General features: G+C 44.2%; 51 protein-coding genes (1 of these 51 running past the window's edge). 30 read left to right on the top strand and 21 right to left on the bottom strand.

Features of this window, described 5'->3' with window-relative positions:
• Together AB5Z01_RS04375 and AB5Z01_RS04370 are read right to left on the bottom strand one after the other, a co-directional pair.
• Window positions 1–15, bottom strand: partial view of a GNAT family N-acetyltransferase gene (locus AB5Z01_RS04375; RefSeq protein WP_195221491.1) — the 5' end (the start) only. It extends 474 nt beyond the left edge of the window; 15 of the gene's 489 nt are visible here — the first part of the coding sequence; it begins with the start codon at window positions 13–15; the stop codon falls past the left edge of the window.
• Window positions 16–48: 33 nt separating this feature from the next.
• Window positions 49–1,665, bottom strand: coding sequence for an ABC-F family ATP-binding cassette domain-containing protein (locus AB5Z01_RS04370; protein WP_287215077.1), 1,617 nt, complete (start codon window positions 1,663–1,665; stop codon window positions 49–51).
• A 233-nt stretch (window positions 1,666–1,898) separates the two neighbouring features.
• Here AB5Z01_RS04370 and glgA point away from each other — a divergent pair, with 233 nt between their 5' ends.
• Window positions 1,899–3,341, top strand: coding sequence for a glycogen synthase GlgA (gene glgA / locus AB5Z01_RS04365; RefSeq protein WP_022286605.1), 1,443 nt, complete (start codon window positions 1,899–1,901; stop codon window positions 3,339–3,341).
• A 170-nt stretch (window positions 3,342–3,511) separates the two neighbouring features.
• On the opposite strand, the gene AB5Z01_RS04360 is transcribed toward glgA, so the two are convergent.
• The gene (locus AB5Z01_RS04360; RefSeq protein ID WP_038671106.1) at window positions 3,512–4,585 is read right to left on the bottom strand and encodes a 6-phosphofructokinase; all 1,074 of its coding nucleotides are present in this window, start codon (window positions 4,583–4,585) and stop codon (window positions 3,512–3,514) included.
• A 43-nt stretch (window positions 4,586–4,628) separates the two neighbouring features.
• Window positions 4,629–6,734, bottom strand: a complete 2,106-nt coding sequence (locus AB5Z01_RS04355; RefSeq protein ID WP_287215075.1) for a methyl-accepting chemotaxis protein — start codon at window positions 6,732–6,734, stop codon at window positions 4,629–4,631.
• 179 nt (window positions 6,735–6,913) lie between these two features.
• Between AB5Z01_RS04355 and AB5Z01_RS04350 the strand changes: the two genes are divergently transcribed.
• Window positions 6,914–7,777 (top strand): polysaccharide deacetylase family protein, encoded by an 864-nt coding sequence (locus AB5Z01_RS04350; RefSeq protein ID WP_195387868.1) that lies wholly within the window; start codon window positions 6,914–6,916, stop codon window positions 7,775–7,777.
• Between the two features lie 214 nt (window positions 7,778–7,991).
• On the opposite strand, the gene AB5Z01_RS04345 is transcribed toward AB5Z01_RS04350, so the two are convergent.
• Genes AB5Z01_RS04345 through AB5Z01_RS04335 form a run of 3 tightly spaced genes read right to left on the bottom strand, consistent with a single transcriptional unit; the run spans window position 7,992 to window position 14,317 of the window.
• Window positions 7,992–9,005, bottom strand: coding sequence for a cadherin-like beta sandwich domain-containing protein (locus AB5Z01_RS04345; RefSeq protein ID WP_287215072.1), 1,014 nt, complete (start codon window positions 9,003–9,005; stop codon window positions 7,992–7,994).
• Window positions 9,006–9,032: 27 nt separating this feature from the next.
• Window positions 9,033–13,133: a lectin like domain-containing protein gene (locus tag AB5Z01_RS04340; protein ID WP_287215069.1), complete on the bottom strand. Its 4,101-nt coding sequence runs from the start codon at window positions 13,131–13,133 to the stop codon at window positions 9,033–9,035.
• A 20-nt stretch (window positions 13,134–13,153) separates the two neighbouring features.
• The gene (locus AB5Z01_RS04335; protein ID WP_287215067.1) at window positions 13,154–14,317 is read right to left on the bottom strand and encodes a nucleotidyltransferase family protein; all 1,164 of its coding nucleotides are present in this window, start codon (window positions 14,315–14,317) and stop codon (window positions 13,154–13,156) included.
• A gap of 232 nt (window positions 14,318–14,549) precedes the next feature.
• Here AB5Z01_RS04335 and AB5Z01_RS04330 point away from each other — a divergent pair, with 232 nt between their 5' ends.
• Window positions 14,550–15,746, top strand: coding sequence for an acetate/propionate family kinase (locus tag AB5Z01_RS04330; protein ID WP_117863550.1), 1,197 nt, complete (start codon window positions 14,550–14,552; stop codon window positions 15,744–15,746).
• A 272-nt stretch (window positions 15,747–16,018) separates the two neighbouring features.
• Here AB5Z01_RS04330 and AB5Z01_RS04325 read toward each other — a convergent pair whose 3' ends face one another.
• From AB5Z01_RS04325 to AB5Z01_RS04305, 5 genes are all read right to left on the bottom strand, one after another.
• Entirely contained in the window at window positions 16,019–17,854 is a 1,836-nt protein-coding gene (locus tag AB5Z01_RS04325) for an ABC transporter ATP-binding protein (protein WP_117863549.1), read from the bottom strand.
• Window positions 17,854–19,587: an ABC transporter ATP-binding protein gene (locus AB5Z01_RS04320; RefSeq protein WP_368365350.1), complete on the bottom strand. Its 1,734-nt coding sequence runs from the start codon at window positions 19,585–19,587 to the stop codon at window positions 17,854–17,856. Before AB5Z01_RS04320 ends, AB5Z01_RS04325 begins: the two co-directional genes overlap by 1 nt.
• Before the next feature lie 230 nt (window positions 19,588–19,817).
• Window positions 19,818–22,289 (bottom strand): glycoside hydrolase family 2 protein, encoded by a 2,472-nt coding sequence (locus AB5Z01_RS04315; RefSeq protein WP_368365348.1) that lies wholly within the window; start codon window positions 22,287–22,289, stop codon window positions 19,818–19,820.
• Between the two features lie 11 nt (window positions 22,290–22,300).
• Window positions 22,301–23,371, bottom strand: a complete 1,071-nt coding sequence (locus AB5Z01_RS04310) for an FkbM family methyltransferase (protein WP_287215061.1) — start codon at window positions 23,369–23,371, stop codon at window positions 22,301–22,303.
• A 68-nt stretch (window positions 23,372–23,439) separates the two neighbouring features.
• On the bottom strand, window positions 23,440–23,856 hold the full coding sequence (locus AB5Z01_RS04305; RefSeq protein ID WP_278634670.1) for a PH domain-containing protein: 417 nt from the start codon (window positions 23,854–23,856) through the stop codon (window positions 23,440–23,442).
• Window positions 23,857–24,470: 614 nt separating this feature from the next.
• Here AB5Z01_RS04305 and AB5Z01_RS04300 point away from each other — a divergent pair.
• Window positions 24,471–25,298, top strand: coding sequence for a sporulation initiation factor Spo0A C-terminal domain-containing protein (locus AB5Z01_RS04300; protein WP_195221367.1), 828 nt, complete (start codon window positions 24,471–24,473; stop codon window positions 25,296–25,298).
• Here the strand turns inward: AB5Z01_RS04300 and AB5Z01_RS04295 are convergent.
• The 3 genes from AB5Z01_RS04295 to AB5Z01_RS04285 form a co-directional block, all read right to left on the bottom strand.
• On the bottom strand, window positions 25,291–25,422 hold the full coding sequence (locus AB5Z01_RS04295; RefSeq protein ID WP_256321068.1) for a hypothetical protein: 132 nt from the start codon (window positions 25,420–25,422) through the stop codon (window positions 25,291–25,293). The genes AB5Z01_RS04300 and AB5Z01_RS04295 overlap by 8 nt on opposite strands.
• A 429-nt stretch (window positions 25,423–25,851) precedes the next feature.
• Window positions 25,852–26,208: a DUF1292 domain-containing protein gene (locus tag AB5Z01_RS04290; protein WP_022286619.1), complete on the bottom strand. Its 357-nt coding sequence runs from the start codon at window positions 26,206–26,208 to the stop codon at window positions 25,852–25,854.
• Window positions 26,209–27,793: 1,585 nt separating this feature from the next.
• Entirely contained in the window at window positions 27,794–28,762 is a 969-nt protein-coding gene (locus AB5Z01_RS04285) for an aldo/keto reductase (RefSeq protein ID WP_195246373.1), read from the bottom strand.
• A gap of 207 nt (window positions 28,763–28,969) precedes the next feature.
• Between AB5Z01_RS04285 and ylxM the strand changes: the two genes are divergently transcribed.
• From ylxM to AB5Z01_RS04255, 6 genes are all read left to right on the top strand, one after another.
• On the top strand, window positions 28,970–29,365 hold the full coding sequence (ylxM, locus tag AB5Z01_RS04280) for a YlxM family DNA-binding protein (protein ID WP_022286621.1): 396 nt from the start codon (window positions 28,970–28,972) through the stop codon (window positions 29,363–29,365).
• A gap of 34 nt (window positions 29,366–29,399) precedes the next feature.
• Window positions 29,400–30,767: a signal recognition particle protein gene (ffh, locus tag AB5Z01_RS04275; protein WP_022286622.1), complete on the top strand. Its 1,368-nt coding sequence runs from the start codon at window positions 29,400–29,402 to the stop codon at window positions 30,765–30,767.
• Between the two features lie 67 nt (window positions 30,768–30,834).
• On the top strand, window positions 30,835–31,077 hold the full coding sequence (rpsP, locus tag AB5Z01_RS04270) for a 30S ribosomal protein S16 (RefSeq protein ID WP_022286623.1): 243 nt from the start codon (window positions 30,835–30,837) through the stop codon (window positions 31,075–31,077).
• 113 nt (window positions 31,078–31,190) lie between these two features.
• The gene (locus AB5Z01_RS04265) at window positions 31,191–31,424 is read left to right on the top strand and encodes a KH domain-containing protein (protein ID WP_022286624.1); all 234 of its coding nucleotides are present in this window, start codon (window positions 31,191–31,193) and stop codon (window positions 31,422–31,424) included.
• A 55-nt stretch (window positions 31,425–31,479) separates the two neighbouring features.
• Window positions 31,480–31,839, top strand: a complete 360-nt coding sequence (locus AB5Z01_RS04260) for a sulfite exporter TauE/SafE family protein (protein ID WP_287215019.1) — start codon at window positions 31,480–31,482, stop codon at window positions 31,837–31,839.
• A gap of 33 nt (window positions 31,840–31,872) precedes the next feature.
• Window positions 31,873–32,229 (top strand): sulfite exporter TauE/SafE family protein, encoded by a 357-nt coding sequence (locus AB5Z01_RS04255; protein ID WP_287215017.1) that lies wholly within the window; start codon window positions 31,873–31,875, stop codon window positions 32,227–32,229.
• Here the strand turns inward: AB5Z01_RS04255 and AB5Z01_RS04250 are convergent.
• Entirely contained in the window at window positions 32,188–33,048 is an 861-nt protein-coding gene (locus tag AB5Z01_RS04250) for a metallophosphoesterase (protein WP_287215015.1), read from the bottom strand. The genes AB5Z01_RS04255 and AB5Z01_RS04250 overlap by 42 nt on opposite strands.
• Window positions 33,011–33,442, bottom strand: coding sequence for a Holliday junction resolvase RuvX (ruvX, locus tag AB5Z01_RS04245; RefSeq protein WP_022286628.1), 432 nt, complete (start codon window positions 33,440–33,442; stop codon window positions 33,011–33,013). Before ruvX ends, AB5Z01_RS04250 begins: the two co-directional genes overlap by 38 nt.
• A gap of 304 nt (window positions 33,443–33,746) precedes the next feature.
• Here ruvX and AB5Z01_RS04240 point away from each other — a divergent pair, with 304 nt between their 5' ends.
• From AB5Z01_RS04240 to AB5Z01_RS04170, 15 genes are all read left to right on the top strand, one after another.
• Complete coding sequence (locus AB5Z01_RS04240) at window positions 33,747–34,463, top strand: hypothetical protein (RefSeq protein WP_287215013.1); 717 nt, start codon at window positions 33,747–33,749, stop codon at window positions 34,461–34,463.
• A 129-nt stretch (window positions 34,464–34,592) separates the two neighbouring features.
• Window positions 34,593–35,549: a type I phosphomannose isomerase catalytic subunit gene (locus tag AB5Z01_RS04235; protein ID WP_038671081.1), complete on the top strand. Its 957-nt coding sequence runs from the start codon at window positions 34,593–34,595 to the stop codon at window positions 35,547–35,549.
• A gap of 10 nt (window positions 35,550–35,559) precedes the next feature.
• Window positions 35,560–35,805: a hypothetical protein gene (locus AB5Z01_RS04230; protein WP_117876847.1), complete on the top strand. Its 246-nt coding sequence runs from the start codon at window positions 35,560–35,562 to the stop codon at window positions 35,803–35,805.
• A 28-nt stretch (window positions 35,806–35,833) separates the two neighbouring features.
• On the top strand, window positions 35,834–36,793 hold the full coding sequence (locus AB5Z01_RS04225) for an ROK family protein (RefSeq protein WP_022286632.1): 960 nt from the start codon (window positions 35,834–35,836) through the stop codon (window positions 36,791–36,793).
• Window positions 36,794–36,817: 24 nt separating this feature from the next.
• The gene (locus tag AB5Z01_RS04220) at window positions 36,818–37,618 is read left to right on the top strand and encodes a hypothetical protein (protein ID WP_287215010.1); all 801 of its coding nucleotides are present in this window, start codon (window positions 36,818–36,820) and stop codon (window positions 37,616–37,618) included.
• A gap of 15 nt (window positions 37,619–37,633) precedes the next feature.
• Window positions 37,634–38,152, top strand: coding sequence for a hypothetical protein (locus AB5Z01_RS04215; protein WP_287215008.1), 519 nt, complete (start codon window positions 37,634–37,636; stop codon window positions 38,150–38,152).
• A gap of 41 nt (window positions 38,153–38,193) precedes the next feature.
• A complete protein-coding gene (gene ilvD / locus AB5Z01_RS04210) occupies window positions 38,194–39,861 on the top strand; it encodes a dihydroxy-acid dehydratase (protein WP_287215007.1) in 1,668 nt (555 codons plus the stop codon).
• A 39-nt stretch (window positions 39,862–39,900) separates the two neighbouring features.
• Entirely contained in the window at window positions 39,901–40,380 is a 480-nt protein-coding gene (locus tag AB5Z01_RS04205) for a hypothetical protein (RefSeq protein ID WP_117858420.1), read from the top strand.
• Between the two features lie 87 nt (window positions 40,381–40,467).
• On the top strand, window positions 40,468–41,736 hold the full coding sequence (locus AB5Z01_RS04200; protein ID WP_287215005.1) for a dihydroorotase: 1,269 nt from the start codon (window positions 40,468–40,470) through the stop codon (window positions 41,734–41,736).
• Between the two features lie 28 nt (window positions 41,737–41,764).
• A complete protein-coding gene (pyrF, locus tag AB5Z01_RS04195; RefSeq protein ID WP_022286638.1) occupies window positions 41,765–42,700 on the top strand; it encodes an orotidine-5'-phosphate decarboxylase in 936 nt (311 codons plus the stop codon).
• 21 nt (window positions 42,701–42,721) lie between these two features.
• On the top strand, window positions 42,722–43,204 hold the full coding sequence (locus AB5Z01_RS04190; RefSeq protein ID WP_038671069.1) for a hypothetical protein: 483 nt from the start codon (window positions 42,722–42,724) through the stop codon (window positions 43,202–43,204).
• Window positions 43,205–43,222: 18 nt separating this feature from the next.
• Window positions 43,223–43,996 (top strand): dihydroorotate dehydrogenase electron transfer subunit, encoded by a 774-nt coding sequence (locus tag AB5Z01_RS04185; protein WP_038671067.1) that lies wholly within the window; start codon window positions 43,223–43,225, stop codon window positions 43,994–43,996.
• Window positions 43,989–44,900 carry a dihydroorotate dehydrogenase gene (locus tag AB5Z01_RS04180; RefSeq protein WP_038671065.1) on the top strand — a complete coding sequence of 304 codons (912 nt, stop codon included), beginning with the start codon at window positions 43,989–43,991 and terminating at the stop codon, window positions 44,898–44,900. The genes AB5Z01_RS04185 and AB5Z01_RS04180 overlap by 8 nt, the downstream gene beginning before the upstream one ends.
• Window positions 44,901–45,045: 145 nt before the next feature.
• Entirely contained in the window at window positions 45,046–45,567 is a 522-nt protein-coding gene (locus AB5Z01_RS04175; RefSeq protein WP_287214999.1) for a DUF4358 domain-containing protein, read from the top strand.
• Between the two features lie 17 nt (window positions 45,568–45,584).
• On the top strand, window positions 45,585–46,787 hold the full coding sequence (locus AB5Z01_RS04170; RefSeq protein ID WP_368365347.1) for a transglutaminase domain-containing protein: 1,203 nt from the start codon (window positions 45,585–45,587) through the stop codon (window positions 46,785–46,787).
• A 201-nt stretch (window positions 46,788–46,988) separates the two neighbouring features.
• Here the strand turns inward: AB5Z01_RS04170 and cysK are convergent, their stop codons facing one another.
• On the bottom strand, window positions 46,989–47,921 hold the full coding sequence (cysK, locus tag AB5Z01_RS04165) for a cysteine synthase A (protein WP_022286644.1): 933 nt from the start codon (window positions 47,919–47,921) through the stop codon (window positions 46,989–46,991).
• A gap of 164 nt (window positions 47,922–48,085) precedes the next feature.
• Window positions 48,086–48,799 (bottom strand): acyl-[acyl-carrier-protein] thioesterase, encoded by a 714-nt coding sequence (locus AB5Z01_RS04160; protein WP_117938470.1) that lies wholly within the window; start codon window positions 48,797–48,799, stop codon window positions 48,086–48,088.
• 172 nt (window positions 48,800–48,971) lie between these two features.
• Between AB5Z01_RS04160 and AB5Z01_RS04155 the strand changes: the two genes are divergently transcribed.
• The gene (locus AB5Z01_RS04155) at window positions 48,972–50,093 is read left to right on the top strand and encodes a metallophosphoesterase (protein WP_287214996.1); all 1,122 of its coding nucleotides are present in this window, start codon (window positions 48,972–48,974) and stop codon (window positions 50,091–50,093) included.
• Window positions 50,094–50,140: 47 nt separating this feature from the next.
• Here the strand turns inward: AB5Z01_RS04155 and AB5Z01_RS04150 are convergent, their stop codons facing one another.
• Both AB5Z01_RS04150 and AB5Z01_RS04145 read right to left on the bottom strand, forming a co-directional pair.
• Window positions 50,141–50,470, bottom strand: a complete 330-nt coding sequence (locus AB5Z01_RS04150) for a branched-chain amino acid transporter permease (RefSeq protein ID WP_287214995.1) — start codon at window positions 50,468–50,470, stop codon at window positions 50,141–50,143.
• Window positions 50,467–51,201 carry an AzlC family ABC transporter permease gene (locus tag AB5Z01_RS04145; protein ID WP_178086258.1) on the bottom strand — a complete coding sequence of 245 codons (735 nt, stop codon included), beginning with the start codon at window positions 51,199–51,201 and terminating at the stop codon, window positions 50,467–50,469. The genes AB5Z01_RS04150 and AB5Z01_RS04145 overlap by 4 nt, the downstream gene beginning before the upstream one ends.
• A gap of 150 nt (window positions 51,202–51,351) precedes the next feature.
• On the opposite strand from AB5Z01_RS04145, the gene AB5Z01_RS04140 reads away from it, so the two are divergent.
• From AB5Z01_RS04140 to AB5Z01_RS04125, 4 genes are all read left to right on the top strand, one after another.
• On the top strand, window positions 51,352–52,170 hold the full coding sequence (locus AB5Z01_RS04140) for an AraC family transcriptional regulator (protein WP_278945798.1): 819 nt from the start codon (window positions 51,352–51,354) through the stop codon (window positions 52,168–52,170).
• 160 nt (window positions 52,171–52,330) lie between these two features.
• On the top strand, window positions 52,331–55,015 hold the full coding sequence (locus AB5Z01_RS04135) for a glycosyl hydrolase family 59 (RefSeq protein ID WP_287214991.1): 2,685 nt from the start codon (window positions 52,331–52,333) through the stop codon (window positions 55,013–55,015).
• Window positions 55,008–56,360, top strand: a complete 1,353-nt coding sequence (locus AB5Z01_RS04130) for an MATE family efflux transporter (protein WP_368365346.1) — start codon at window positions 55,008–55,010, stop codon at window positions 56,358–56,360. The genes AB5Z01_RS04135 and AB5Z01_RS04130 overlap by 8 nt, the downstream gene beginning before the upstream one ends.
• Before the next feature lie 140 nt (window positions 56,361–56,500).
• Window positions 56,501–57,493, top strand: coding sequence for a LacI family DNA-binding transcriptional regulator (locus AB5Z01_RS04125; protein WP_195221351.1), 993 nt, complete (start codon window positions 56,501–56,503; stop codon window positions 57,491–57,493).
• Window positions 57,494–57,671: the final 178 nt, after the last annotated feature.

Genomic DNA, 57,671 nt, shown 5'->3' with positions numbered 1-57,671 from the left:
GGTCACGTTTTTCATTTTTGCCATTTTGGATACTTCTCCATAATAAAATTACTCTATAAATGACTTCATGCCACGCTCACGTCGCCAATCAAGGAACTCCTCATATGTTCCCTGTCTGTCGATACAGCCGTCGGGGGTTATCTCGATTATTCTGTTTGCAACTGTCTGAACTATTTCGTGGTCATGAGATGCGAAAATCACAACGCCTTTGAAATCTCTAAGTCCGTTATTTACGGCTGTGATAGACTCAAGGTCAAGGTGGTTGGTAGGTCTGTCAAGCATTATAACGTTTGAGCCGAAGAGCATCATACGGCTGAACATACATCTTACCTTTTCACCGCCTGAGAGAACTTTTACAGGCTTATATATCTCGTCCCCAGAGAAGAGCATTTTGCCAAGGAATCCTCTGAGGTAGGTGTCTGTTACCTCGGAAGTGGAATATTTTCTTATCCAATCAACGATGCTTTCGTCATTATCGTTGAAGTAGGCTGAGTTGTCAATAGGGAAATATGAACGTGATGTGGAAACGCCCCACTTAATGCTACCCTCGTCTGGCTCTTCTTCCTCTGCAAGTATCTTGAAAAGCATTGTGATAGCCTGCTCGGACTCGCCGATGAAAGCGACCTTATCGGTACGGCTGAGGGTAAAGGAAACATTATTGAGGAGCTTTACGCCGTCAACTGTTTTGGATATGCCGTTGACTTTGAGGACGTCTTTTCCAAGCTCTCTATCCATATTAAAGCCTATGAAAGGATATTTTCTTGATGAGGCAGGCATTTCCTCGACTGTGAGCTTATCAAGAAGCTTTCTTCTTGCGGTAGCCTGCTTGGACTTTGATTTGTTTGCTGAGAAGCGGTTGATGAACTCCTGGAGTTCCTTGATCTTCTCCTCGGCTTTCTTGTTCTGGTTCTTTATCATTCTCTGCATGAGCTGTGAGGACTTATACCAGAACTCGTAGTTACCAACATACATTTTTATCTTTGTATAGTCGATATCCACGATATGGGTACAAACATTATTAAGGAAGTGTCTGTCATGGGATACGACGAGGACAGTTCCGAAATAGTCGGCAAGGAAGTCCTCAAGCCAGCTTATAGCGTCGATATCAAGGTGGTTTGTAGGCTCGTCCAGCATGATGATATCAGGATTGCCGAAAAGTGCCTGTGCAAGAAGCACCTTGACTTTTTCGTTACCTGAGAGGGTGGACATCTGTGAATAGAGGATATCCTCGGAAAGACCAAGACCCTGAATGAGCTTTGAAGCGTCAGACTCAGCTTCCCAGCCGTTTAATTCTGCGAACTCGCTTTCAAGCTGACCTGCTCTGTCGCCGTCCTCCTCAGTGAAGTCCTCCTTGGCGTAAAGCTCGTCCTTTTCTTTCATTATCTCATAAAGTCGCTTATTGCCCATTATTACAGTTTCGAGAACTGTATACTCATCAAATGCAAAGTGATCCTGACGAAGCACTGAAAGTCTGTCCTCTTTTGAGATCACTACCTCGCCTGTGGTAGGCTCTATCTCACCGCAGAGGATCTTCAGAAATGTTGACTTTCCTGCACCGTTTGCACCGATTATGCCATAGCAGTTGCCGTTTGTAAATTTAAGGTCAACGTCCTTGAAAAGAAGCTGACCACCGAATGAAAGGCTTACGTTTGATACTGTTATCATTTTAACTCTCCTATATCTGATAATTATACTTTGACACTTTATTATACCACACAAAGAGGCTTATGTCTACTTTTAATTATTAATTTTTCATCACTGCGCTTTTATGGTGCAAACGAGGTTTTGCTCTTGACGTTTTCAACAAAAAGTGTTATAATTGTTACGTACACATTGGCAATAGCGATAATTATTGCCCTGAAAATTCAAGAAATTAAGTTGGAAAGGATAACTTGAATATGAAAAAAGTTTTGTTCGCTTCTTCGGAGTGTGTTCCGTTTATCAAGACAGGCGGTCTTGCTGACGTTGTTGGCTCTCTGCCTAAGTGCTTTGACAAGAGGTATTATGATGTCAGAGTAATTCTTCCTAAATATTCCTGCATGAAACAGCAGTGGAAAGACATGATGCAGTACAAAACGCATTTCTACATGGACTTTGCAGGTCAGAGCCAATATGTGGGCGTGCTTGAATGCGTTTATGATGGCGTTACGTTCTATTTTATCGACAACGAACATTATTTCACCGGTGACAAGCCTTACACTGAGCATCACTGGGATATAGAAAAGTTCATGTACTTTGACAGAGCTGTGCTTTCTGCTCTGCCGCTTCTTGATTTCCGTCCTGACGTTATACACTGCCACGATTGGCAGACGGGTCTTATACCTGTATATCTTCATGACAGCTTTGCAGGGGGAGATTTCTTCCGCGGCATAAAGACCGTTATGACTATACACAATCTGAAATTCCAGGGAAATGACGGAGTTGAGCAGTTCAAGAGGATATCCGGTCTGTCTGACTACTACTTCACTATCGACAAGCTGAGAACGGGCGTTGACGGAAATATGCTCAAGGGCGGTCTTGTTTATGCTGACGCTATCACAACTGTCAGCAACACATACGCAGAGGAGATAAAGACGCAGTTCTACGGTGAGGGTCTTGACGGACTTATGAGGGCAAGGGCTAACGATCTTCGTGGTATCGTAAATGGTATCGACTACGTTGATTACAACCCTGACACAGACAAGAACATTGTTGTAAGATACAATTATGACAACGTGCTTGAGAAGAAGATACACAACAAGAGGGCAATTCAGGCGGAGCTTGGTCTTGCGCAGGACGACAATCGCTTTATGATAGGCATTGTCAGCCGTTTGACAGATCAGAAGGGCTTTGACCTTATTGCATACATGATGGAAAGAATGTGTGAACAGGGCATACAGTTCGTTGTGCTTGGCACGGGCGAGCAGAAATATGAGGATATGTTCCGCTGGTTTGCAGGCAAGTATCCTGACAGGGTTTCCGCTAACATTTACTACAGTGAGGAAATGAGCCACCGCATTTACGCTTCAGCTGACGCATTCCTTATGCCGTCACTTTTCGAGCCATGCGGACTTTCACAGCTTATGTCACTGCGTTATGGCACGTTGCCTATCGTTCGTGAAACTGGCGGTTTGAGAGATACTGTTCAGCCGTTCAATCAGTTTGAGAGGACCGGCACTGGTTTCAGCTTTGCAAACTACAATGCACACGAGATGTACAACACTGTTATGTTCGCAAAGTACATATTTGATGACAGACGTGACGAATGGAACGGACTTATCAAATCTGCAATGGCACAGGATTTCTCATGGCAGGCTTCTGCTAACAAATATCAGGAAATGTATGACTGGCTTATCGGCTAAGATAGATACAAGAAAAGCTCCGCAGGAAAGGCGGAGCTTTTTTTATGTTATAGGTTTTGTGGCAAGCATATGATTTGTCGGAGATCAGGTGGGCGACCTCAGATCGCCGCTACGGAAACAAACATAAAAAGCGGCACAGTTTAGGCTGCACCGCTTTTGTTTTGCCTTTATCAGTCACCGAAAGCGACGCCCAGAGCCTTTGCGGTCTTGACGAGCTGGTGGTCAGCAGGGACGAATTTTGTTTTGCCTGCCACTTCTGAAAGTGGGTTTTCTGACACAACTTCATTTATCATTGCCACTGCATAGCCGTATTTATCGGCTGCGATAAGCTCTGCGGCATGGACGCCGAACTTTGTGGCAAGCACTCTGTCATAAGCTGACGGGCTGCCACCTCTGAGCATATGACCAGGAACGCAAACTCTTGTTTCTCTGCCTGTAAGCTCTTCTATCTGCTTTGCAATTCTAGGGGTAGCAGTTGTAAGACCCTGTTCTGCACGAAGTCTTGCTCTTTCCTTCTTTTTTAGCTTTGCCTCTTCTTTATCAAAAGCACCCTCAGCTACGGCAAGAATAGAAAATCCCTTTGATTCTCTTTTTTCGCAGGCAGCGGCAAGCTTTTCGATATCATATGGTATTTCAGGAATGACTATCATATCTGCACCGCCTGCGATACCTGAATAGAGGGTGAGCCAGCCGGCTTTATTGCCCATTATTTCTGCAACAAGTATTCTTCCGTGGGAATTGGCTGTGGAATGAAGTCTGTCGATAACGTCTGTGGCTGTGTCAACAGCGGTATGGAAGCCGAATGTTACGCTTGTGCCCCAGATATCGTTGTCGATAGTTTTTGGCAGGCCGATAACGTTAAGTCCCTCGGTTGAAAGGAGGTTTGCGGTCTTATGAGTGCCGTTGCCACCCAAGGTGAGCAGGCAATCGAGCTTCTGCTTTTTATAGGTTTCTTTCATAGCCTTTACTTTATCCACGTTATCTTCTTCGATGACCTGCATTTTCTTGAAAGGCGTTCTCTTTGTGCCGAAAATAGTTCCGCCTGTGGTAAGGATACCAGAAAAGTCAGACTGTTTCATTTCTTTGCACATATTATTGATAAGTCCGTAATAGCCGTCCTCGATACCTACTATCTGAACGTCCTCGCCGAACTTTTCATAGCAAGCCTTTGCAACGCCTCTGATAGTTGCGTTAAGTCCCGGACAATCTCCTCCGCTTGTGAGTATGCCTATTCTTTTCTTCATTTTACCAAGTCCTTTCAATGAAATTCTATCATTATCAACGATATCAATACTTATCGCTTGTGCTGAAATCTTCTATATCGGCTTCGTCGGAAGGAGTGATATCCTGCTGAGTTTCCTCAGGGGTGGCCTCGCTTTCCGGCTCATCGTCAATATATGTGAACCTTGAAGTCTGATGCTCTTTCTTATCCTTTTCACTGTTCTCGCTAAGTTTGAAACGTGCTATCATATTCTTTAGTATAAGCGACTGGCTTGAAAGCTCTTCACTTGCGGAAGCTGAACCGACTGCAGTTGAGGTATTGGCTGATACAACGGCTGATATCTGGTCTACTCCCGTATTTACCTGAACGATAGCTTCTGCCTGCGCCTCAGAAGCGTCTGAGATATTCTTTACGAGATCTTTTATAGTATTTGAATTGCTTACGATATTGTTCAGCGAATCAGCAGTTTCTTCGGCTATCTTAGAGCCCTTTGAAACAGCGGCAGACTGGTTTTCGATAAGTGAAGCGGTCTGCTTTGCGGCTTCGGCTGATCTTGATGCCAGACGTCTTACCTCGTCTGCTACCACGCCAAAGCCCTTTGAACCCTCTCTTGCGGCCTCTACGGCGGCGTTAAGGGCAAGGATATTTGTTTGGAATGCGATCTCGTCAATGACCTTGATTATCTTTGAGATCTCATCGGAAGCTGTATGGATAGCATTCATGGCATTTACCATGTTGCCCATATCGCTGTTGCAGTTGTCAACGGCTTCGGTATTCTTAAGTACAATATTATAAGCGTTCTTAGAATCCTCAGAGTTCTGAGTTATCTGCTTTGAAACATCACTGAGGGTAGCGGAAAGCTCCTCGATCGCGGAAGCCTGCTGTGTAGAACCCTGTGATACAGACTGTGCGATATTTGACACCTGAACCGCTCCTGAGTTCACCTGCTCGGCTGACATATTGATAGAAGCAAAGGTATCAGACAGTGAGTCGAGTATCTCGTTAAACGTACTCTTTATCTTATAGAAGTCGCCCTTAAAAGTGCCTTCCATTCTATGGCAAAGGTTACCCTCGGATATCTGGGTAAGAGCCACTGTAATAAGGTTGATATACTGTCTGAGGCAGACGATAGTTTCTTCCAGAGAGTTTGAAAGGACGCCAAGCTCGTCCTTTGAATACCAAACGTCAACAGGGTCGGTAAGGTTGCCCTGTGCGAGAGAACGAAGTCTGTTTGTGGTAGAAATGATAGGCTTTGTTATCCTCTTTGCAAAAAGCAGAGAGAACAGCACCGTCAGGCACATAAGCACAACGCCCATTACAATGATATTAGTAAGTGCGCTGGAGCTTGCAGTGGTGAAGTCGGCAACATTTGTAACCATGACGACAGTACCGTCAAAATATGACGAACCATAATAGCCCACGATATAATTGTTATCCTTAAATTTATACTCTGTTGTACCGCTATTATTTGCAAGTATTTTCTCAACGGCATTTGTCACTTCCGTATATTCTTCATCTTTCTTACCGATCTCAAGGGCATTTTTACCTATCTGATCAGTATCCTTATGAAGAAGGATCTCTCCGTCTTTACCAACAAGATAAACATAGCCGGATTTTCCGAAGGTATATTCATTAAGAGCATTGACAAGCATATCGCTCTGAATGGTAATACAAGCGACTTTTTGTTCTGTGTTGCCAGACTTTGTCGAAGCAAGTATAGAAAAATAATTCTTACCGCCAAAGGAATATATATTGGTTATATAAGCCGAGCTTCTTTCGCAAGCGCTTATGATGTGCTTCTTTTCAACTGATGACGATACCATTTCATTATCTGTTGCAAGCACAATGCCATTGCTGTCAAAAACCGTAAAATTCAGATAAAAGCCTGTGTTGTCTGCAAAGCCACTTTTTACCGCCTTCAGTCTGTCAGCGTCAGTTTTTGCCCCTAAAAAAGAATCAGACTTTACGGTCGAAACTATATTATTCGTATAAGAGCTGATCGTCGAGTCAAAATTCTTAGCCGCCTGAACAGCCAGTGGTTCAGCGGTGCTTTTGAGCGTATCCTTTGCAGAAACGTTTATAAAATACACGGAAACCAAGCTGAGCAGCACCGTGATGATAAGTGCGATTGAAAGCATTGCCAAAAGCAGCTTTGAACGCAACGTTTTCATATACAGTTCCCCCTTATGAACTTGTTTTTAACGCAGCACACAACAATGCGATATTACGTGTTTATTATATCATAATTGCACAATTATTTCAAGTACCACAAGCATATTTTTTGTGAACTTATGATGCAATTAATGATATGGAGGTGAATAAAAATAGGTAAAAAGGGGGTAAATAAAATATGTACATAAGTCTAAGGATAAGAAAAAGGGTGATGCTTTGTGTTATAGCTGTACTTTCTATGCTGGCGGCGGTGGCTGTTATGCCGACCTTTGCAAAAGAAGAAAAAACAGATGGGATAAAGCTTCCGATCATAATGTATCACAGCATCGTAAAAAACGAAGATCGCAGCGGTGAGTATGTTATAACGCCTATCGAGCTTGAAAAGGATCTGCTTTATCTGAAGCAGAACGGCTACACTACTGTTTTTGTAAATGACGTTATAAGATATGTGAAGCGTGGGGGCGAACTGCCTGAGAAGCCTGTCATACTGTCCTTTGATGACGGCACTTACAACTACAGAGAATATCTTCTGCCGCTTCTTGAAAAATACGATATGAAAGCCACTGTATCTATTGTGGGGGCTTACACTGACGCTGCCTGCGAGGAGGCTGAGCCTGATCCTGCTTACTCTTATCTTGACTGGCAGGACGTTTCGGTGCTTCGTGACAGCGGTCATGTGGAGATATGCAATCACTCTTACGATATGCACAATCTTGAGGGGAGGCGTGGAGTCGGTCAGCTAGAGGGGGAAAGCTACGAGGATTACCGAAAGATATTTCTTAACGACACCACGAAGCTTCAAACGCTTTGCGATGAACACTGTGGTTTTCAGCCAAACGTTTACACCTATCCTTTCGGCATAACCTGCGAAAGTGCAAGTCGGCTCGTAAAGAACATGGGGTTTGAGGCTAGTCTTGGAGTAGAGGAAAAAATCAATATAATAAAAAAAGAAGATGAGCGCTGCCTTTTTGGTCTTTACAGATACAATCGCAGCGGGATCATCTCCACAGAAGAATTCATGAAAAAAGTTTTTGGAGCATAAAAAAAGCAGCCCCTATTGGAGCCACTCTCTAAACTGAATCACCATCAGCATATTCACATTATACTCTGGCAGGTGTCGAAATTATACTTGTTTTTGTGTGATTTTTGTAAAAAAAATGTGTATTCGTGTAAGCAGAGTGACAAATGCTGTCACAAACAGCCAAAAGCACGTTGATACGCCACTTTGGGCTGTTTATCATCTCTTTACACAGAACTTATTTATCCTTTTTGCCGCCTTTGATCTTTCCTCTTATCCAGATAATTATTACTACAAGTGCAATAACAAGGACAATAAGGACGATAGCAAGGGCGGTATTGAGCATCTTTTTGTACTGGTCCATAACATTTGCGTTTTTGGACACGGCAGATGAAGTATCGGAGCTGTCTTTCTTTTGGGCGGTCTGGGTCTGCTGTTCATCTCCGCCTGCGGCTCTTATTATGGTGACAGTATAGGTGGCGGTATTGCCGTCAACGTCTGTGACGGTTATGGTTCGTACATTTTCGCCCACCTGACACTCGCTTGTGCCTGTATACCATATATAATCAGAGGGGCTTGCTGTTGTTCCCTCTATCTCAACATTGGTAACGGAATTGTCAACGTTCACTGTATAGTTATAGACATTATAGGCAAAGGCAGGAGAAAGCTCACCGTTATCCACTGTCAGGGCTGTAAGAACGCCTTTATCGGGTATGCCGTTTGAAGGTGCGGTCTTAGTGGTAGTGGTGGTGGTGGTCTTTTCGGTGGTGGTCGTGGTTTCTGTTTCGGTCTTGGTTTCCACCTTATCGCCTCCAACTGTTATGACACAATAGGCGGTAGGCGAGCCGATAAGCTCTGAATCAGGGGAATATATCTGACAGCTTTGCAGGCTTATATTTGCATTTCCTGCTGACAGACCTTTGAACGTAAAGCTGAAATCCACTTCTGAAGAGGGGGTATCAGGAAATCCGTTTACTGTAAGAACTCCTCCGCCACCTGAGGCGTTGTCGCTTGACACAAATTCTATAACGGAATCGTCATAGGCGATATTTGCCTGAACGCTTCCTATCTCTGAATCTGCGGAAAATGTCACGGACACTTCAAACTGCTGATCGGTCATGACGGGGTTTTTAGGCGGATAGAAGAAAGCCTCCCCTGTTGCATGGGCAGTGAGAGCCGTCATTGGAACTGCAAGTGCGGCTGTCAAGAGCGATGAGAATATTCTTTTTACAAGCTTTGTTTTTGTGATCATTGCTATCCCTCCCGATAACACGGATAATTATTTGGTATAAACTTTGGCTATATCAGACCACTGTCCGAAATAGGTCTTGTTCCCTGTGGCTGTATAGCTTCTCACACGGACGAAATATGTCTTTTGGCTTTTAAGATTTGTTACGGTCTTTTTGTCGGTCTTATTTGAGGTCACCTTAACTGTCTTTGCATCGCTGAAAGATATATTTTCAGCGTAGGATATCACATAGCCTGTAGCAGAGCCTTTCTGTGCATAGTCTATATAAAAGCCTTTTTTCACTGGCATGAGCTTTTGTATGGTCTGCTTTGCAGGGGTGATGACAAAAGACTTCGTTATCACTCCGCCATACGAGCCTTTTCCTGTTACTGTTACCTTAGCTGTGCCTATATTCTTATTGGCGGAATATTTCACTATATAGTCTGTGCCGTTTTTAAGGGTCTTGCCCGAATAAGTGACTGTTATGCTTTGGGTGATGTTCTTGCCTGTGAAAGACTTGTTTTTTATGCCTGCGACCTTAGCTTTGGCAATATCATATTTTGCGGTGGTCACGCTCTTTGTATCAGACCATGCACCGTTATAACGCTTGCCGCTGACTATTGTATACGAACGCACTCTTACATAATATTTCTTTCCTGCCGTCAGGTTTGAAACTGTCTTTTTATCCGTTTTGTTTGAGGATATGATCAAGGTTTTTGCACCTGCGAAGTCAGAGCGTGTACTGTATTGCAGTTCATATCCTGTGGCTGAGCCTTTCTGAGCAAAGTCGATAAAAAAGCCTTTATATCTTGTTTGCAGAGATTGTATCTCCTGTTTTGCAGGATAAATGGTAAAAGTTTTTGTTATCGTACCCTGATAGTTGCCCATGAAGCTTATGATTATTTTTCCAACGCCTATTTTTGTATTTGAGCTATAGGAAACAGTATAATCATGTTCAGGAAGAAGAAATTTTCCTCCGTCTGTTACCATAACGTCAGGTCTTATAGGCTTGCCTGTGTAGGAGAGCGTATCAACATAATAGACGCTTGTCAATTGGGCGGACTTTGGAAGAATGTCGAATGCTTTGGCTATAGTGCCGCTGTATCCGCCAATGCCTGTTATTATCATTTTGCCCTTGCCTGCGGCTATATTATCGGCATAGTCAATGGTATAGTCTTTATTATTTGTCAAAGTGGTATCGCCATAGGAAAGCGTTATACTGCTTTGAGCAAGCTCATAGCCTGTGAATGTCATATATGTTTTAAAGCCTGATATCTCGCAGTCTTTTATAAGCTTTCTGTCGGTATAGACCGCCTGCACTGTCATATGGGCTGTGACTTTTGAAAAGTCTTTATCCCAGCCTGTAAAGCGTTTGCCTTTTATGGTCGGTGCTTTGGGCGGATCGGCACTTTTGCCGTATTCTACGGTCTGAGATGACAAAACTGTGCCGTTTATATCGGTGAAATCGACCTTGCAGGTATTGGCTTTCCAGCCTGCATAAAGCGTCTTTGAGCCGTCTGAAAAGCTCACGGACGTTATAGGCTCGCTCTCAAGCTGTGAGTCGGCATACCAGCCTGTGAACTGTGCGCCCTCTTTTGTAGGGGCGGAAAGCTGTGCGGTTTCGCCCTCGCCAAGCTCATAAGGGTTGAGGGGACTGTTTTCACCACCGTTAAGAATATAATCTATCTTTGCTTTGTCACTTGGGGTGACTTTTGCGGAAACTGTGGTGTTTTCTGTGAAAACTGTGTTGCTGTTCACAGGTTCGCCTTTACGATACCAGCCGAGGGTGTAGCCCTGCTGAACGTTCACATTCGGGAACACGGCTTTGCCTGCATAGTCGGTGCAGACTTCTATGGTCTGTGCCACAGCGGAGAATGTTATCTTATGGGAAGCCTGCTCGCTATATGAGGTCTGGCGCACAAGAGTGCCGTCCATTGTCCACTTTGCGCTGTCTTTGAACTTTTCACCGTAGGTGTTCATTGCATATGCCCCTTGAGAAAGTGCATTTTTTGCAGAAAGGCTTGAAACCAGGCTGTCGCTGTCATTGCTGTAACAGCCGTATGCGTTCACAACGGAAACGGCAATATCCCTGCCTCCTATAAAGGCATTTGTAATGGCGGAGCTGTTTTCCTTTAGGTTTGAAGAACACTCTGTTATGATACCGCAGGATTGTCTTCCTATGACGCCACCTGAATAGACTTCTCCTGACACTGTGCCGTCAAAGGTGCAGGCTTTTATGGCTGTTCCTTGATAAAAACCCACTATTCCACCTGCGTAATCGCCTTTCACTATACAGTTTTTCAGGGAAATGTTATTTATCTCTGCACCATTTTTTATGTATGCAAAAAGCCCTGAATACTCCCCCGAGGAGATAACTGCATTTTTTATAAGGTGTCCGTTGCCGTCAAAATAGCCCATGAATGGGTTTTCAGAATCGCCTACAGGTGAGATAGTTTTTCCGTCAAAGTCAAGGTCAGCTTCAAGGGTGACTAGCTTGCCCTCGAAGCTTTCGCCACTGCTGACACGCTTTGCAAAGCTTTCCCACTGGGCTTCGGTTGTTATAACAAGGGCTTCGTCCTGTTCTTCTGCGGCGGAGATAAGGAGCTTTTGTGCGTTTGAGATATCATTTTTAGAAGCGTTCTCGTCTGCAAGCATCATTCGGGCATTGTTTGCTTCCCTTTCACAGCCTGCAAGGGTACCGTACTTCGCAAGGGTGGTTTCAAGTGAACTTTTATCGGGCTTTGCAGTATCATCAGTATAAGCATAGATAAAAAGGCTTCCTATTGAGTCGGTCTTATCTGCTCCAACGTCAGACCAATATTTGCCGTTAAGAGAAACATAGCTTTGCCCTGACTGCGCCTTTGATGTTCGGTCGCTTTCTGCAAGGAGATACCCCCTGCCGCTGTCGCCGCTGAATTTTACTGAAATGGAATATTTCTCGCCCTCTTCAAGGAGGATATCCTCGGGAAAGTCAACTGTATAAAAGCCGTTTGCGGACACTGAGCCGCTTATCTGCGTTTCAAGGACGCCTATAGGGTCGCTGTCGGAAACGTTGGTATAGACGCTTAGGGTGTAATCCGCACTGCCCGTTTTGCCCACATACATAAAGCCTGCTTTATCAAGCTTTTCATCGGCTTTAGCTGTGAAAACATTTGCACCGTAAACAGAGCCGTCATTACTGGCGTTCACAACATAACCTGTCATTTTGCTATAGTGATATGTATTATCACAGCTTTCTTCAAAGTCATAGCAGCAAAACTGTCCGAACTCTGCTTCGTCATAGGACACCCAATAGAAGCCGTCATTGTCCTGATCTGCGCCCCACGAGCCTTTCACAAGCCATGCACCGTTATTGGTAGGCTTATATCTGAAATTATCCTTACTGTAGTTATCGTCCCAGCCCACCACTGTGACGGAATGATTTATGATAGTGTTTTTTGAGGCGTCGGGATCATAGTAGGCAGTATTGTTATGATTCATATAGCCATTTCCTGCAAAATAGCTTGCGGAAACTGCTCCAAGCTCCATTATTTTACGCTTCACCTGCGTGGTGCTTGAAAGCTCCATGACATAATTCAGCCTGTATTCGCTGACGCTTTTCTTGTTTTCGGAAACTATCATATTCTCTGTGCCTGATTCTAAAAACGGCTCGTAATCCTCATAGCATAGTCCCTGACCATTTGCAAGGGCGGAGGCCGCAAAGAGCCAGTTTCCCCCTGATGAAAAATCATCTTTACCTGTGGCTGTGCCTGAATTTGAGGACAGCACCAAGGCAGGCACGGAAAATTCTGCGGAGGGGTTTTCAAGCCCCTTTTTTATAAGATCCTGTTCTGCACAGGCAAGGGCTGAGAATGCCCAGCAAGCACCTGTTGAAGCCTGATCTTTTACTGTTGTGATCTCTCCTGAGCTTCTTGGGTCATAGGTGGATGGGAGCTTTCGGGCGGCTAGTCTTGCAGGGGACTTTATCTGATAGTCACCGTCTGTGCTTTTGGCCACGCCCTCTATCTCATAGCTATAGCCGTTATGGGTAAAGTTTACGGGAACGACTTTTATGCCGTTATCCTCGCTGGCAAGTGCAAAAGTCTGCGCCGAAAGCTGAAAAGCCATGAGCAAAGCTGTCAAAAGCCCTGCCGCACCTTTCATTCTTCTCATTTTCCGCCCTCCTGTTTATCTCAGGTTATGGTTATCTTTCTTGTATACTCGTTTGAAATACATCTGCCGTATGCCGCTGTTTCTCTAAGTCTTACTGCGTTCTTTTCAAGGAAAGCAACACGCTTTGCATAGTCGGAGATATCCTCAAGCTTTTTCAGCGAGGTATCATACTCAAGCGTTCTGTTCTCAGCCTGCGCAAGTATGCGTGTGCCTGTGCGGTTAAAGGCAAGGATCCTGCCGTATGGCACTCGTCTGATATCGTCCTTTCTGATGCCGAGAACAAGGTGCAGGACCATTCTTCTTACTCTTGCCATGGTGATATTCTTTGACTTTATACGCTGTTCAAAGATATCCATAGTTTCAGGGCAGGAGCTTACGACAGACATAAATCTGTTGGCAAGGTGTTCGTCGCAGTCAGGTAGGGCTAGAAAATCTTCTCTTGAAGCTGTGCAGAGCTTGAAAAGCATTTCTCTGCCTGCCTGCCGGGTAAAGGACGGCTTACAGCCCTCAAAATCATATGGAACAAATTTCTGCCACTCACCGCCCTCTTTTATAAGCTCTCTTATATGAGAAGCCGAAGCAAAATCACCAGACTCTGCCTGAGAATCATGTGCAACAGCTTCACGCTTTACGGCATAAGGCACTAGCCACGGGGCTATACGCTTTGCAGCCTTTATATACTCCACTGCAAGAACGTTATTGGGTGTGGAGAATATCTCTTCGGCGGTTCTGCCATAAAGACCTATGGAGGCTTCATACATAGCCTGCGGGTAGGTCTTTCCCTGAGATAAAAGTTCTCTTACCTGCTGTGAATTTTCAAGCATTGCGGATATTTCAGCTGCCTGTTCAAGGGCGTTCCTATCACCGCTTTCACAGCCGAAAGACAAGGTCGTTACCACGTCCTCCCCAAGACCTGCAAGAAGCCTTACTGCACTTCTTGCAAAGACCTCACTGTTTGAGCATGAGAACGGGCATGGCAGTTCTATAACAAGGTCTGCACCGTTTCTTATAGCAGCCTGCGCTCTGTCATATTTTGAGAAAACAGCCGCTGAGCCACGCTGCACACAATCGCCGCTCATTACTGCGACGATACCCTCTGCGCCAGCCTGTCTTGTGGCTTGTATCTGATATTTGTGTCCGTTATGGAACGGATTATATTCCGCAACTATTCCCGCAATTTTCATTTTTTACTCCTCTTTCTACCCTATGCATATTTTATTCCGTCTTTCAAAAGCTTACTGCGAATTATGATACTAATATGTTAAGCCCTAGTAAAAAAATTGTGCAATATGTATATTTATGAAAAAAGCTCTTGAAATTTATCATTAATATTGATATACTATAAGTATATGATATTATGGGCTTAAAGTCAAGCCCGTTATCTGACATATTATAATCGGGAGGAGATTTTTTCCAATGAAAATCTTAGTTGTAAACGCAGGTTCATCATCACTTAAATATCAGCTTCTGGATATGAAGGACGAGTCTGTTATCGCAAAGGGCAACTGCGACCGTATCGGTATCGACGGCCATGTGAGCGCAAAGACAGGCGACGGCAGACATATCGAGGAGGATTGCAATTTCCCTACTCACACTGAGGCTTTTGAAAAGCTCGTTGAGGTACTCACATCAGGCGAAACAAAGGTCATCGACTCTATGTCTGAGATATCAGCCGTTGGTCACAGAATAGTTCAGGGTGCTGAGATATTCAAGGAGACCTGCCTTGTAACAGACGAAGTTATCGACCAGATCGACTCACTGGCTGAGCTTGCACCTGTACATAACCACCCACACGCTCTTGCACTGAGAGCTTGCAAGGCAGTTATCCCAGCAGGCACACCACAGGTAGTCGTATTCGACACTGCTTTCCACTCAACAATGCCAAGAAAGGCTTATCTCTACGGTCTGCCATACGAGTGCTACACTGATCTTCATGTAAGAAAATACGGCTTCCACGGAACATCACACAGATTTGTTTCAGGCGAGCTTGCAAGAGTAATGGGCAAGCCTATCGAGGAGCTTAAGATAGTTTCATGCCACCTTGGCAACGGCTCATCTATCACAGCTATCAACGGCGGCAAGTCTGTTGACACATCAATGGGCTTTACTCCTCTTGACGGTCTTGTAATGGGCACACGCTGCGGCTCTGTTGACCCTTCTGCTGTTGACTATGTTGAGAAGAAAATGGGCTTCACACCTGACCAGATGACAGAATACATGAACAAGAAGTCAGGCTTCCTTGGTCTGTCAGGCATCGGTTCTGACAACAGAGATATTCAGGCTGCTGCAAGCGAGGGCAACGAGAGAGCGCTTATCGTAAGCGAGATATTTGCTTATCAGATCAAGAAGTTCATAGGCTCATACGCTGCTGCAATGAACGGTCTTGACGCTGTTATCTTCACAGGCGGTATCGGTGAGAACGCACCTGAGGTAAGAGCGGCTGCTTGCTCAAATCTCGATATCCTCGGTATCCACATTGACGCTGAGAAGAATCTCTGCCGTGGAATACTCAAGGAGATCTCCACTGACGAGTCTAAGACAAAGGTTTACGTTATCCCTACAAATGAGGAACTTCTCATTGCAAGAGATACTCTGGCACTTATTTCTAAGTAATATTTCAGATAACATTAAGGACGGCTTTCTTATGAGAGCCGTCTTTTTTTGCGCATAAAAAAGGCACAGGAGAGGTTTTCCTATGCCTTGATTTGTTTGATAAGACCGCCAATTTTCATGTAGGGACCGGCGCCCTCGACAGCCCGATTTTGAGAGTGTAAAAGTTTGAATTATCACGAAGTTTTGTGGGTTGACGAAATATCGAGAAGTGGGACGTCGTATTTGTTTGAATGTACGATATTGGCTATATACGTTTTCCAAACACCATTGTATCAGGTCTTAACGCCTGAGAACTGCGTCTGATAAAGCCTGTAGTAACAGCCCTTGGCGGCGATAAGCTCCTCATGGCTACCCTGCTCTGCAACACGTCCTCCGTCGATAACCACTATCTTATCGGCGTCACGGATAGTGGAAAGTCGGTGAGCGATGATAAGGGACGTTCTGTTTTTCATAAGAGCCACCATTGCGGACTGAATGTGCATTTCAGTTCTGGTATCAACTGAGGAAGTGGCTTCGTCAAGAATAAGTATCTTCGGGTCGGCAAGCACTGCTCTTGCTATGGAGAGAAGCTGACGCTGACCTTGTGAAAGGTTTGAGCCGCCCTCGGCAAGCACTGTGTCGTAACCCTCGGGAAGTCTTTCTATGAACTCGTCTGCGTTCGCAAACTTTGCCGCCGCCTTTATTTCATCAAGGGTGGCTTTTTCTCTGCCGTAGCGGATATTCTCCTCTATGGTGTCCTTAAAAAGCACTGTATCCTGCAAAACTATGGCTATGGAACGTCTGAGCTTGTCTTTCGGGATATCGTAAATGCTCTGACCGTCTATGGTTATCTCACCGCTGTCAACGGGATAAAATCTTGTGAGAAGATTTACTATGGTGGTCTTGCCAGAGCCTGTTGCACCGACTATGGCTATTTTCTGACCTGCTTTTACTTCAAGATCGAGGTCTTTCAGCACCTGCTTTTCAGGAACGTACGAGAAGTCGATATGCTTGAAGTCGATATCGCCTTTGACGTTTTCCACCTCAAAGTCAGCCTTGCCCTCGTCAGTTTCCTTATCGGCGTCCATGACCTCAAAGATACGCTCTGCGCCTGCTATTGCGGTCTGGATATTTGCAAACTGGTTTGCAATCTCATTGATAGGACGTGAGAACTGTTTTGAATAGAGTATAAAAGCCTGAATAGTTCCCACTGTTATAAAGCCTTTTATTGCGAACCAGCCGCCAAATGCAGCGATAAGGATAAAGCCGAAATTGGATATTAAGTTCATGCAAGGACCCATTACACCACCGAATATCTGAGCTTTTATGCCGCATTTTTTCAGATTGTTGCTCATTTTCTCGAACTTGTCAACAGCGTCCTGCTCTTTGCCATAGGAAACGACCGTTCTATATCCGACTACCATTTCCTCAACTTCGCCGTTTATCTCGCCAAGAAGCACCTGCTGTTTGATGAAGTATTTCTTCATATACTTTGTGAGTACGCCTGAAACGAATATGGTAAGGAACACTGTAGACAGTGAGATAAGGGTAAGAAGCGGTGAATACAGAAGCATTATGACAACTGTTCCCACAATTGTAAGCACACCTGAGATGAGCGAGCCTATAGACTGAGAGATAGTTGTGGAGATATTCTCGACGTCGTTTGTCATACGGCTCATTATATCGCCGTGGCTATGGGTATCGAGATATTTTATAGGAAGTCTTACAAGGCTTGAGAACAAGTCTTTACGCATGGTCTTTACTGTGTACTGTGAAAGCTTTGCGGAGAATATTCCCTGCATATAGGTGAAAACAGAGGACAGGAGATAAACTGCCCCAAGACCTATGAGAGTTTTGCCAAGTGAACCGAAGTCAACGCTTGTTTTCTTTTTGGTGAGAGTAATGCAGTCTATGGCTATCTGCTGGATAGACGGTGCGGCAAGGTTAAGCAGAGTTATGATGAGCATTACACCGATAAGAGCGAAAAACAGATATCTGTTCCTGCCTATATAGCCGATAAGCTTTTTAAGGGTGTTCTTTGCGTCCTTAGGCTTTTCCATTGTGAGCCTTGCACCGTGCGGTCCGCCCGGCTTTCTTCCGCCGGGTCCCATTGGAGACATTGGAGGCATTACACTTCACCTCCTGACGTTTTTACCTGTGAAGCGTAGATATCCTGATATACTTCGCAGGTCTTTAATAGATTTTCATGAGTATCGCAGGCACAAAGCTTGCCGTGGTCAAGGACGGCTATCCTGTCGCATGATTTTATGCTCTGGATACGCTGTGCGATTATGATAAGGGTAGTGCCGTTCATTTTGCGGTCTATCTCCGCACGGAGCTTTGCTTCTGTGCCAAGGTCGAGTGCGGAGGTGGAATCATCAAGAATGAGTATCTCAGGTTTTTTAAGTACCGCTCTTGAGATAGAAAGCCTTTGCTTCTGACCGCCTGACAGTGAAGCACCCTTTTCGGCTATAATACCCTCATAGCCTGCAGGTATCTTCTGAATGAACTCGTCAGCCTGGGCTGCCTGTGCGGCGGAGATGACCTCCTCATGGGTAGCGTTTTTGTCGCCCCACTTTATGTTGTCCTCAACTGTGCCTGAGAAAAGCTCGCTCTTTTGCAGGACTATGCCAACTTTCTTTCTAAGCTCGTCAAGCTTGCAGTCCTTGACGTTCACGCCGTCAACAAGGACTTCCCCTGCTGTGCAATCGTAAAATCTTGGAATAAGATTTACAAGTGAAGATTTTCCCGAACCAGTTGCACCTAGTATGGCGACGCTCTCGCCTGACTTTATATCAAGGGTAAGGTCTGAGATAACAGGTCTGCCCTTGGTTTCAGGATAGGAGAATGAAACGTTTTTAAAGCTCACTGTGCCCCCTGTTTTATCTGAAAGGGAAACGCTGCCGCTTTTTATAACAGGGTCAGTTTCAAGGACTTCTCTCAATCTGTTTGCAGATGCGGAAGCCTTTGCGAGGGTCTGGAACATCATAGACATCATCATTACGCCATGCAAGACCTGAGTAAGATATGTGATAGCCGCCATGACCTCGCCGACCTTCATAGATTGTGCCTGCACCTGCCAGCCGCCTATAACTATAACGGCAATAACAGACAGATTGAGTATTATCATAAGAAGCGGCTGAAGGATAGCCATAAGGGTCTGAACACGGAGGTTTGATTCCATAAGGCTTATATTTGCATCGTCAAAACGCTTTTCTTCTGTATCCTCTCTGACATAGGCTTTTACTACTCTTGCGCCTGTGACGTTCTCCTGAACCACAGAGTTTACGCTGTCAAGACGTTTTGCAACGATAGAATAGTATGGGTTTGCCTTTTTGAGAATTATTATCATCATGATTATCTCTACAGGCAAGGCACATAGGATTATTATTCCAAAGCGAACGTTCAGGGTGAGCATCATGATTATTCCGCCAAAAAACAGCAGGCTGTCACGCACCAACATTCTCAGCATGAAGTCCACCATTTGCTGGATAGCAGTTATATCCGCTGTAAGACGTGTTACCAATGAGCCTGTGGTGAACTTGTCGGTCTGTTCAAATGAAAGACCCATGACACGCTTAAAAACGTCCACACGCAGATCTCTTGAAAAGCTTTGGGAAGCTATCCCACCGAATGCAGAAGCCGCAATTCCGCAAGCTCCGCCGCCTATAAGAACAAGGAGCATGAGAAGTCCCGTTCTTATGATAAGGTTCATATCCTGACCCAGAACGCCATCGTCAACTATTTTTGACATAAGCTTTGGCTGAAGCAGGTCGCCCAGCACTTCTCCCACCATGGATAGAGGTGTCAGCACCGCAAACAGTGCATATGGCTTCAAGTATTTGCTTAGTTTTACTTTCAAAGCAGTTCCTCCTAAAATTTTATTTCAGGCTACTTATACGCAGGGGAACATTGACGGAAGATAGCAAATGCAGAGCAGTGGGCTGTCAAGGACGCCAGCCCCTACAAAATGTGTGATATAACTTTTTTATGTAGTGGCGAACAGCGTTCGCCCGCATTGCTTGTGTTTTGCTAATGATCGCATCGACTTTTCACTGCTGGTGACAAGGCAGAGCCTTTGAAATCACAGCCCTAATTGTGCATTATCTCAAGCTCCCCGGACAGCTCCTGCGCTGTCATTTTTCTGCTGAGGGAGGCTTTGTCTATCATTATGGTAACAGGCTCTTTTCCGTGGATATCAAACCAGTTGTCAGAGAAAACGCAATCTGCGGTTTTCAGGCTGAGGCAAACGCTTTTGGCGTAATTCTCAGCACAGAATGTCAGGACGAATTTATCCTCGTTTTCTGATATGCCATAGGTTATCTTTGGTTCAAGGAAGGTAAATTCTTTCGGGCGCACAAAGAGGGTTGTGCCAAAGCTCAACACCTTGCCGTTCTCCATAATGGAATATTCGAGATATTTTTCACGAGGGTCGGTACGGTTTTTAAGCTCGTCTGAAAGGTCTATGTCAAGGACGTTTTGTGCGGTAAGAGCCGGAACGCTCACGGACTTTTCTCCTCTTTGCAGAATTTCAGCTTTATTGTTTCTAAGCGTCCATTTTACTATGCCCTCAAAGGCTGTCATGCGTTCGTTAGATATATTAAGGACAGGCTTTTTTCTATCGGTATCGTCGCAGGAGATAAGGCATGGAGCGTAAAAACGCTTTGCATAATAATGCAGACCTTTCCACCTGCCGAAATAGTCGATACTTGACCATGAGATAACAGGGTTTGAATCGTTCACCTGCCAATAGGCAGAACCCATACATCTGCCTCTTGCTCTTCTCATATGCTCAACATTCGAGCGTATGCAATCCGCCTGAACGAGCTGAGAGGAATAGATGAGCTGTTTGAAATCGTACGGATATCTCACCATTTGAGCAAGATAATACATTATCTTCTCGTTGCCCTGAACACACTTCTGATGTGCCGCCATAACTGGTGAGCAAAGGTCAAAGTCGCCCTTTGTTTCATCAGCAAAGGCACGGCAGGTCTTTATATCAGGCAGGCTTTCAAAGCCGTATTCTGAGCAGAAGCGGTAATAAAATTCTCTGAACGCTTCGATAGGCTTGAAGTTGTGCCAAACGTCCCAATAGTGCATATCCCCTGCATGGTTTGAGGAAGCGTCCTTGAAGCCTCCCCCTGATGAAGGTGATGACGGCCAATAGAAGGTGTTTTCGCATGGGTCATAGGCTTTAAGCACCTGTGGGATAATATCCTCAAAAATGATAAGATAATCACGCTTTGCTTCCTCGTCCTTAGGAAGGCCCCAATATTCCCATGCGGATTCTATCTCGTTGTTGCCACACCACAGACCAAGAGAGGGGTGGTTTCTCAGGCGGATAACGTTGTCACGAACTTCCCCACGGACAGTTTCTTCAAACTCCTCTGTGAGCAGATATGCAGAGCAGGCGAACATAAAGTCCTGCCATACTATGATACCATTCTCGTCGCAGTAGTCATAGAAATACTCGTCAGGATAATAACCGCCTCCCCACACTCTTATAAAGTTATAGTTTGCGGCCTTGCAATCTGCAAGGAGCTTTCTTGTTTTCTCCTCGTTACAGCGTGTGACTATCTGGTCTTCGGGGATATAGTTTGCACCCATGGCAAATATCTTCACGCCGTTGTTTATAAAGCAGAACTCCTCGCCCCACTGATCTTTTTCACGGCTGACAGTTAAAGTTCTAAGACCTATGCGCTGTGTATTTTTATCTGTGCAAGCGTCATTTTCATCATACAAAGTCACGGCACAGATATAGAGTGGCTGTTCGCCATAGCCGTTCACCCACCAAAGCTGAGGGTCGCTTATCACAAGCTCTGTTTCATAATATTCTGCACTTTCCTCTAGGCTTATGTCGGCTTTTGCGGTGATATTGCCCTGCGGGTCGGATATTTCCACCATAGCTTTTTTACAGCCGTGGTTTTCTATATGCAAAAGGGCTTTCAAAGTCACTTTGTTATCGGTGTGCTTTTGGCTGTAGTAAACGTCAAGTATACGTCCTGCAACTGGAACGATAAGGGATACACTGCGCCATATTCCCATGTCAGGGAGCATTGGACCCCAATCCCAGCCGAACATACAATGGGCTTTTCTTATATGTGTATAGCCTGTCATGGTGGAGTCAACGCCCCAAAGGTGACGTTTTTCGTCCATTTCTTTTATGTATCTGTTTGGCGAGGTTATTTTCACTGTGAGAGTGTTGTCCCCCTCTTTGATAATACCATGGACAGGAAACTCCCACACTCTGTGCATATTGTTCACTCTGCCGAGGTGAATGCCGTTGAGATAGACGTTTGCTATGGTATCAATGCCGTCAAAGTGCAGGACAGTATGCTCGCACTCCACTGCGGCCTTGTCTGCGGTGAATGTAGTTTCAAAATCGTAATCATCATCACATATCTGTGTTGAGATATACTCGTTCTCACGATAATATGGGTCGGGTATCTTTTTATAGTCAAGCAGGGTCTTATATACAGAGCATGGAACTTTGCAATCAAAGCTCTCCTGCGAGCCTGCTTTTTTCATTTTCCAGTTATCGTTAAGGCTTACTGTTATACTCATTATTATTCTCCTTATTTATCATGGACGCAGAAAAGGTTTGTTTCCCATGCGGGGTAATATCTTTCCTGACGAATATAGAATTTGTATCCTTTGCAAAGGCTGTTTATATACAAAGGCAGGGTGATGTAATCATATGGTCTGTGATACAATGCACTGCATATTTTTGGCGCATAGCGTGAAATGGTATATTCACTGCCTTTGATAGCTTCTAGGTCTGCTCCCTCAACGTCATATTTTATATAGGTGCATTTTTTGCCTGCAAGAACGCTGTCCAGACTTCTTGCACGAACCTTTTTTCCTGCGGCATCTACTCTGCCCTGTCTGCCTGCGCCGCCTACGAAATAAAGCTCGGTATCAATGCTCCATGCGGCGGCATTGTAAAGGCTTATATTGTCATTGGCTTTTAGATTTTTCAGGCATTTCTGAAAGTTTTTTCTCTCAGGTTCGAGGGCATATATTCTCTCATACTTTCCCCCTGTGCGTGAGATAAGCTCTGCGGCAGTGTCGCCTGTGTATGCTCCCAAGTCGCAGTATATCTCGTTTTCTCCAAGGGGAAGTATCTCGGTTATCTTGTCCTTATCCGTAAATATCTCACGGAGATAAGAAAGCTTGCCTGTTATCTTGAAGGCTGTCAGCTTTTCAAAGGTAAGCTTTGAAATATCGTCATCAAAAAGGCGGTAAGCTTTTTCAGCCTGAGAATACATTGAGAGAAGCTTTTCCTTGCTGAAATTTTCATCGCCTGCGACGCACATTTCAGGGACTATGACCTCGCAGCGTTTTTCGATATTGTCTATACGCTCCATTATCTCAGGCAGGCTCGTGCCAAAGCCAAGCACAACTGTGATATTCCCAAACTGCGCTTGCACCTGAGAGAAAGTCTGCACCTTAAACCCTCTGAAGCTTTGTCCACGGACAAAATCGTCGCTTGCAAAAACACCTGTGCATTTTATGCCAAGTCTATCAAATTCATCAAGAAGCTTTTCCGCTCCATCGCCCATGCCGTATATGAATATCGGCTTTTCGCAGGTCTTGAGCCTGTCCCACGAGCTTTCAAGGGACTGAAAATATTCTTTTGAAAACATTCACACTTTCCTCTCCAAAAAAGGCTCTCACAGAAAGATCTGCGAAAGCCCCTTATTCTTATAGAACTTTATATGATATCGTCATCGATATCAAAATCATCATGATCATGGCAATGACCGCCGTCACCGCCGACCATATCTCTGCCCCTTACACGGTATCTATCACGATTTATATTGATATACTTATCAAGCTGTGCAAGCACATCTCTTGGTGCTTTTATGGACTTGACTTCCTTAATAGGCGTATCAACGTCTTTGACATTCATTACTATTGTGCCACAGCCGAACATTCTTTGTCCGAACGGCAGGACAAGCTTTTTGTCGATGACCCTATAAAGGTCAAGCTCGTCTTCCTCTATGCTGAGAAAACCCTTGCGTGTTATAAACTTATCTTCTGTGAGAAAATATCTTGTAAATGATATAGGCAGACCAAAAATCGTTCTTTTCTTATCTGTCCAAATGTAATTGATAACGTCTTTTTTCATAAAACGACGTCGCCTCCCTCAACATTATCTATAGTTTTTTACAAAGACATCATTGCAAACTGGTGGCACAAAAAAGCTGCTGACCATGTTTTTGCAACGATCCTCCCGTATATTTTACCACGCAATAAAGCTTTTGTCAAGAAATTATCCTTTGTAAAAGCTATGTAAAAATACTATTCATATACATATTTCTAATTGATTATATTTATATTAACAAATATAATATCATGCATTTATTTTAATATTTCATTAATTATATAGCAATCTTTGCTGGCGTTTTCGACTTTTTTCTACATAAAATGAGCTTTCATAACAATGTAAAGTTGATGTAAAATATAGTGAATCGTCAATTTATTCATATAATGTATTGATTTAAACGACACAAAAGCTTATTTTCTCTGTGTAAATTACAATATTTGCACAATTATCTCATTCGAAATTTGGTCATAGCCGACATTTGTTTATTTACTATGTATAGATTGTTGCGCGTTTCTTAAAACATAGTACAAAAAGCAAGAAAATTAAGTAAAAAACTTGAAATTATATCGTAAAAATGTTATACTGCAAGTGTAGTATAAAGTTAAAAAAATAAAAAAACCGGAGGAAGATTTAAAATGTGTAAAAAAGACGTGATCAAAATCCTTGTCGGAAGCCTCAATCAGGCCGGCATGAAGGTGGCAGACTATCTGAAAAAACAGGGGTACAATGTTGCGCAGTCAGACTACAATCCACTGGAGATACAGCTTGAGGTGCTTAAAAGCAAACCTGATTTTCTGATAGTTTCAGAAATAACTGAGTTTCCCTACGAACTGTGCAAAAATCTCAAAGGGGCTTGTCCTAAGCTGAAAATAATCATGCTTTCCGACAGAAAAACCAACAATGGAAACAATGGACTTGCAAAATACGCAGATATGATAATAAAAAGTCCTCTAAGCTGTGCGGATATCAAAAACGCACTCAGAGCGCTTCAGTGTCCTGACGATTCTGCAGATCCGAACATCACAATAACACGAAGCTCTGATGAGGGGTACACCAATGGCGACATACAATCTGCTATATCCACCGTGATGAAGCGGTTATGCATAACTCCGAATTATAACGGCTATGGCTACATCAAAGAGGCAATAAAAATGGCTCTTACGACAGACAAAGCCAACAGACGTGTTACAAAGGTCATTTATCCAGAGATAGCGGCGGCACATGGAGTAACCACAGTAAGCGTTGAAAGAAACATGCGCACCGCCATAAGGATCGGTTGGGAAAAGGCTCATGACAAAGACAAAGCCGAGATATTCGGTAATTTCGCCATAAGACCTGACCACTACCCCACGAACAGCGAATTTATTTTCGTTGCCGCCGAATACATAAACAGCAAATATCCAGCGGAAAAGGTATTATCAGCCACCGCTGAACATACTAGCGAAAGTAATTTATTTATCTGACAAGAAGAAAGCCGTTATGCCCACAGGCACAGCGGCTTTTTTCTATATAAACGAAACGTCCTGCAGTAAATGACAACGGGCTGCCCTGCGGACGCAGATCTTCGGCTGCGTCACCCACTGTCATACGATCACTGCAGACGCTCCGTTATCTCATTTTATGCCGACATGGTTTTTATGACACAAAAAAGCGTACCGAAAAATCGGTACGCTCAGTGTTTAAGTAAAAGCCGCCTTGCCGTCGCACAGCCGATAAACCCGCTATAAAAGCAGGGTGGGTAAAACAGCCTGAAAGCTTCACGCTCCCTTCGTCCGTTTCCGAAACGGCAAATGCGGTTTCGTTCGGGAGGTCTGCAATCCCTTTCCAGAGTCTGAATCCCTTTTTAGAAGTGTTGGATTTATAATAACTGTGCTTGTTCGCACAAGGCAGGAAACTTTTTCTGTTATTTAGTATATCACAACATATCCATAATATCAATAGGTAATTTCAGCAAATCAAAGTACATAAAATTGTACATTTTACATATTGACAAGCCTATATGCTGAGATATTTTTCTTATGACAGGTGGTCGTGATCGTGACAACCGCAGCCACAGCCGCAATCATCGTCTTCGTCCTCATCGTCAAACTCGAACATTTCATCGATACGCTCCATGAACATCTGACCGATCTTCTCATACTCGTCATCATCTTCGATAGAAGCAAGTATCTCGTCATTGTTCTCGTCATACTCAGCCTTGAGTATCACAACGTCGCCTGAATCTTCAAGGGCTTCGTCACCGTTCTCATAATAAGGAGTGAGAGCATAATACTTCTCGTCACCATATTCCATTGCGTCCAGCAGCTCAAATGTCTGCTTATTACCATTTTCGTCCTCCAGCTCGTAGAGGTCCGGCAGAAACTCGTTATCCATAATTATCCTCCTAACATGATCTTGTGCGGTATATCGGCACTTTCTGAGTGGGATATATCGAAAAAATCAGAACAGAAAGACTGTTTCTGACCACCGCAACACTTTAATTATACTACACTGCAAAATCAAAGTCAAGCGCATTTTGTAAAAGTAATATTAAATATAAAATATGCAAAAAAGTTGAGAAAAACTATTGACAAGTAACAAAAGATGTGGTATAGTATAGTCAAGGAAAAACAAAGAGCCAAACAAAAGCAGACAACAGGGTTCGCTGAAACGGTCAACGGTCTGACGATACAGTAACGATTTCAGAGGGCACGGCAAAGCGAAGTAAGGCGAGAGGTTTTCCTTATATATCACAGGCAGATCGGTGGACACAGCATATACCCGACACTAGGTACACTACAGTTCAGCAGGCGGGCAGGCTCATCGGATACCTAATAAGATATGAAAGGAGCGAGTCCAATGGACGCATCAGAGATCCAGGAGAGTATCCATAGGCTCGGCAATTTCTTAAAGTAAAAAAGGATCAAGACGCAGACGAATGAGCTGACAGGAATCCAGACATATATGATTTACACAGGAAGAAATTGCAGAGCCTCATGGATTAATCACAGCACAGAGTTACTGCAATTTAAGGATACTCTCAAATTTACAATTGAATATTTTGCAACTTTTATATAAGGAGTGATCGACATGATCGGTTACAGAAGGTTTGCAAATAAAATTTAGACAGGAGTGTTTCCAATGCACAATTTCAGCTTTTCAGAGGTAAAGAAATAAACTGAAAGAGTGATTCCAATGTAAAATTTAGCTTCTGAACATAAAAAGCTCACAGAGCTATAAAAATCAAATAAATTTCGAGGAGTGGTGCATATGAAAATGCACAAAAGGAACTTGAACATGAAATAGAATGGAGTGAGTCCGCCAAGAAATTTACGAGCTTAATGCTCTTACCGATTTGATTTACTGACTAAGATTTTTCTAAAGATCATATAAAATACTGAAGGAGTGGTGCGTTATGAAAATGCACTCAAGGCTTTTGAACATCTGATATTTGGAGGTGAATCCGCCAGTTACTTCAGCAAGGCTTATCTGATATGATGAGCATAAGATCTTGAAATTATGCGAAAGGCGATAATTCCAATGGAAATGTAATAAGTTTCATTGACAATAAAATTTCACGAAAGGTGTTAAGTCCGATGGCACGTTAAGTTTTATCCACTGAGGCATAACTTAATATTTTGAAAGGAAATAAATCCAATGGAAAGGTAATTTGCACTTAGAGATTATTTTTACCGAAAGGAAATAGATCCAATGGAATAGCTTATATTATGCGGACAGAATTTTACTGAAAGGCGTGAGTCCAAAGTACAATTTAGCATGAGTTTACGACTAGAATTTTCAGAAGGGCGTAATACCAATGGCATAATCAATATGAACGTACATACTTAACTATGTGGTGTATTCAGATATCACATAGTTAAGTTTTTTTGTGTAAGGGGTTGGACGTCGAGGACGCCGTCCCCTACAATATTCAAAAAAACAAGAAAGCACCCTGCGGTCAATGCAGAGTGCTTTTATTTTATATCATATTTTCAAGGAAAGCCACTGTCTTTGGATCGTATGTAAGATCCTGCGCTTCCATATCCTCGTCAAGCTGCCACAGCTTTGTTACTGCGAAAACTGACGATACAAAAAACGGCTGGCTGTTCAGATAGCCGAGGGTTATCTTTGCCGGAGTGTCCCCCGTCTGCTCGCTGAGCTGTTTTACCTTTGCAAGTCTTGCAAGATTAGCAGGGCCTGCATATTGTCCCTCAGGGAGATTGTTTGCAGCGTCGCCCTTTGCAAGCTTCGCAAAAAAGCCCTTTGCCTGCGGTGAGAACGCCATAACAGGAAAATCATGCTTCTTGTACCAGCGGAACTCCTTTGTATCCATACAAACAAGAGTATTGTCACCGAAAGTTTCAACGCTCGAATGTGCAAGGCTGTAGTTTATCTGACTGATCCTGATAGGCTCCATGCCGTTTTCCTCTGCAAACTTATTCGCTTCCTCTATCCTCTGAGTTGTCCAGTTTGAAACGCCTATAAAATGTATCTTTCCGCTCTCATAAAAATCATTGAGAACTGGCATTATCTCTTCCACAGGTATCTTCGGGTCGTCACGATGAAGAAAATAAATATCCACATAGTCAACGCCCAGCACTCTCAGGCTTGCTTCAAGATCCTTTGTAAGCTCTTCCCTGCTAAGACGGCTTTCGTCCATATGACCCATTTCAGGGTGACCGCCCTTTGTGGCAATACAAATTTTATCACGATTGTTTCTGGCTTTGAGCCATCTGCCTATTACGCCCTCGCTGGAATTGTGACCATTCTCCAGCCAGTCGCAGTAAACTCTTGCGGTATCGATACACCAGCCGCCAAGCTCTACATATTTGTCGAGAAACTCAAAATACACATCGTCACAATCGTTTCTCTCAAAACCTGCCGCACCAAAAGTCAGGGCAGGGACTTTCATTTCATATCTGTCGTTTTTCAACACATAGCTTATCATGTACTCTTCCCCCTTGGCATACAATTTTCTATACTATTTATCATCACTATGTCTATCAATATATTATTATACCATATAAAAAGGACTTTTTCCACAGAATTTTGTTAAATTTTATTTTTTCATAAAAACCCCTTGACAAGTCGGTAAACTTGATATATAATTGTAAAGGTTTATGACTTTACAGAAATCCATTAGGAGGTAAGCGGTATGAGTAAAAATTTGCAAAACAGCGTTTTGCTCGACTTGTATGGCTGCCTGCTCACTGATAAACAAAACGAGATCATGGATCTTTATTACAATGACGATCTGTCGTTGGGAGAGATCGCCGCACAGCTAGATATCTCAAGACAGGGCGTTCATGACGCTATAAAAAAATGTGAAACTGCAATGGCTGATTATGAAGAAAAGCTAGGTCTGCTAAAACAGCAGGAGGCTTATCTGGCAGAGCTTAAAGAGTTCAAGGCTCAGGCTATGGACGTTTTTAACGAGTGTAAAAAAAAGAATTATGCGAGAGATATCGCCGAAAAGGTGATAGTGCTTCTTGAAAATCTCGATTCTAAGCTTGATGAATTTGACAACGCAGAATATACCGAAGAAGAATAGATATAGATAAAAAAAATTATACGGAGGACAGCTTATGGCGTTTGAAGGACTTTCAGAAAAACTAAACGGCGTGTTCAAGCGTCTTAAATCAAGAGGTAAACTTAGCGAAGCCGATGTAAAAGAGGCAATGCGTGAAGTTAAAATGGCTCTGCTTGAGGCTGACGTTAGCTACAAGGTAGTAAAAGATTTTATTGCCAAGGTAACAGAGAGAAGCGTTGGCGAGGAAGTGCTGAAGAGCCTTACTCCTGGTCAGCAGGTCATAAAGATAGTTAATGACGAGCTTATAAAGCTCATGGGCGAGGCTAACTCGAAGATAAACTTCCCTAACAAGCCGCCTTGCATCATAATGATGTGCGGTCTTCAGGGTTCAGGTAAAACAACACACGCTGCAAAGCTTGCGAAGATGTTCAAGAAAGAGGGCAAGCGTCCTCTGCTTATAGCAGCCGACGTTTACAGACCTGCGGCTATTGAACAGCTTAAAGTTGTGGGCGAGAGAGCCGAAGTCGCAGTATTTGAAATGGGTCAGATAGACCCACGAAAGATAGTAAAAGAGGGTATCAAGCACGCCAAGGATTACGGCAATGACCTTGTTATCATAGATACGGCAGGACGTCTTCACATTGATGAGGAGCTTATGAACGAGCTTAAAGACATCAAGAAGATCGCTGAGCCGAACGAGATAATGCTCGTTGTCGACGCCATGATCGGTCAGGACGCTGTAAAGGTAGCTTCAAGCTTTGACGAGGCTCTTGGTATCGACAGTGTTATCCTTACAAAGCTCGACTCTGACACAAGAGGCGGAGCGGCGCTTTCAGTGCTTGCTGTAACAGGTAAGCCTATCAAGTTCGTTGGTATGGGCGAAAAGCTTGACGAGTTTGAGGCTTTCCACCCTGAAAGGATGGCTTCAAGAATACTTGGCATGGGCGATATGCTCACACTTATCGAGAAAGCTACTCAGACAGTTGACGAGAAGGACGCCAAAAAGCTTGCAGAAAAAATGCAGGAAAAGGGCTTTGACCTTAACGACTTGCTGGAGCAGATGAAGCAGATACAGAAAATGGGCTCTATGAAGTCTATTATCAGAATGCTTCCAGGCGCAAACAAGGTAACAGACGAGCAGGTGGAGCAGGGTGAGGTTCAGCTGAAAAAGACTGAGGCTATGATAAATTCAATGACAAGGGCTGAAAGAGAAAAGCCTGCGATCATTGACCCTAAGAGAAAAAGACGTATCGCTGCCGGAAGCGGCACGCAGGTATCTGACGTAAATCAGCTTCTTAAGCAGTTTGAACAGATGCAGAAAATGATGAAGCAGTTCGGCATCGGCGGAAATCTTCACGGAAAGAAATCCAGAAGAAACAGAGCGGCACTTCTCAAAGGACTTGGCGGCGGAATGCCACAATAGTTGATAAGCTATCAGCAATCAAGTGATTGATTTGATATATGAAGTTTTTTATGGAGGTGAAAATACAATGGCAGTAAAGATCAGACTCAGAAGAATGGGTGCTAAGAAGGCTCCTTTCTACAGAATCGTAGTTGCTGATTCAAGATATCCAAGAGACGGACGTTTCATCGAAGAGCTGGGCTACTATGACCCAACTAAGGAACCTTCTGTACTCAAGGTTGACGACGAAAAGGCAAAGTCTTGGATTGCTAACGGTGCACAGCCAACTGATACAGTTAAGGCTCTTCTCAAGAAGAACGGCACTATCTAATAGCTGACAAGACAATTCAGACGGTGAGCCACCTATCCCACCACTTCGCTTGCCGTTTTCGGCGGGGAAAACGCTTCCCTGCCGCATTTTCGTGGGAGAATGGAGATATTTTTATGAAAGAATTACTCGAAACTATAGTTTCTGAGCTTGTTGAAAACAAAGACGCTGTTGAGGTCGTTGTTGACGAGCCTAACGCAGAGGGTATCGTGGTTTATCATCTTCACGTTGCTCCGGACGATATGGGCAGAGTTATCGGCAAGCAGGGCAGGATCGCAAAGGCTATAAGAGTCGTAATGCGTGCCGGTGCTTCCCGTGTGGATCAGAAAATAATGGTAGAGATAGACTGATAGTTCAGTGAATAAATCATCACCCTGTACAGATAATAGTATGGGGTGATTTTTTTTGCGTATAAATAAAAAATGCTTCAATGCGTTCACAGGTATAGCCGTGGGGATATGCAATGGATTTTTCGGTTCAGGCGGCGGAATGATAGCAGTGCCTATGCTTGAAAAAGGCGGCAGCGAGGCGAAAAAAGCTCACGCCACGTCAATTGCCATAACGCTTCCATTGTCTATTATAAGCGGACTTGTATATTTCAAGGGCGGAAGTCTTGACTTTTCGCAGGCAGTGAAATTCATACCACTTGGGATAGTTGGTGCGGCAATGGGTGCAATGCTTATGAAAAAGCTTTCAAACAGCCTGCTAAAACGTATTTTCGGCGCACTCATGATAATAGCTGGAGTGCGGATATTTATGAAATAGGGTGATATTACGGCTTGGTATACAATATGTGCGGTGGCTTTTCTCACAGGTATCTTTGCCTCCATGGGTCTTGGGGGCGGAATGGTGCTTATAGTTTATCTGACGGTCTTTGCAGGCTTTTCGCAACTAGCGGCGCAGGGGATAAACCTCGTGTTTTTTATCCCCATCGCAATAATAAGCCTTGTGCTTCACACTAAAAACAAGCTTGTGGAATGGAAAAAAGCCGTTCCCGCAGTTTTGTGGGGAACGGCTGCTGTTATCATATCAGCATGGCTTGCAAACAGGATAGAGCAAAGCCTGCTTTCAAAAGCTTTTGGTATTTTCCTTATCCTAATGGGACTGAAAGAGTTATTTTTCAAGAGTGAAAAGCACGAGTTCAAAAGGGTCTGAGAAACGCTGTGTCCAGCCACTGTTGCCTACTCCCCTTGACACCACAAGCGTTGTATCGTTCACGCTGTAAATGCCGTCGGTATATTTCGGGAACAAGCCCTGACCGGGTGCATAAAGACCGTTCACAAGAGGAAGTCTTATAAGTCCGCCATGTGCGTGACCTGTGAAGTCTATGTCTATATGCGTACCACACTGAACAGCCGTTTTGCTGAAATAATTGCAGTCCTCAGGGTAGTGGTTCAGGAGAATGACAAAATCCTCTTTTGCCTGAGAAAAAGCCTCGCTGTCATTATCCATATTGTCAAATCCCAACAGGCTTATAGTATCACCATTTCGTGTGAGTGTGGTATGCTCGTTATAGAGGACGTTTACACCATAGCTTTCACAGCCTGCAACAAACTGTTCCCTTTCCTCCTGAGAAAGATTATATTCATGGTTGCCCATAACAAGATACACCGGGCATATCTCAGGAAGCTTTTTCATAAACTCAAGGGAACGGTCAACATCGGGGAAGATCTGGTCAACACTGTCCCCTGTAACAAAGATATAGTCAGGCTCACAGTCTTTGACCTTTTCCGTCAGCCTATCTATATAGCCCTTGCCCCACTCGTTGTGGAAGTCAGATATCTGAACTATCTTACAGCCCTCGAAGCCCTCAGGTAAGTTATCAAAATGCGCTGACAGCTTTTTGACCTCGATATAGGTATTAGACCACACGAAATCGGCTAATATCATTACCACAAGCACTATTATCACTATGATGATATTTCTTTTCTGCTTTTTAGTCAGCCTGCTTTGCTTTTTTTCTTCTGTATTCAAGATAGCCCTCCAAAATTATCGTTGCGGCAACTGTATCTACAACAGCCTTTCTTGCCTTTCCCCTGACGTTTGTTTCGTTAAGGATATTGTGTGCTGTGACAGTTGTGGAACGCTCGTCCCACATTCTCACCGGCAGGTCGGTACGCTCTTTCAAAAGCTCGGCAAACGCCCTGCACTTCTCTGCTCTTGGTCCCTCTGTGCCGTTCATGTTTATAGGCAGACCTACTATTATCTCACCTGCACCGTATTCAGCAGCTGTCTGAGCCGCCTTATCTGCAAGCCTTTCGGCGTTTCTCTCAGGAACAGTGCCGATAGGAGAAGCAAGAAACTCAGAGCGGTCGCTTATTGCGAAGCCTGTTCTTGCGTCACCATAATCTATTGCCATTATTTTCATTTTGCGCACCTCTATATCAAGACTTTTCTTATCATTATATCATAACACTGTCTGTAAAACAAGTCCTAAAGCAGGATTTTGGAAATTAAACTGCAAAAAGCGCAATGTAGAAGAGTTCTCTGCATACCATTTGCTTAAAAAAGTAAAATAGTTCCTTAAATACTGTGATTATTTGTGCATTATGGTTATTGATTTTTACTTTTAATTATGTTATAATGCTTTATTATCAGAGGGTATGCACAAATGTCAGGGTTAAGTTTTGTGCAAAATTATATTATATAAGAATTGGAAAGGAAAAAGAAAAATGAAGAAATTTTTATCAGTAGCAATGTCTGCTATCATCGCCTGCGCTTCAATATTCTCATGCACACTGACAGCTTTTGCCGAAAACGCAGAAACAGAAGACGTTACTATCGACTGCTCTTCCGCAGCGACTTGTAGCAATTGGGAACAGTCTATCACTGTCGATCAGGCAACTTTCAACGCAACAAGGCTTACAAAGGATTCAGAGATAATCGTCACATTCAAGAGCGAGGAAATAAACGAAAAGGCAGGAAACAAATACAATGCTGAGCTTATTTTCCAGAGCTGGGACAACACCACTACATCAGTTGCTCAGGACGGTGCGGTATGGGCAAAGATAGCACCTGTGAAGTTTGACGATTCATCAGCTACATATGATTTTGAATCTATCGCAACTGCATACGGCACGGACGATTTCAGTCAGGTATACAACATCATAATCGGTGCGACTGACAGGGCAAAGATAACAGTAACAGGCATAACGGTAACGAACTGCAAGACAAAGACTTATGCAGAAAAGGAAGAAAAAGACTCAAAGGGAACAAACCCTATTATCATAGTTATTGCGGTCATCGCAGGAATTGCTATCGCAGTTGTGGTAATTGTGATAATCATGAACAAGAAGTCAAGCGAAGCCTTTGACGTAAGCACCGGCAAGTTCGTTGACAAGAAAAATCTTTTTGATGAGCCTAAGAACTATGAGGACGAGAAGAAATAAAAAATAACGCTATCAGCAGGAGGACGAGCAGTTCGTTCTCCTGCTTTTTTTATACCAGAAATATTGACTTATAGACGGAGTTATGGTATTATATTAAAAGGTATATTTAATAATTGGAGGCTATATAAAATGTCAATATTTAAACTTGATCCAGCATTTAAGGACTACATCTGGGGCGGTACCAGACTTAGAGATGAGTACGGCAAAAAGTGCGATTATGATAAGGTCGCAGAGAGCTGGGAGCTTTCTTGTCACAAGGACGGTCCAAGCGTTGTGGCTGACGGTGAATACAAGGGTCTGACACTCAATGAGTATATCGAAAAGGCAGGCAAGGGCGTTCTTGGCAAGAACTGCGAAAGATTTGAGAACTTCCCTATCCTTATCAAGCTCATTGACGCTAAGGACAATCTTTCTGTACAGGTACACCCTGACAACGATTATGCAATGAGAGTTGAGGGCGAATACGGCAAGACAGAAATGTGGTATGTTGTTGACTGTGACGAGGGTGCAACTCTTCTCTACGGTTTCAAGCACGAGATAACAAAGGAAGAATTTGCAAGAAGGATCGCTGACAACACGCTTCTTGAAGTAACAAACGCTGTACCTGTTAAGAAGGGCGACGTTTTCTTCATCAAGTCAGGCACGCTCCATGCTATCGGCAAGGGTATCCTTATTGCTGAGATACAGCAGAACTCAAACACTACATACAGAATTTATGACTATGGCAGAGTTGGCAAGGACGGCAAGCCTAGAGAGCTTCACGTTAACAAGGCTCTTGACGTAACAAAGCTTGCTCCTGCTGAGCAGTATCCTGAGACACCTGTTGAGAAGAAGGACGGCTATGACATAAAGCTTCTTTCAAAATGCGAATACTTCACAACATACAGAGTCAACGTTGAAACAAAGGCTGAGCTTGACGCTGACGAAAACAGCTTCAACAGTATTCTCGTTCTCGAGGGTGAGCCTGTTATCAGCGGCGGCGAAACTGTTTCTGCAAAGAAGGGCGAAAGCGTATTCATTTCAGCAGGCACAGGCAAGTATACTGTTGAGGGCAAATGCACATTTGTGCTTACAAAGATAGACTAAGGTGAGATAAATGCTTAAACTTGACCTGAAAAAGGAGATAGGTGAGCTTGGCGCACTTGTGATCGCTTTTATTATCGGATTTGTGGCAGGCTCATTTTGGATAGGTCTTATCAGCTTTGTAGTGCTGGAGCTTGTGTATCTTCTGGTATATGACGCCATAGCAAAAAAGGCTGAAGCCCAAAAGCCAAAAGAGGAAAAGGAAGAGATAAACTTTCACGAATATGACGATGACACTGAGAGCGATAACGCTCAGTAAGCTCAGAAAATAAAAGGGAGAAATTATTATGAAGTATTACATTGGTATTGATCTTGGCGGCACTAACATTAAAGCAGGTGTTGTAAATGAAGAATTTGAGATAATCGCAAAGGCTACCTGCAAGACCAATCTGCCAAGACCCGCGGAGGAGATCTGCGAGGATATGGCTAAGGTCGCTTTGGAAGCTGTAAAGAACGCAGGGCTGGAGATAGAGCAGATAGAGTCTGTAGGTATCGGCACACCTGGCACTGCAAATTCTGACACTGGCGTTATTGAGTATTCAAACAACCTTGGTTTCCTTAACTTCCACGTTGTTGACCTTATGAAGAAGTTTATCGACAAGCCTTGCTATGTTGAAAATGACGCTAACGCTGCGGCATACGGCGAGTATGTTGCAGGTGCAGCAAAGGGTGCGAACGACGCTGTTTGCATCACTCTGGGCACAGGCGTAGGCGGAGGAATAATCATTAACGGAAAGATATATTCAGGCTTCAACTTTGCAGGTGCTGAGATAGGTCACACTGTTATCGACCCTAACGGTCCGCAGTGTACTTGCGGCAGACACGGCTGCTTTGAGGTATTTTCTTCTGCAACAGGTCTTGTAAGAATGACAAAAGAGGCTATGTTCGAGGACAAGGACTCTATCATGTGGAAAATGAACGAAGAGGACGGCAAGGTATCCGCAAGAACTGCGTTCAACGCCATGAGAGCAGGCGATAAGGCAGGCAAGGAAGTTGTTGACAAATACATAAAGTATCTTGCTTGCGGAATCACAAACACAATAAACATTTTCCAGCCTGATATTCTCTGTATCGGCGGCGGCGTATGCAACGAGGGCGACCCTCTGCTTTTGCCACTGAAAGAGCTTGTGGCTAAGGAGATTTACACAAAGAACTCAGCAAAGAACACTGAGATAGTTATTGCAAAGCTTGGAAATGACGCAGGCATTATAGGTGCGGCATTCCTTGGACTTTCACACAAAAAGTAATAAAGATGTAAAGGGGAATTCAAAATGGGACTTTTCGACAAGATATTAAAAGGTGCTGTAGACGCTATCGACAACGCTGCGGCAAAGAACGGCAATGGTCCGACAGGACTTAAAGACCTGTTCAATCAGGCTATGGATAAAAAGAATGAAGCTATAAACGGCACTTCAAGCTCCACGGCTTCAAGCAAACCAAACACTGCCACTTCAAGCACAAGTTCAAGCAAGAGAAGCAATTGTGCTTATACAAGACCGACATATACCACACCGCAGGAAGTTCTTGACACAGCGAGCATTCCTGCAAAGCCGTCAAGAGAGATAACCTATGAGATATTCGACGGCAAGGACGCAGAAATAAGGGTGAAAGTATCATTTGACCTGAGCGGTGATTTCATCGAAACAGAATGTGAATTTGATTATGGCGCAATGTATCTGCCAAACTGTGATGATGATTTTGATGACAATTACTCTGACAGCAATACACCTTATTTTGAAATGGTAAGTGCGCCTGATGACGAGATATACTATATGATAGATAAATGTCAAAATGGCGGCACGCCTGACAATGCAATGATGTTCCTGCGTGTTGATGATATGGGACCTAGAATACAGTTCAAAGCCAAGGTGAAAAACAGGTTTGGCAAGATAGAGTATTTTTATAACTGTCAATTTCATGATGAGTTCAACCCCCAAAGCTACATCGGCGTATGTTACAATGCTGATGTTGTTGGTACTCCACTTGAGAAAAAGCTTATGGCTGCTGTTGACGAAGCGGCACGCACATTCCGCAGAGAAGTAGTTAAAATAGAGGACAGACCATTCCGCTAAGGAGGACAAAACGAAATGAAGTTCAGTATAATAGGATTTATACCTACTTTGTTTTTGCTGATACCTGTGATAGCAGCCTGTTTCAAGACACCTGCCGACAAGCCTGAGCTTGAGGACGAGAACATTATCGTCTTTATCGCAAAGTGTGTGGGCAGATTTGGCTGCATAGGCTATATGTGCCTTGCTATCGGAGATTACAAGGTAGGCTTTTCAAGCAAGCTGCTTTTCATAATATGGGCTGTTGTTGCACTGCTCGTTATCGCACTTTATTGGGTGCTTTGGATAAGGCATTATAAAAAAGGCAATCATTTTGAAGATATTTACGGCACAGGGATCCCACTTTTCATCATCCCTGCGGCATTCGTGCTTGTGACAGGTATCTTCTCAATGAATTTTATGCTTATCATATTCTCAGTGCTGGATATCGTTTGCGAATACTGCTCTGCATACGGTGTAAGAAAGCGTCTGCACCCTGCAAAGGCAGAGGAAAGCTCAGACGAGGCTGAAACAAAAGAGAATGAGGACGGAGAATAATACCGCTCTCAGTAATATATTTTTCAAAAGAGGTAATAAAAATGGCGTGTAATTATTTTTGTGACGGAGTAGACAAAGCTCCACAGAGATCACTTTTCAATGCTCTTGGCATGACAAAGGAAGAAATGGACAGACCTCTCGTTGGTATCGTATCTTCATATAATGAGATAGTTCCTGGTCACATGAACATTGACAAGATAGTTGAAGCTGTTAAAATGGGCGTTGCAATGGCAGGCGGAACACCTGTTGTATTCCCTGCTATCGCTGTTTGCGACGGTATCGCTATGGGTCACATGGGAATGAAATATTCTCTCGTTACCCGTGACCTTATCGCAGACTCAACAGAGTGCATGGCTTTGGCACATCACTTTGACGCTCTTGTTATGATACCAAACTGCGACAAGAACGTTCCTGGTCTGCTCATGGCAGCCGCAAGAGTAAACGTTCCTACTATTTTCGTATCAGGCGGTCCAATGCTGGCTGGTCACGTTAAGGGCAAAAAGACTTCCCTTTCAAGCATGTTCGAGGCTGTTGGTACTTACAACGCAGGCAAGTTCACTCTTGATGACGTTGAGGAATTTGAGAACAAAGCCTGTCCGACTTGCGGAAGCTGTTCAGGTATGTACACTGCAAACTCTATGAACTGCCTTACAGAAGTTCTTGGCATGGGTCTTAGAGGAAACGGCACTATCCCTGCTGTATATTCTGAAAGACTAAAGCTTGCAAAGCACGCAGGTATGCAGGTAATGGAGCTTTACAAGAAGAACATCAGACCAAGAGATATCATGACAAAGGACGCTTTCATCAACGCTATCACAGCTGATATGGCGCTTGGCTGTTCAACAAACTCAATGCTTCACCTCCCTGCTATCGCTCACGAGTGCGGAGTAGAGCTTGACCTTGACTTTGTAAACGAGATATCAAAGAGAACGCCAAACCTCTGTCACCTTGCTCCTGCCGGTCACACATACATGGAAGACCTCAACGAAGCAGGCGGAGTTTATGCAGTTCTCAGTGAGCTTAACAAGAAAAACCTTATCAACATAGACTGCATGACTTGCACAGGCAAGACAGTAGGTGAGAACATCAGCGGCGTTGTAAACAAGAACCCTGAGCTTATCAGACCAATAGACAATCCATACTCACAGACAGGCGGAATCGCAGTTCTCAGAGGAAATCTTGCTCCTGACACCTGCGTTGTTAAGCGTTCAGCCGTTGCACCTGAAATGCTTGCACATGAGGGTCCTGCAAGAGTATTCGACTGCGAGGAGGACGCTATCGCTGCTATCAGAGGTGGCAAGATAGTTGAGGGCGACGTTGTCGTTATCCGTTACGAGGGACCAAAGGGCGGTCCTGGAATGAGAGAGATGCTCAATCCTACATCTGCTATCGCAGGCATGGGTCTTGGCTCAACTGTTGCACTTATCACTGACGGACGTTTCAGCGGTGCTTCAAGAGGTGCTTCTATCGGTCACGTTTCACCTGAGGCAGCCGTAGGCGGTCCTATCGCACTTGTTGAAGAAGGAGATATGATAGCAATAGATATCGACAACTGCTCTATCACACTTAAAGTATCTGACGAGGAGCTTGCTGAAAGAAGAAAGAACTGGAAGCCAAGACAGCCAAAGGTAACAACAGGCTATCTTGCAAGATACGCTTCACTTGTAACTTCTGCAAACAGAGGTGCTATACTTCAGATAAAGGACTAATATCCGACACAAAATAATAAGGGAGAAAGGCGGAATAATATGAAAAAATTCATTTCAGGCTTGCTTGGAATACTCTTTGTAGTTCTTGTAGTAGTAGGTGTTTTCATCTGTACATATGTATTCAATCAGCCGTCAAGATCAGGCGATTCAAGAGAGCTTATCTCTGGAACATGGACAGATAAGGACGCAAACATTACTTTTGAATTCTCTGACGAGGGCGATTTCACTATCACTCGCGCTGATGACAGCTCAGTTATCGCAAAGGGCTGGTTTAAAATTCAGGAGGACGGGGGAAGCGGAAAGATACAGCTTCTTGTAAATCCGTCTGACAGAGATACAACTGTTGATATCGGTCTGAGAATGAAGTTCTTCTCGACTATTTCCTACAAAAACCTTTCTGTACCGTCTGAGGACGAGGGCGACAAGGTCGCTACCTGCAAGTTCATTTTCCAGAACTCCGACGGAGTTTACTCATGCGAGAGAAAAGACTCTGACGGCTCGTTCTACGACGGCAAATAACGAATTTTCAAGGGCTACGGCTGAACGATATGTTTAGCCGCAGCTTTTGTGCAGTAAAGACTTGATTAAGATAAAAAAGGAGTAAAAATGGAGCTACTGATCAAAAATATCCGTGCCTGCGACCCGCAGACAGGGCTTGACGGTATAACGGACATAGGCATTGACGGAGGAAAGATAGTCAGCCTTGGAAAAACTGACGAGCATGCTCAGAGAGTTATCGACGCAAAGGGCAAGCTTTGTGCATTGCCCGGGCTTTTCGATATGCACGTTCACTTTCGTGACCCAGGTCTTACCTACAAGGAGGACATCATCACAGGTGCGAACGCCGCAAAGGCAGGCGGTTTCACGGGCGTCGCTTGTATGCCGAACACAAAGCCGCCTATCGACTCCCCTGAGGGCGTGAAATACGTTTTTGAAAAGGCAAAGAAAACAGGTATCGACGTTTTCCCTATTGCCTGCGTTACAAAGGGCATGAAAGGTCAGGAGCTTTGCGACTATGACGAACTCAAAGCCGCAGGAGTTACCGCCATTTCAGATGACGGCAGACCTGTTGAGAACGCTGAGCTTATGCGTCAGGCTATCGAAAAGACTAACGAGAACGGTCTTATCGTGACTTCTCACTGCGAGGACTTGAAGATAATAAATGGTGGTATCATCAACAAGGGCGAGATATCCGAAAAGCTTGGCGTAAAGGGCATGGACAGAGCCTCTGAGGACTATATCACTGCCCGTGAGATATGCCTTGCAATGAGCTGCAATGCGAGAGTTCACATATGCCACGTTTCCACCAAAGGCTCTGTGAACATCATAAGAGCGGCGAAAAAGGACGGCGTTAAGGTCACCTGCGAAACTGCTCCACACTATTTTACGTTCACAGACGAAAAGCTTTTAGCCCGTGACGCAGATTTCAGAATGTCGCCTCCACTTAGAACTGAGGAGGACAGAGCGGCTGTTGAGGAAGCTGTTCTTGACGGCACTATCGACTGCATCATCACCGACCACGCTCCACACTCCGCAGAGGAAAAGGCTGACTTTGAGAAAGCCCCAAACGGCGTCGTTGGACTTGAAACTTCCCTTGCGGCAACGCTCACAAAACTTTACCACAGCGGCAAGTGCGGTCTTGACAAGATTGCAGAGATAATGTCGGTAAATCCGAGAAAGATAATGGGACTTGAGCCTATCAAGATAGCAGTGGGCGAAAGATGCGATCTTTGTATCTTTGACCCTGACTATGAATGGGAAGTTATCCCTGCGGAGCTTAATTCAAAGAGCAAAAACAGCGTGTTCAAAGGCACAAGGCTCAAAGGCAAGGTAATGTACACAATATGCAGAGGAAAGCTCGTTTTTGAGCTTTAATATAAAAATATCCGAAAGGAAGATAAAAATGGCATTTGACAGACTTATTGAAAATATCGTAAAGACACAGAACCCGTCAGTAGTGGGGCTTGACCCAAAGCTTGACTATGTTCCTGAATACATCAAGGAAAAGAAGTTCAAGAAATACGGCAAGACGCTCAAGGGTGCGGCAAAGGCTATATGGGAATTCAACAAGACTATAATCGACGAGATACACGATATCTGCCCTGCTATCAAGCCACAGGCTGCATACTATGAAATGTATGGCTACGAGGGTGTAAAGACCCTTTACAAGACTATACAGTATGCAAAGGAAAAAGGAATGTTCGTCATGACAGACGGCAAGAGAAACGATATTGGCGCAACTATGGAAGCTTATGCAACCGCACATCTTGGTCTTACTGACGTTGGCGGTGAGCTTGTGGAAGCTTTCGGTGCAGACGCTCTCACTGTAAACGGCTATCTCGGCTCAGACGGAATCAACCCGCTTCTTGACCAGTGCAGAAAATATGACAAGGGCATTTTCGTTCTTGTAAAGACATCAAACAAGTCAAGCGGTGAGCTTCAGGATCTTATGATCGGCAACAAGACAGTTTATGCCACAATGGGCTCAATGTGCGAACTGTGGGGCAAGGACGTTATGGGCAAGTATGGCTACAGCGGTGTTGGCGCAGTTGTGGGTGCGACTTATCCTGAGCAGCTTGCTGAAATGAGAAAGGCTCTGCCGCACACATTCTTCCTTGTACCGGGCTACGGTGCACAGGGCGGCGGTGCTGAGGGCGTATCAAAGGCATTTGACGATCACGGACTTGGCGCTATCGTAAACTCCTCCCGTGGCGTAATGTGTGCATACAAGAAAGAGGATAACTGTGACGAGCATGATTTTGCAAAGGCTGCAAGACGTGAAGTTATCAGAATGAAAGAGGATATAATCTCATATCTGCCAAAGATCACACTTGAATAAACACTAAAGGAGTGACTGAGTATGACAGCAAAGGGCGTTATATTGTTTACAGCGACGGTGGGAGCTTTGCTATTATGCTCCTGCGCAAAGAACGAGGATACAAGCTCTTTGACAGAAAGTCAGCAGGAGCAAAGCGATTTTCCAAGATGTATCGTAGGCGAGTGGAAATGCCGTGAAACGCCCCTTGACAACAGCGAGCTTTATTCTGGCTATCTCAGCCTTATTATCCGTTCAAACGGCAATTATCTCATGTATGATGCAGAAGCAGGCAATCCCTGCTTAAAAGGCACTATCGAAATGGACAGCGACGATCTTGATCTTATCTTTGTTGACGACAGCGGAGTGGATTTTGCACCCCCTGCAGGGTGGGAGAATATGTCCAAAAGGCAGGAGATAAGCTATTTTGCTGACGCTTACACGCTAAAGCTTACTTATACTGATAATGATAACTCGGTCACTCTCGTTTTTGATGCGGTGAACGCTCCGAATGAGGTAAAGAACTAAGTACAGGGAGGATTTTTAATGTACAAGCAGGGTAAATACCCAATAGTTTCAAAAAAGACCCTTGCAAAAGGAATTTTTGACATTGAGATATACTGTCCGCACATTGCAAAGGCGGCAAAGGCAGGACAGTTTGCACAGGTGCAGGCAGAGGGCTTTTTCCTCCGCAGACCTATCTCTATTTGCGATATCAACAAGGACAAGGGTACTATCCGCCTTGTTTTTGAGGTAAGAGGTCACGGCACTGACAAGATAAGCGAGCTTAACAAGGGCGACCTTGTTGACATTATCGCACCGCTGGGTAACGGCTTCAAGGTGCTTGAAAAGGGCAAAAAAGCTGTCTGTATCGGCGGCGGCATAGGCACACCTCCAATGGTGGGCATTGCAAAGGAATACGGCGAGAACGCCACTGTTATAAGCGGTTTCAGAAACGCTGCGGCTGTTATTTTGCAGGAGGACTTCAAAGCCATGGGCTGTGACGTTCAGCTTTGCACTGACGACGGCTCGGCAGGAAGAAAAGGCTTTGTTACTGACGCACTTCTTGACGTGCTTAAAAGCGAAAAGCCTGATATCGTTTATGCCTGCGGTCCAATGATAATGCTGAAAAATATCACAAAGATATGTGAGGAAAACGGCATTTACTGTCAGGTATCTCTTGAGCAGAGAATGGCTTGCGGCGTGGGTGCGTGTCTTGTATGCGTATGCCGCACTGTCAAGGACGGTCAGGAGTTCAATTCTCACGTTTGCAAGGACGGTCCTGTATTCGACAGCGAGGAGGTAGTGTTTGATGAATAGGATAAATGTGAATTTCTGCGGAGTTGAGTTCAAAAACCCTGTTATCCCTGCAAGCGGAACATTTGGCTACGGCAGAGAGTACGAGCAGTTCTATCCCCTTTCAAAGCTGGGCGGAATATCCGTAAAAGGCACTACGCTTCACCGCCGTGAGGGCAACCCAGGTCCTAGAGTTGCGGAAACTCCAAGCGGTATGCTCAATTCTGTTGGACTTCAAAACGGCGGCGTTGACAAGTTCATAAACTACGAGCTTCCAAACCTTGTAACAAAGGACACAAGGATAATAGCCAACATAGCAGGTTCTACTATCGAAGAATGTGCAGAGCTTGCAGAAAAGCTCAACGGCACGGCTGTTGACATGATAGAGCTTAACATATCCTGCCCGAACGTAAAACAGGGCGGAGCGGCTTTCGGCACTGACTGCAACGTTGCAGGTGCGGTAACAAAGGCTGTTAAGGACGTTACAGAAAAGCCTCTTATGGTAAAGCTTTCACCGAACGTTACAAGCATTGTGGACATTGCAAAGTCTGTTGAGGCAAACGGCGCAGACGCTGTTTCCCTTATAAACACGCTTCTCGGTATGCGTATCGACATAAAGACACGCCGTCCTATACTGAAAAACAACGTGGGCGGACTTTCTGGTCCTGCGGTGTTCCCTGTTGCCGTAAGAATGGTATGGCAGGTGGCAAACGCTGTTAAAATACCTGTTATGGGCATGGGCGGTATCGCCACATGGGAAGACGCCATTGAAATGATGATGGCAGGCGCAGGAGCTGTTCAGGTAGGTGCGGCAATATTTGCTGACCCTTATGCACCTGTGAAGATAGCCGAGGGTATGCAGAAATTCTGCGAAGACAACGGTATAAACAACATCTCTGAGATAGTCGGCACTGTTAAGCCTTGGTAATAACATAGTAAAATATCCGTCTTTTTACAGGACGGATATTTTTATGGCATTTTTTCTTATGAATTTCTTAAATTCATTGAAAACAGCTTGCAAAAGTGCTATAATTTAAGTCGTCAGGAAAGGCTGACAGAGAAAGGGGAAAGATATGTTTCTTAGAGTACTTTGCGTGATAACATCTGCACTTACAGTTCTTACCACGCTTTCAATGACATCATGCGGAGCAGACAACACCATTTCGTCTGAGGCTTCCGAAAGTGCTGTTACATCTACGGCAGACAGCGGTAAAACTGCAAAGGATATCCTTTCGGCAATAGAGGGCGACCACATGGACGCTTCAACTTTTTACGGTGAGGACAGCTTCACAAAGAATACCGAAAAGCTTTATGGTATAGAAGCTGACAAGCTCAACGATGGAGGAATACTTTACTCCTCTGACGGCAATTATGCTGACGAGATATCAATGCTCAAAATGGCTGACGGAAGCAGTGCAAAAAGCCAGCTTGCAGACAGGCTGAACTACAGACTTAATCAATATGAAAACTACAAGCCTGAAGAAACAAAGAAAATACAGGCGGCAAAGATATTTCAGGCTGGAGATTACTGGGTGCTTGTTATCTCTGACAATGCTGACGAGATATCTGACGAGATAACAGACATGATAAATTAAAAAACGGAGGAAAGAAAATGACAACAGCGAAAAAAATACTTACCCTTGCACTTTGTCTGACCTGCCTTACAGTGGGTATGACAGGCTGTGCAAAAGATAAAAGCAGTTCTGATACTAAAATTGCTAAAAGCACATCATCACAAACAGAAAGCAGCGACAGCAAGAAGATAAAAGAACTTAGCAACAAGCTTGAAAAGCTGGAAAACACGCTTTCTAACATTCTGGGGGAGGATATATTTGATCCCTCAGACGGTGACGGCAACGTAAACGGTGAGATACACCCTATCTATGATGATACGGCAGTGGTTGAAGCTTACAAGTCGGGTGATGATTCAAAGCTCACTGACGATAAGGACAAATACATATTCAAAGAGCTAAAAAAGGCTGTGGGCGAGATAATCAAAGACGACATGAGCGAATATGACAAGGAAAAGGCTGTTTATGATTATGTGTTCTCTCAGACGCACTTTAATGACGATTCTCTTGTGGCGATATCTGATGAAAGTGAAGATGACGAGTCATACAATCCTTACGGATTTTTCCATGACCACTCTACTATCTGTGTGGGAAACGCAACAACAATAAAGCTGTTTTTTGATGTTCTAGGTATCGACAGCAAGATAATACACTCAACAGAAAACGGCGAACACGCTTGGAACGTTGTGAAGATAGATGGCAAATGGTATCACCTTGATGTGACATTTGACGGCGGCAACGAAGCTCCTGACTACGCATATTTCAACGTACCTGACACTGCAAAGGACGACGGCTCCTATCCTTGGAACAAAGAGGACTTCCCTGAATGCACTGCCACTAACGATTGCTACATATGCAAGAATGCCAAGAAGCTTGACAGCGTTTATGATATACCTGAGCGCATAAAGGAAGCAATGTCAGATAAAGGAAAAACTATATATATGTCACTGGACGTGCCGGAGGGAGCAGGCAGCACTGCTGTTGCGGAGCAGGTCACAAACATAATATCAAACTTTTACATTGACGATTACAACGTCTCTTCCACACCTGTTATTGACGCAGAGGACAAGGTTTGCTTCGGAATTTCTTTAAACTCGGCAGATGGTGACGATTCGGATAATTCTTATGACACAGACAATGCACTCGGCATTGATTACGACAAGCTTTCAAAGGCTTTCTCAGATGCTCTCGGAATAGATTATGAGTATGAGCCTGATTATTCTGATAATAACATAATGGGTTAAAGCTTATAAGGGGATTATTTAAGGCAATACCGCACAATCTTTTTGCGGTGTTGCCTTAATAAAAGCCGCAGGGCATACAGCGTAAAAACTGTATGCCCTGCGGCTTTTTATATCGGATTTGATCGAAGAAAGCTTGTTCATTGGGTCACACGTCAGCTTGCCTGACTGTCTGCCCTTTTCCGATTTTGTATGTTTGAGAAATTAGTTCTCGAAAAGTGCTGTTGAAAGATATCTTTCACCTGTATCAGGGAGAAGTGCAACGATAGTCTTGCCCTTGTTCTCAGGTCTCTTTGAAAGTATCTCAGCGGCTTTAAGTGCTGCGCCTGATGAAATACCAACGAGGATACCCTCTGTTTTAGCGAACTTGTTGCCTGTCTTGAAAGCGTCCTCATTCTCGATAGGGAGGATCTCGTCATAAACCTTTGTATCGAGGACATCAGGAACGAAGCCTGCGCCGATACCCTGAATTTTGTGTGGACCTGATTTGCCCTGTGAAAGAACAGGTGAAGTTGCAGGCTCTACTGCTACTATCTTAACGTCAGGGTTCTTGGACTTGAGATACTGACCAACACCTGTTACTGTTCCTCCTGTGCCAACGCCTGCGATAAAGATATCTACCTTACCGTCTGTATCTTCCCAGATCTCAGGACCTGTTGTTGCAAAGTGAGCGGCTGGGTTTGCTGGGTTTACGAACTGACCGAGGATAACTGAGTTCTCGATCTCGCCCTTAAGTTCGTCAGCCTTCTTGATAGCACCTGTCATGCCCTTTGCGCCTTCTGTGAGAACTATCTGTGCGCCATATGCCTTAAGAAGATTTCTTCTCTCGATACTCATTGTTTCAGGCATTGTAAGAATTACCTTGTAGCCCTTTGATACGCCCACAGCCGCAAGACCGATACCTGTGTTTCCTGATGTAGGCTCTATAATAGTTGCGCCTTTCTTGAGAACGCCCTTCTTTTCAGCCTCCTCGATCATTGCAAGTGCAACTCTGTCCTTAACGCTTCCTGCCGGGTTGAAATATTCAAGCTTTGCAAGGATAGTTGCGTCAGCCTCTACTGCCTTTTCAAAATTAACTGCTTCGATTATTGGAGTTTTTCCGATAAGCTCCGAAACGCCCTTATAGATCTTTGACATTTTAATCTACCTCCGATATGAAAATTATTTTATGCGGTTTTCTGTACCGCTTATGTTTGCTATGGTTATACTATATCACTTTATTCCTACTATGTCAATAGGATTAATATGCTTTCTATGTTTTATACAACAAAGTCAGCTTATTGCAAGCTTCAGTTTGTGCATTATGACCTATAATCATACTCAGTAATGCAATATGGCTTATTATTTTCATCACAAAGCTCCACAAATTTTCTGCCCTCATCGGTATAAACAAGAGCCTTTATGGCTTTACCACGCTTCAAGGGATTTTTATATTCCACACGGATACGCTTCACAGCAGACTCGTTTTCCACAAACTCGTCTGTTATGTCAAGATATCTCGCATTATTGACGTGTTCGTTCATGTCGATATAGCATTTCAGCACCGGGATATCCTCATACACCTGTGGCTCAGTATCAGGTAGGGCTATCTTTCTTGGAAGATACTCCATATCAAGCTTTGGATAGAGCTTCACCCTATCAACAAGCTCCTGTGGAACTTTTATAGGCCGCTGAGATGTTTTGTCCATGAAAGCGCCAGAAGCTATAGACTTCACGCAGATATCACCGTTTTCGTCATATATAACTGTGTTTCTGTAGCCATACATTCTTTTAAGCTCATATGTCCATGTTTTGACGGTGAGCTTTTCGTTTTGCTCAGGTCTGCGGACGATATCAAGCTGTCTTGACACAAGAAACATCACGCAGTTTTCTTTCTCAAAAAAAGGCGACATAACAGGGTGAGTGTCAAGGTGGATAACAGAGCAATCCTGCAAAAGGTCAACAAGGCAGCTATTTCTTATTATGCCATGCGAACCTATCTGGCTGCAATTTACAGTGCGTTTCATTTCATACATATTGCTTTCCTCCATTCTGCTATATAATAATTATACAACTTATTGTCGCTTTTTTCAACAGCACATAGGTACAAATGTTAACAGAGGTAAAGAAATGTTAAAAAAAACTTGTTGAAATTAGTCCGCTTTGCTACTTATAATGATATTACAGCAATTTTACAGGAGGCAAAATATGTTTTTATGGTTAATGATAGCTATTCTTGTGGCGGTCTGCTCTGTGGCTGGCTTTATTTATCTCACAAGAAGAATATCAGCTTTTGGCTTTATAAAAAAGCTTTCAAAGGATAAAAAGGTACTTAATTACGCCATAAGTGCAGCTCTTATAGTGCTCACAGGCGGCATAATATGGCTTATATGGGACTGGATAAATGCGATAATCTGTTTGCTGCATCTTGTTATATTCTGGCTTTTGTGCGACTTGTTTGTGTTCATTGGAAAGAAGATATCAAAGAAACAGGCAAGCAAATGCCTTGCAGGCTTTATCGCCGTGCCGCTGACGGTGGTTTATCTTGCGGTGGGCTGGTATCTTTGCAATAATGTATGGGAAACTGACTACACACTGAAAACTGATAAGAAGTCAGGTGACATAAGGATAGTTCAATTTGCAGACTCTCACGTTGGCACAACGTTCCATGGGGACGGCTTCGCAAAGTACATGGAAGAGATACAGAAGCTTGACCCCGATGTGGTGCTTATAACAGGCGACTTTGTTGATGATGACACATCAAAAGAGGACATGATACAGTGCTGTGAAGCTCTTGGCAAGCTGAAAACAAAATACGGCGTTTATTTCTCATTTGGCAACCATGACAAGGGATACTATGACCCTTCGTATCGTGGCTACAGCGGTGACGATCTTATTGCGGAGCTTGAAAAGAACAATGTCAACGTATTACAGGACGACACCGTGCTTATCGACGATCGTTTCTACATAATAGGCAGACAGGACAGGTCTGAGGAAATGGAAAAGGGCGGTCACAGAGCATCTATGGAAGAGCTCACAAAGGATCTTGACAGCTCGAAGTTCACAGTTGTAATGGATCACCAGCCTTGTGATTATGACGCTCAGGCGGCGTCAAAGGTAGACCTTGTTTTGTCAGGTCACACACACGGCGGTCAGCTCATACCAATAAACTTCCTTGGCACTCTCATCGGCGGCAATGACCGCACATACGGCTATGAAAAGCGTGAGGACACCAACTTTATCGTGACATCAGGCATTTCAGACTGGGCGATAAAATTCAAAACAGGCTGCAAGTCTGAGTACGTTGTTATTGATGTTTCGGAGAATTAAATAGCAGGACAAAGCAAAAGGGTCAGCAAAAATGCTGACCCTTTGTTTTATTTGAACACAAGCTGTACCAAAAGCATATAGCACACTGTTTCGCTTGCAATAGACAAAAGCATTTGTCTTTTCCACAAATGCACTGTCACTGTCACGCCTATGGCGATAAGTTCAGGCAAGCCGTAACTGTAATGCAGAGGTGTTACGTTTCTAAGGCAATATACCACGAGCATACTGAATATTGCGCTTGGAAGCACCTTGCCCAAATACTGCACATAGCGTGGTGTTGGGCGTTTGCCGTTGAAAATAAGAAACGGGAGTGCTCTTGTGAGAACAGTGCCTAAAACGCACATTCCTATAGTGATGACCTGCTGAGTTATCGTCACTTTGCGTCACCTGCTTTCTCAGGGTTTTCTATAGGCTTGCGAAAAGCCGTGAGCAGAACGAGAATACATATCATTGTGGGTATCATGAAATCGTCTGTACCAAATAGTATAAGGCAGACAACGCTTGATATCAAGCCTATCCATGCACTCATATGGTGTTTTTCTTTGAGCCACTGGTCAAGAAATATCACAACGAACAAAGCCGTCATTGCGAAGTCAAGTCCTTTGGTATCAAAGCTTATAAGATCACCCATAAGACCGCCGATAGTTGCACCGCTCACCCAATATATCTGATTGAGTAGCGTAACAAAAAAGTAAAACCAACCTCTGTCAACGTCCTTGGGGATCTCTGCTGAGTAGTTTATGCTGAAAGTTTCGTCGCACATTCCATAGATAAGATAATATTTTTTCCAGCCAAGCCCTTTGAACTTATCCAGCATTGAAATGCCATAGAACAAGTGCCTAGCTTGTATCATTATCGCCATTATCAAGGTCTGCACAGGCGCAAAGGGTGAAAGAAGCATACTTACTGTGATAAATTCAAGGCTTCCGCCATATATCGTCATGCTCATTATGAGGGGGTAGACAAAGCTGAATCCTGATGCGTTAGCATAAATGCCATAGGCAATGCCTAAAAACCAAAAACCTGCGAATATCGGTATTGTATAAGGAAAAGCCCATTTCAGGGCTTTGAATGCTTTTCTATCGTGATTTTTTTCCAAAATGTTCATCTGCCTTTCGGGCGTTCGCTGTATCGAAAAACGCTGTGTATAAAAGTTTAGCACAATGTTTACCCGTAGTCAAGCACCGAACTATTGACAAACTGCCCTTGTGGATATATAATTTACCAAGAAACTTCACTTTAAAAAGGAGGTGTGGCAGTGACAAAGGTCATATATCCTGTTATTGGCAGGCAGACTTCTCTGCCCTTTTATCTCACCGGAATAGGCATTTCCGACCCTGAATTTCACGTCACAAGGGACAAAGGGCTTGTTTCACATCAGCTTCTTTTTACCTCAGGGGGCGAGGGCAGACTAATTGTCGGGGGAGAAGAATTTGTGCAGACAAAAGGCTCGGCATTTTATCTTCCCCCTAGCGTTCCACATGAATATTATCCTGCAAATGGGAATTGGATAACAAACTGGATAGTTTTCCGTGGTGAATTTGCGGGGCAAATGCTTGCAAACCTTGGCTTTGACAGCTTTAGATTTTCCCCTGAGATAAACACCCAAAAACCTGCTCAGCTTTTTGAGCGAATTTTAGTTGCCGCTGCCGACCCTGTGAATTGTGGCGAAAAAACTTCCGCACTTGTGTATGAATATATCCTCGCCATGAGGACTGCAATGCTTTTCCCTGACAGCCGAAACAACGTAGGAGGCATTACAAGGCAAGCGCTTTTGTATATAGACAGCCGATACATGGAGGATATCACCGCAGAAACACTTGCAGGACTTTCAGGAGTGTCAGTACAACATTTCTGCCGTGTTTTTAAAGCAGAAACTTCAATGCGTCCCCTTGAATATATTGCAAAACGACGTATCTCTCAGGCAAAATCTCTGCTTCTTAACACCGACTCTGACATAGGCGACATAGGCAAGCAGGTGGGCTATGAAGACAGAAACTATTTCAGCATCGTTTTTAAAAAGCTGGAGGGTGTTTCTCCAAGAGAATACCGTCGTTCAAGAGGAACAGGTTTGTAATAATATTTTAAGCTTTATTAGAATTTTCTCAGCATATTTCTAAGCAAAATGTTCGTATCTTAATAATATGCAAAATATTTCAGATTGACCATACACTCCTTTAAGCTTATAATTGTCATAAGAAAGCAAGAAGCCATGCTTTATGCAAGGAGGATAACTTATGACGATACTAAAAAGGAGCGCGTCAATGGTGTCAGCATTGGTCATGATGATATCTAGCGCAGGCGCTTACAATTGCAGTGCGGAGGGAACAACGGTGAACGATAGCAATACAAATAATACAAGAGAGATAGTTATTGACGGAACTACGGCTCAGCTCAAAGAAAATATGCGCTACAGAGGGGCAGGCATGGTGAGTGCAAACAACTCATCAAGGCTTCTGTTGGATTACAAGGCTGAACACCCTGATGTATATGAGCAGATAATGGAGTATATGTTTGGCAAAGAAGGTATCGGCATTACTCACCTTAAATTGGAAATGGGTGCGGATATAAACTCATCATCAGGCACAGAACCGTCTGTAATGAGAACAAAGGACGAAAAGGCTGACGTAACAAGAGGTGCGGCATACCAGCTTGCCGCTGACGCAAAGAAGATAAATCCTGACCTCACTTTGGATATGCTTTGGTGGAGTGAACCAAGGTGGGTATCTGACGCTTCCGACGTTTATGCTGCAAGATACAAATGGTATAAAAACACCCTTGACGCCGCTTATGAAACATATGGACTTGAATTTGACTATGTAAGTGCTGTGCAGAATGAGCGTGGAGCTGACCCTGAATGGGTGAAATATCTTTCCTCACATCTCAAAAGTGAAAAAGGCACCCCTTATGACTACTCAAAGATAAAGATAGTCGCTGGAGAAGAGGTCTGCACATGGGGCTTTGCTGACAGAATGTATGAGGACAGCGAACTTATGAACGTTGTTGACGTGGTGGGAAGCCATTACACAAGCGAGTCCACCGAGAACGCACAGAAGCTTGCATATGAAGAAAACAAAGAGCTTTGGTTCAGCGAAGCAAGCTCGCCAATGGCATATGCGCAGGGTACATACAGATATGACAGCTCAGGTCTGGCAGGCATAAACGGCACACTTGATATTGCAAACAGAATAATCGGAATGTATCCCAACGGCAAAATGACACTTTATGAGTATCAGCCTGTTGTATCGGCATACTATGACGGCGTTTGCTACTGTCAGAAACAGCTCATCTCAGCCTGCGACCCTTGGAGCGGTTATTATATGCTTGACAGCGGTTTTTATATGTCTCTGCATTTTTCGCAGTTCATTGAAAAAGGCTGGGCGTTTGTTGACAGCGGCTGCTACAGCGACGGCAAAAAAGGCGGTGACGGTCACGCTATCGTCGACGCAGTTTACAGCTATATGACCGCCACAGACACAGAAACAGGCGATTACAGCACTGTTATCACAAACACTACAAGCGAGCCTATACAGTATGACCTCAAGGTATCAGGACTTGACAAGGCGTCAAGCAACGTGAGCGTATGGGAAACAAGAGGTCCTGACAGTATTGACGGCAGCTATGACGAGAATTATTTCAAGAAAACTGAGGATATAACCCCTACAGAGAACGGCGGAGCTTATACATACTCTGTGACAGTGAAGCCAAATTCTATTGTGACAATTTCTACTGTTACACCTAAGCGCACAGAATACAAAAACGCTGACGAGAGCGAACGCACTGTTTTGAAGCTTCCATATTCGGACGATTTTGAGTATGCAGGCTATCCTGAGAATTATCTTTCATCAAGGGGCAATGCGCCAAGATACACAACAGATCAGGGCGGTGCTTTCGAGGTGGAAAAAACCGACAAGGGCAATATGCTAGTTCAGCAGATAACGGCTGACATGAAAGCCAACGAGTGGGGCTACACCCCAGAACCTGTGACTACATTTGGTGACGACAGGTGGTATAACTACTCTGTGAACGTTGACGCTGCTTTTGCGACTTCGCAGGACGCAGAATCAAACTATGTGGGCGTTGGTCTGAGATACACGCTTGGCTGCAATTCATACAGTGGCTATTGGATAAAGCTTTATGAGAACGGAAGCTGGGAGCTTAAAGTAAATGACGGCACTCTTAGCAGTGGAAGCATAGACAGCTTTGACGGCACGACTTCTCACAAGCTTAAAGTCGAGGCTGTAAACAACGTTATCCGTGGATATGTTGACGGAAACATGGTGGCTGAATACACTGTGAACGAAGGCGAATCTCTTATCGGCGCAGGCAGAGCGTCACTTTTCAGCTCATACAACAAAAACAGCTTTGACAACTTCTCTGCTGAACCTGTGGAGGGCAGTGACACATATGTAACTCGCTTTGACGAAACAGACTCTTGCTTCACTTTTGAGGGCAACTGGGAACACAACCTTATGAGCAGCTTCAAAAACTACAAACGAACCATATCAGATGGCACAGAGGGCGACTCTTTCACAGTAAGCTTTGAGGGAACGGGCTTCGCACTTTCAGGTGAAACAAGAGAAAACGCTATACTCGGGGTATCAATAGACGGAGGTGATGAACAGCTCGTGACAGTTTCAAGGACAGGTCAGCGTGAGATATCATGCCATTTTGAAGGCTTGTCTGAGGGCGCTCACACCGCAAAGGTAACCATAAAATCAGGCAAATATACAATTGACGCTATGCAGGTAACAGGCGGAAAGATACCATTCGAGAAGAAAAAGCCTGCGAAGTCTGAAAGCACTAAGTCAGGCAAAAGCAAGCTTCCTATAGCTGTTGGCGCAGGCGTTTGCGCTGCTGCGGCAGTTGGTGCAGTGATATACGGCATAGCCAGAAAGAAGCGTAAGGAAAATAATGACTAAAATAAGCAGAACAACAGACATGACACAAGGCAGTGAAATGCGACACATAATAATGTTTTCACTGCCCTTGCTTGCAGGAAATCTTTTGCAGCAGACATACAATATAGTGGACACTATGGTGGTGGGGCGTTATCTGGGCGATGACGCCCTTGCCGCTGTTGGTGCTACAGGCTCTATCACTTATCTTTTTTACACCCTTTGCATAGGGCTGTCGGTGGGTGCAGGAATAATTGTCGCACAGTATTTCGGTGCAGGCAAGAAAAAAGCCCTGCGGTCAGCAGTATTCAACTCAGCGCTTGTCACGGCTATATTCGGCATTGTAATAAGCCTTTTATCCGTGCCTGCCGCAAGACCTATACTGGAGCTTTTGAAAGTTCCTAACAAGATTATCGGAGATTCTGTGGCGTATATGCAGATAGCCTGCGGCGGAACGATAGCGGTGGCAGCATACAACTGGATAAACGCCATAATGAGGGCTTTGGGCGACTCAAAAACACCGCTGATATTCTTAGGTGCAGCAAGCTTGCTAAACGCCCTCCTTGACCTGCTTTTTGTGGTGGTATTCAAATTCGGCATAGCAGGTGCGGCATGGGCGACAGTGCTTACGCAGGCGCTTTCTGCCATTTCTTGTATTGTGTACTGCTTTGCAGTGAGCGGAGAGATAAAGCTCACCGCCGACGATCTGCACGCCGACAAGGACCTGATGAACCGCTGTGTGAAAACAGGCGTGCCTATCGCCATACAAAACGGACTTATCTCGGTATCAATGGTGGCTCTCCAACGTGTGACAAACGGCTTTGGCGAAACGGTCATGGCGGCATACACAGTTTCAATGCGTATCGAGCAGTTCGTTCAACAGCCGTTTTCTTCACTTAATGCGGCGGTTTCAACATTCACAGGACAGAATATCGGCGCAGGAAAAGAAAAACGTGCGCAGAAAGGTCTTGCTTGTGCAATAAAGATATCGGTGATATTCTCGGCAGTGGTGCTTGTGCTGTTCGCACTGTTCGGTGGAGCGATAACATCTTGGTTTGTCAAGGGCAAGACTGTTATAAGCATATCAGCAAAAGCGCTTATCATAACCTCACTTTTCTACTGGTCGCTGGGTATTATCCACACCACAAGGGGCTTTTTGAACGGTGCAGGCGACACAAACTATGCCCTTGTAAACGGCATGGCAGAGGTAATATGCAGGATAGGTCTTTCACTTATCTTTACAAGGATAGCTTTCATAGGCTATTGGGGCATATGGTACACCACCGCCGCAACGTGGTTTGTGACCGCTATGGTGAGCCTTATAAGATACAAGGGTGGAAAATGGAGGCTTCATTCAATTGTAAAATAGATTTTCATAACTGCTGTACCGATTCGGTGCGGCAGTTTTTTTAGTTGAAACAGTTTCACATTATATATGAAATATTCATATGAAACCATATTGAAAATTCATAGTGCAGTGGTACAATATAATAAAAGGAGTGACGAGCAATGAACATTACCGAATTTGCAAAAGCCGCAGGAGTATCAAAATCTGCTGTGAGCAGATATTTCAACGACGGCTATGTGAGCGAAGAAAAGCGCAGGCTTATTGAAGCCGCCATAGAAGCCACAGGCTATGCCCCAAGCGTTCAGGCGCAGAACGTGAGAACAAGAGTGACAAAGCTTGTGGGAGTTATTATACCGAAGCTTTCAAGCGAGAGCTGTGCAAGAGAGGTGGAGGGAATAAGTCAGGTACTCAGTGAGCAGGGCTATCAGCTTTTGCTTGTGAACTCTGCCAACGACCCAAAGAAAGAAGTGGAATATCTGGAGCTTTTCCGAAGCAATCGTGTTGACGGAGTTATCTTTTTGGCTTCTGTTTTCACTCCGCTCCATGACGCTGTGCTGAAAAAAATGCGTGTGCCGGTGGTAATTGTGGGACAGGAATACAAGGGTGCAAACTGCGTTTGTCATGACGATTACAAAGCCGCCTATACCGCAGAGAAGCTTATGCTTGACAAAGGTTGCAAAAAGCCCGCTTTTATCGGTGTTACCGAGCAGGACAAGGCGGCAGGTCAGGCAAGAAAAGACGGGTTTCTCCACGCCCTTTCTGATAACGGCATCAACATTGAAAAGTCTGATATGCAGACGGCTGAATTTAAAATGGACTCAGGCTACAAAAGGGCTTTGACATTACTGAGAAGCGGCAGAAGGTACGACCACATTTTCTGTGCCACCGACAATCTTGCCGCAGGCGCGCTCCTTGCCTGCCGTGAGCAGGGATTGAAAGTACCAGAGGATATAATGATAGCAGGTATTGGCGACTCTCAGCTTTGTAAGGTCACGTCCACTCCCCTGACTTCTGTGCATTTTCATTATCGCACCGCAGGCATAGAAGCGGCACAAATGCTGCTCAATTCACTTAAACGAGAAAGCTCTATACCAAGGACACTAACGCTCGATTTTGAGCTGGAAGAGCGTGAGTCTACAGAGAAAAAAATGTGAAACTGTGTGAAACCTTGTAATACCGCCTTGTAAGTTTATATTATTTGTCAATAGACAAATGCACTGTCATGGGTTATAATATAGTTAATGAAATCGGTATCACATAAATAATGAAACTGATAAAATGACATAGTTCGGACAAAATAATAAAAAGGCAAGCAAAGGACGGGATATTATG

The organism is Ruminococcus sp. RTP21359st1_H3_RTP21359_211015 (genome assembly GCF_040909065.1).
GTDB classification, from domain to species: Bacteria; Bacillota; Clostridia; order Oscillospirales; family Ruminococcaceae; genus Hominimerdicola; species Hominimerdicola aceti.
This window is presented reverse-complemented; position numbering and strand designations above follow the sequence as displayed.

Bases quoted from the DNA above. Each gene is read 5' to 3' on its own strand.
- AB5Z01_RS04330 (WP_117863550.1), top strand. From the start codon at position 14,550: ATGAAAATCTTAGTTGTAAACGCAGGTTCATCATCACTTAAATATCAG.
- AB5Z01_RS04170 (WP_368365347.1), top strand. From the start codon at position 45,585: ATGACAACAGCGAAAAAAATACTTACCCTTGCACTTTGTCTGACCTGC.
- AB5Z01_RS04205 (WP_117858420.1), top strand. From the start codon at position 39,901: ATGAAAAAATTCATTTCAGGCTTGCTTGGAATACTCTTTGTAGTTCTT.
- AB5Z01_RS04295 (WP_256321068.1), bottom strand. From the start codon at position 25,422: ATGACAGTGGGTGACGCAGCCGAAGATCTGCGTCCGCAGGGCAGCCCG.
- AB5Z01_RS04185 (WP_038671067.1), top strand. From the start codon at position 43,223: ATGTACAAGCAGGGTAAATACCCAATAGTTTCAAAAAAGACCCTTGCA.
- AB5Z01_RS04180 (WP_038671065.1), top strand. From the start codon at position 43,989: ATGAATAGGATAAATGTGAATTTCTGCGGAGTTGAGTTCAAAAACCCT.
- AB5Z01_RS04235 (WP_038671081.1), top strand. From the start codon at position 34,593: ATGTCAATATTTAAACTTGATCCAGCATTTAAGGACTACATCTGGGGC.
- AB5Z01_RS04130 (WP_368365346.1), top strand. From the start codon at position 55,008: ATGACTAAAATAAGCAGAACAACAGACATGACACAAGGCAGTGAAATG.
- ylxM (WP_022286621.1), top strand. From the start codon at position 28,970: ATGAGTAAAAATTTGCAAAACAGCGTTTTGCTCGACTTGTATGGCTGC.
- cysK (WP_022286644.1), bottom strand. From the start codon at position 47,921: ATGTCAAAGATCTATAAGGGCGTTTCGGAGCTTATCGGAAAAACTCCA.
- AB5Z01_RS04160 (WP_117938470.1), bottom strand. From the start codon at position 48,799: ATGTATGAAATGAAACGCACTGTAAATTGCAGCCAGATAGGTTCGCAT.
- AB5Z01_RS04300 (WP_195221367.1), top strand. From the start codon at position 24,471: ATGTGTAAAAAAGACGTGATCAAAATCCTTGTCGGAAGCCTCAATCAG.
- rpsP (WP_022286623.1), top strand. From the start codon at position 30,835: ATGGCAGTAAAGATCAGACTCAGAAGAATGGGTGCTAAGAAGGCTCCT.
- AB5Z01_RS04215 (WP_287215008.1), top strand. From the start codon at position 37,634: ATGAAGTTCAGTATAATAGGATTTATACCTACTTTGTTTTTGCTGATA.
- pyrF (WP_022286638.1), top strand. From the start codon at position 41,765: ATGGCATTTGACAGACTTATTGAAAATATCGTAAAGACACAGAACCCG.
- AB5Z01_RS04290 (WP_022286619.1), bottom strand. From the start codon at position 26,208: ATGGATAACGAGTTTCTGCCGGACCTCTACGAGCTGGAGGACGAAAAT.
- AB5Z01_RS04340 (WP_287215069.1), bottom strand. From the start codon at position 13,133: ATGAGAAGAATGAAAGGTGCGGCAGGGCTTTTGACAGCTTTGCTCATG.
- AB5Z01_RS04230 (WP_117876847.1), top strand. From the start codon at position 35,560: ATGCTTAAACTTGACCTGAAAAAGGAGATAGGTGAGCTTGGCGCACTT.
- AB5Z01_RS04220 (WP_287215010.1), top strand. From the start codon at position 36,818: ATGGGACTTTTCGACAAGATATTAAAAGGTGCTGTAGACGCTATCGAC.
- ruvX (WP_022286628.1), bottom strand. From the start codon at position 33,442: ATGAAAATAATGGCAATAGATTATGGTGACGCAAGAACAGGCTTCGCA.
- AB5Z01_RS04225 (WP_022286632.1), top strand. From the start codon at position 35,834: ATGAAGTATTACATTGGTATTGATCTTGGCGGCACTAACATTAAAGCA.
- ffh (WP_022286622.1), top strand. From the start codon at position 29,400: ATGGCGTTTGAAGGACTTTCAGAAAAACTAAACGGCGTGTTCAAGCGT.
- AB5Z01_RS04345 (WP_287215072.1), bottom strand. From the start codon at position 9,005: ATGATCACAAAAACAAAGCTTGTAAAAAGAATATTCTCATCGCTCTTG.
- AB5Z01_RS04325 (WP_117863549.1), bottom strand. From the start codon at position 17,854: ATGCCTCCAATGTCTCCAATGGGACCCGGCGGAAGAAAGCCGGGCGGA.
- AB5Z01_RS04240 (WP_287215013.1), top strand. From the start codon at position 33,747: ATGAAGAAATTTTTATCAGTAGCAATGTCTGCTATCATCGCCTGCGCT.
- AB5Z01_RS04135 (WP_287214991.1), top strand. From the start codon at position 52,331: ATGACGATACTAAAAAGGAGCGCGTCAATGGTGTCAGCATTGGTCATG.
- AB5Z01_RS04145 (WP_178086258.1), bottom strand. From the start codon at position 51,201: ATGAACATTTTGGAAAAAAATCACGATAGAAAAGCATTCAAAGCCCTG.
- AB5Z01_RS04370 (WP_287215077.1), bottom strand. From the start codon at position 1,665: ATGATAACAGTATCAAACGTAAGCCTTTCATTCGGTGGTCAGCTTCTT.
- AB5Z01_RS04265 (WP_022286624.1), top strand. From the start codon at position 31,191: ATGAAAGAATTACTCGAAACTATAGTTTCTGAGCTTGTTGAAAACAAA.
- AB5Z01_RS04305 (WP_278634670.1), bottom strand. From the start codon at position 23,856: ATGAAAAAAGACGTTATCAATTACATTTGGACAGATAAGAAAAGAACG.
- AB5Z01_RS04285 (WP_195246373.1), bottom strand. From the start codon at position 28,762: ATGATAAGCTATGTGTTGAAAAACGACAGATATGAAATGAAAGTCCCT.
- AB5Z01_RS04350 (WP_195387868.1), top strand. From the start codon at position 6,914: ATGTACATAAGTCTAAGGATAAGAAAAAGGGTGATGCTTTGTGTTATA.
- AB5Z01_RS04315 (WP_368365348.1), bottom strand. From the start codon at position 22,289: ATGAGTATAACAGTAAGCCTTAACGATAACTGGAAAATGAAAAAAGCA.
- ilvD (WP_287215007.1), top strand. From the start codon at position 38,194: ATGGCGTGTAATTATTTTTGTGACGGAGTAGACAAAGCTCCACAGAGA.
- AB5Z01_RS04190 (WP_038671069.1), top strand. From the start codon at position 42,722: ATGACAGCAAAGGGCGTTATATTGTTTACAGCGACGGTGGGAGCTTTG.
- glgA (WP_022286605.1), top strand. From the start codon at position 1,899: ATGAAAAAAGTTTTGTTCGCTTCTTCGGAGTGTGTTCCGTTTATCAAG.
- AB5Z01_RS04125 (WP_195221351.1), top strand. From the start codon at position 56,501: ATGAACATTACCGAATTTGCAAAAGCCGCAGGAGTATCAAAATCTGCT.
- AB5Z01_RS04175 (WP_287214999.1), top strand. From the start codon at position 45,046: ATGTTTCTTAGAGTACTTTGCGTGATAACATCTGCACTTACAGTTCTT.
- AB5Z01_RS04335 (WP_287215067.1), bottom strand. From the start codon at position 14,317: ATGAAAATTGCGGGAATAGTTGCGGAATATAATCCGTTCCATAACGGA.
- AB5Z01_RS04200 (WP_287215005.1), top strand. From the start codon at position 40,468: ATGGAGCTACTGATCAAAAATATCCGTGCCTGCGACCCGCAGACAGGG.
- AB5Z01_RS04360 (WP_038671106.1), bottom strand. From the start codon at position 4,585: ATGAAGAAAAGAATAGGCATACTCACAAGCGGAGGAGATTGTCCGGGA.
- AB5Z01_RS04310 (WP_287215061.1), bottom strand. From the start codon at position 23,371: ATGTTTTCAAAAGAATATTTTCAGTCCCTTGAAAGCTCGTGGGACAGG.
- AB5Z01_RS04355 (WP_287215075.1), bottom strand. From the start codon at position 6,734: ATGAAAACGTTGCGTTCAAAGCTGCTTTTGGCAATGCTTTCAATCGCA.
- AB5Z01_RS04155 (WP_287214996.1), top strand. From the start codon at position 48,972: ATGTTTTTATGGTTAATGATAGCTATTCTTGTGGCGGTCTGCTCTGTG.